The organism is Micromonospora salmantinae, assembly GCF_022230905.1.
Taxonomy (GTDB): domain Bacteria; phylum Actinomycetota; class Actinomycetes; order Mycobacteriales; family Micromonosporaceae; genus Micromonospora; species Micromonospora salmantinae.
The window spans coordinates 283,160-336,861 of record NZ_JAKKFG010000011.1 but is presented as its reverse complement, the minus strand read 5'-3'; the positions used below and the strand labels follow the sequence as shown (position 1 = coordinate 336,861).

At 71.0% G+C, this 53,702-nt stretch carries 66 protein-coding genes (2 of these 66 running past the window's edge); 32 read left to right on the top strand and 34 right to left on the bottom strand.

Translation table 11 applies throughout. From position 1 onward, the window contains the following. The 3 genes in view from PSH03_RS10500 to PSH03_RS10490 are tightly spaced (at most 55 nt apart) and all read left to right on the top strand, a layout consistent with a single transcriptional unit that may run on beyond the window. Nucleotides 1-522, top strand: the 3' portion of a protein-coding gene (locus PSH03_RS10500; RefSeq protein ID WP_238688981.1) for a TetR/AcrR family transcriptional regulator. The gene continues 126 nt to the left of window position 1, outside the view; the window shows 522 of its 648 coding nt (coding positions 127-648); the start codon falls outside the window, past its left edge; its stop codon occupies nt 520-522. Between the two features lie 55 nt (nt 523-577). Further along, the gene (locus PSH03_RS10495; RefSeq protein ID WP_238688980.1) at nt 578-1,918 is read left to right on the top strand and encodes a flavin-containing monooxygenase; all 1,341 of its coding nucleotides are present in this window, start codon (nt 578-580) and stop codon (nt 1,916-1,918) included. Further along, nucleotides 1,915-2,739, top strand: coding sequence for an SDR family NAD(P)-dependent oxidoreductase (locus PSH03_RS10490; protein ID WP_238688979.1), 825 nt, complete (start codon nt 1,915-1,917; stop codon nt 2,737-2,739). The genes PSH03_RS10495 and PSH03_RS10490 overlap by 4 nt, the downstream gene beginning before the upstream one ends. 9 nt (nt 2,740-2,748) lie before the next feature. Here the strand turns inward: PSH03_RS10490 and PSH03_RS10485 are convergent, their stop codons facing one another. Next, entirely contained in the window at nt 2,749-3,399 is a 651-nt protein-coding gene (locus PSH03_RS10485) for a LysE family translocator (protein WP_091398236.1), read from the bottom strand. A gap of 229 nt (nt 3,400-3,628) precedes the next feature. Here PSH03_RS10485 and PSH03_RS10480 point away from each other — a divergent pair, with 229 nt between their 5' ends. Together PSH03_RS10480 and PSH03_RS10475 are read left to right on the top strand one after the other, a co-directional pair. Next, entirely contained in the window at nt 3,629-4,117 is a 489-nt protein-coding gene (locus PSH03_RS10480) for a DnaJ family domain-containing protein (protein ID WP_210785585.1), read from the top strand. 32 nt (nt 4,118-4,149) lie between these two features. Beyond that, on the top strand, nt 4,150-4,692 hold the full coding sequence (locus PSH03_RS10475) for a GNAT family N-acetyltransferase (RefSeq protein ID WP_238688978.1): 543 nt from the start codon (nt 4,150-4,152) through the stop codon (nt 4,690-4,692). Between the two features lie 96 nt (nt 4,693-4,788). On the opposite strand, the gene PSH03_RS10470 is transcribed toward PSH03_RS10475, so the two are convergent. After that, nucleotides 4,789-5,355: a maleylpyruvate isomerase N-terminal domain-containing protein gene (locus PSH03_RS10470; protein WP_238688999.1), complete on the bottom strand. Its 567-nt coding sequence runs from the start codon at nt 5,353-5,355 to the stop codon at nt 4,789-4,791. Between the two features lie 112 nt (nt 5,356-5,467). On the opposite strand from PSH03_RS10470, the gene PSH03_RS10465 reads away from it, so the two are divergent. Next, entirely contained in the window at nt 5,468-6,451 is a 984-nt protein-coding gene (locus PSH03_RS10465) for an AraC-like ligand-binding domain-containing protein (protein ID WP_238688977.1), read from the top strand. A 16-nt stretch (nt 6,452-6,467) separates the two neighbouring features. Here PSH03_RS10465 and PSH03_RS10460 read toward each other — a convergent pair whose 3' ends face one another. Further along, nucleotides 6,468-6,944: a hypothetical protein gene (locus PSH03_RS10460; protein ID WP_238688976.1), complete on the bottom strand. Its 477-nt coding sequence runs from the start codon at nt 6,942-6,944 to the stop codon at nt 6,468-6,470. A gap of 250 nt (nt 6,945-7,194) precedes the next feature. On the opposite strand from PSH03_RS10460, the gene PSH03_RS10455 reads away from it, so the two are divergent. After that, nucleotides 7,195-7,428, top strand: coding sequence for a hypothetical protein (locus PSH03_RS10455; protein WP_238688975.1), 234 nt, complete (start codon nt 7,195-7,197; stop codon nt 7,426-7,428). 16 nt (nt 7,429-7,444) lie between these two features. Here PSH03_RS10455 and PSH03_RS10450 read toward each other — a convergent pair whose 3' ends face one another. Further along, entirely contained in the window at nt 7,445-8,308 is an 864-nt protein-coding gene (locus PSH03_RS10450) for an NmrA family NAD(P)-binding protein (protein ID WP_238688974.1), read from the bottom strand. An 86-nt stretch (nt 8,309-8,394) separates the two neighbouring features. Here PSH03_RS10450 and PSH03_RS10445 point away from each other — a divergent pair, with 86 nt between their 5' ends. Together PSH03_RS10445 and rox are read left to right on the top strand one after the other, a co-directional pair. Beyond that, nucleotides 8,395-9,108, top strand: coding sequence for a TetR/AcrR family transcriptional regulator (locus tag PSH03_RS10445; RefSeq protein WP_238688973.1), 714 nt, complete (start codon nt 8,395-8,397; stop codon nt 9,106-9,108). A gap of 196 nt (nt 9,109-9,304) precedes the next feature. After that, nucleotides 9,305-10,783 carry a rifampin monooxygenase gene (gene rox, locus PSH03_RS10440; protein WP_238688972.1) on the top strand — a complete coding sequence of 493 codons (1,479 nt, stop codon included), beginning with the start codon at nt 9,305-9,307 and terminating at the stop codon, nt 10,781-10,783. 94 nt (nt 10,784-10,877) lie between these two features. Here the strand turns inward: rox and PSH03_RS10435 are convergent, their stop codons facing one another. Both PSH03_RS10435 and PSH03_RS10430 read right to left on the bottom strand, forming a co-directional pair. Further along, nucleotides 10,878-11,405 carry a pyridoxamine 5'-phosphate oxidase family protein gene (locus tag PSH03_RS10435; RefSeq protein WP_210785593.1) on the bottom strand — a complete coding sequence of 176 codons (528 nt, stop codon included), beginning with the start codon at nt 11,403-11,405 and terminating at the stop codon, nt 10,878-10,880. Then, nucleotides 11,402-12,070, bottom strand: coding sequence for a DUF899 domain-containing protein (locus PSH03_RS10430; protein WP_210785594.1), 669 nt, complete (start codon nt 12,068-12,070; stop codon nt 11,402-11,404). Before PSH03_RS10430 ends, PSH03_RS10435 begins: the two co-directional genes overlap by 4 nt. A gap of 128 nt (nt 12,071-12,198) precedes the next feature. Between PSH03_RS10430 and PSH03_RS10425 the strand changes: the two genes are divergently transcribed. The 3 genes from PSH03_RS10425 (at nt 12,199) to PSH03_RS10415 (ending at nt 14,030) form a co-directional block, all read left to right on the top strand. After that, the gene (locus PSH03_RS10425; protein WP_210785595.1) at nt 12,199-12,660 is read left to right on the top strand and encodes a winged helix-turn-helix transcriptional regulator; all 462 of its coding nucleotides are present in this window, start codon (nt 12,199-12,201) and stop codon (nt 12,658-12,660) included. Nucleotides 12,661-12,846: 186 nt separating this feature from the next. Beyond that, entirely contained in the window at nt 12,847-13,632 is a 786-nt protein-coding gene (locus PSH03_RS10420) for an arsenate reductase/protein-tyrosine-phosphatase family protein (RefSeq protein WP_238688971.1), read from the top strand. Continuing rightward, nucleotides 13,629-14,030 (top strand): VOC family protein, encoded by a 402-nt coding sequence (locus PSH03_RS10415; RefSeq protein WP_238688970.1) that lies wholly within the window; start codon nt 13,629-13,631, stop codon nt 14,028-14,030. The genes PSH03_RS10420 and PSH03_RS10415 overlap by 4 nt, the downstream gene beginning before the upstream one ends. 87 nt (nt 14,031-14,117) lie before the next feature. Here PSH03_RS10415 and PSH03_RS10410 read toward each other — a convergent pair whose 3' ends face one another. The 3 genes from PSH03_RS10410 to PSH03_RS10400 all read right to left on the bottom strand — a co-directional run bounded on the left by PSH03_RS10410 (nt 14,118) and on the right by PSH03_RS10400 (nt 16,188). Continuing rightward, on the bottom strand, nt 14,118-14,492 hold the full coding sequence (locus PSH03_RS10410) for a phosphotransferase (protein WP_238688969.1): 375 nt from the start codon (nt 14,490-14,492) through the stop codon (nt 14,118-14,120). A gap of 696 nt (nt 14,493-15,188) precedes the next feature. Further along, entirely contained in the window at nt 15,189-15,683 is a 495-nt protein-coding gene (locus tag PSH03_RS10405; protein ID WP_238688968.1) for a hypothetical protein, read from the bottom strand. 43 nt (nt 15,684-15,726) lie between these two features. Then, entirely contained in the window at nt 15,727-16,188 is a 462-nt protein-coding gene (locus PSH03_RS10400; RefSeq protein WP_238688967.1) for an HNH endonuclease, read from the bottom strand. Nucleotides 16,189-16,325: 137 nt separating this feature from the next. On the opposite strand from PSH03_RS10400, the gene PSH03_RS10395 reads away from it, so the two are divergent. After that, entirely contained in the window at nt 16,326-16,718 is a 393-nt protein-coding gene (locus PSH03_RS10395; protein WP_238688966.1) for a hypothetical protein, read from the top strand. 88 nt (nt 16,719-16,806) lie between these two features. On the opposite strand, the gene PSH03_RS10390 is transcribed toward PSH03_RS10395, so the two are convergent. From PSH03_RS10390 to PSH03_RS10360, 7 genes are all read right to left on the bottom strand, one after another. Beyond that, complete coding sequence (locus tag PSH03_RS10390; RefSeq protein ID WP_238688965.1) at nt 16,807-17,367, bottom strand: dihydrofolate reductase family protein; 561 nt, start codon at nt 17,365-17,367, stop codon at nt 16,807-16,809. Nucleotides 17,368-17,371: 4 nt separating this feature from the next. Beyond that, nucleotides 17,372-17,860 (bottom strand): SRPBCC domain-containing protein, encoded by a 489-nt coding sequence (locus PSH03_RS10385; RefSeq protein WP_238688964.1) that lies wholly within the window; start codon nt 17,858-17,860, stop codon nt 17,372-17,374. Further along, nucleotides 17,860-18,273: an ArsR/SmtB family transcription factor gene (locus tag PSH03_RS10380; RefSeq protein WP_238688963.1), complete on the bottom strand. Its 414-nt coding sequence runs from the start codon at nt 18,271-18,273 to the stop codon at nt 17,860-17,862. Before PSH03_RS10380 ends, PSH03_RS10385 begins: the two co-directional genes overlap by 1 nt. A 243-nt stretch (nt 18,274-18,516) precedes the next feature. Next, nucleotides 18,517-20,091 (bottom strand): serine hydrolase domain-containing protein, encoded by a 1,575-nt coding sequence (locus PSH03_RS10375; protein ID WP_238688962.1) that lies wholly within the window; start codon nt 20,089-20,091, stop codon nt 18,517-18,519. A 28-nt stretch (nt 20,092-20,119) separates the two neighbouring features. Further along, nucleotides 20,120-20,395 carry a hypothetical protein gene (locus PSH03_RS10370; protein WP_210785606.1) on the bottom strand — a complete coding sequence of 92 codons (276 nt, stop codon included), beginning with the start codon at nt 20,393-20,395 and terminating at the stop codon, nt 20,120-20,122. A 3-nt stretch (nt 20,396-20,398) separates the two neighbouring features. Further along, nucleotides 20,399-20,737 carry an ArsR/SmtB family transcription factor gene (locus PSH03_RS10365; RefSeq protein ID WP_210785607.1) on the bottom strand — a complete coding sequence of 113 codons (339 nt, stop codon included), beginning with the start codon at nt 20,735-20,737 and terminating at the stop codon, nt 20,399-20,401. Nucleotides 20,738-20,854: 117 nt separating this feature from the next. Beyond that, on the bottom strand, nt 20,855-21,787 hold the full coding sequence (locus PSH03_RS10360; protein WP_210785608.1) for a LysR family transcriptional regulator: 933 nt from the start codon (nt 21,785-21,787) through the stop codon (nt 20,855-20,857). A 127-nt stretch (nt 21,788-21,914) separates the two neighbouring features. Here PSH03_RS10360 and PSH03_RS10355 point away from each other — a divergent pair, with 127 nt between their 5' ends. Next, nucleotides 21,915-23,168, top strand: a complete 1,254-nt coding sequence (locus PSH03_RS10355; RefSeq protein ID WP_238688961.1) for an MFS transporter — start codon at nt 21,915-21,917, stop codon at nt 23,166-23,168. Further along, nucleotides 23,168-23,740, top strand: coding sequence for a GNAT family N-acetyltransferase (locus tag PSH03_RS10350; RefSeq protein ID WP_210785610.1), 573 nt, complete (start codon nt 23,168-23,170; stop codon nt 23,738-23,740). The genes PSH03_RS10355 and PSH03_RS10350 overlap by 1 nt, the downstream gene beginning before the upstream one ends. A 37-nt stretch (nt 23,741-23,777) precedes the next feature. On the opposite strand, the gene PSH03_RS10345 is transcribed toward PSH03_RS10350, so the two are convergent. After that, nucleotides 23,778-24,518, bottom strand: coding sequence for an SDR family oxidoreductase (locus PSH03_RS10345; protein ID WP_210785611.1), 741 nt, complete (start codon nt 24,516-24,518; stop codon nt 23,778-23,780). A gap of 127 nt (nt 24,519-24,645) precedes the next feature. On the opposite strand from PSH03_RS10345, the gene PSH03_RS10340 reads away from it, so the two are divergent. Then, nucleotides 24,646-25,128: an RrF2 family transcriptional regulator gene (locus PSH03_RS10340; protein WP_238688960.1), complete on the top strand. Its 483-nt coding sequence runs from the start codon at nt 24,646-24,648 to the stop codon at nt 25,126-25,128. A gap of 32 nt (nt 25,129-25,160) precedes the next feature. On the opposite strand, the gene PSH03_RS10335 is transcribed toward PSH03_RS10340, so the two are convergent. Then, complete coding sequence (locus PSH03_RS10335; protein WP_238688959.1) at nt 25,161-26,714, bottom strand: ArnT family glycosyltransferase; 1,554 nt, start codon at nt 26,712-26,714, stop codon at nt 25,161-25,163. A gap of 123 nt (nt 26,715-26,837) precedes the next feature. On the opposite strand from PSH03_RS10335, the gene PSH03_RS10330 reads away from it, so the two are divergent. From PSH03_RS10330 to PSH03_RS10320, 3 genes are read left to right on the top strand one after another with little or no spacing between them, the layout of a single operon-like run. Beyond that, a complete protein-coding gene (locus PSH03_RS10330; protein WP_238688958.1) occupies nt 26,838-27,869 on the top strand; it encodes an aldo/keto reductase in 1,032 nt (343 codons plus the stop codon). Beyond that, the gene (locus PSH03_RS10325; protein ID WP_238688957.1) at nt 27,866-28,372 is read left to right on the top strand and encodes a mycothiol transferase; all 507 of its coding nucleotides are present in this window, start codon (nt 27,866-27,868) and stop codon (nt 28,370-28,372) included. Before PSH03_RS10330 ends, PSH03_RS10325 begins: the two co-directional genes overlap by 4 nt. A gap of 24 nt (nt 28,373-28,396) precedes the next feature. Next, nucleotides 28,397-28,984 (top strand): GNAT family N-acetyltransferase, encoded by a 588-nt coding sequence (locus tag PSH03_RS10320; protein ID WP_238688956.1) that lies wholly within the window; start codon nt 28,397-28,399, stop codon nt 28,982-28,984. Here the strand turns inward: PSH03_RS10320 and PSH03_RS10315 are convergent, their stop codons facing one another. The 6 genes from PSH03_RS10315 to PSH03_RS10295 form a co-directional block, all read right to left on the bottom strand. Continuing rightward, nucleotides 28,985-30,265 carry an MFS transporter gene (locus tag PSH03_RS10315; protein WP_238688955.1) on the bottom strand — a complete coding sequence of 427 codons (1,281 nt, stop codon included), beginning with the start codon at nt 30,263-30,265 and terminating at the stop codon, nt 28,985-28,987. Between the two features lie 136 nt (nt 30,266-30,401). Beyond that, entirely contained in the window at nt 30,402-30,629 is a 228-nt protein-coding gene (locus tag PSH03_RS10310; protein WP_210785634.1) for a hypothetical protein, read from the bottom strand. Next, nucleotides 30,530-30,871, bottom strand: a complete 342-nt coding sequence (locus PSH03_RS33005) for a sigma factor (RefSeq protein WP_210785617.1) — start codon at nt 30,869-30,871, stop codon at nt 30,530-30,532. Before PSH03_RS33005 ends, PSH03_RS10310 begins: the two co-directional genes overlap by 100 nt. Before the next feature lie 132 nt (nt 30,872-31,003). Further along, nucleotides 31,004-31,906: a hypothetical protein gene (locus tag PSH03_RS10305; RefSeq protein ID WP_210785618.1), complete on the bottom strand. Its 903-nt coding sequence runs from the start codon at nt 31,904-31,906 to the stop codon at nt 31,004-31,006. Beyond that, the gene (locus tag PSH03_RS10300; protein ID WP_238688954.1) at nt 31,893-33,134 is read right to left on the bottom strand and encodes a hypothetical protein; all 1,242 of its coding nucleotides are present in this window, start codon (nt 33,132-33,134) and stop codon (nt 31,893-31,895) included. The genes PSH03_RS10305 and PSH03_RS10300 overlap by 14 nt, the downstream gene beginning before the upstream one ends. Before the next feature lie 95 nt (nt 33,135-33,229). After that, entirely contained in the window at nt 33,230-33,475 is a 246-nt protein-coding gene (locus PSH03_RS10295; protein ID WP_210785620.1) for a flavin reductase, read from the bottom strand. A 240-nt stretch (nt 33,476-33,715) separates the two neighbouring features. On the opposite strand from PSH03_RS10295, the gene PSH03_RS10290 reads away from it, so the two are divergent. Beyond that, nucleotides 33,716-34,483 carry a DUF5753 domain-containing protein gene (locus tag PSH03_RS10290; RefSeq protein ID WP_210785621.1) on the top strand — a complete coding sequence of 256 codons (768 nt, stop codon included), beginning with the start codon at nt 33,716-33,718 and terminating at the stop codon, nt 34,481-34,483. Continuing rightward, a complete protein-coding gene (locus tag PSH03_RS10285; protein WP_112679871.1) occupies nt 34,474-34,665 on the top strand; it encodes a DUF397 domain-containing protein in 192 nt (63 codons plus the stop codon). The genes PSH03_RS10290 and PSH03_RS10285 overlap by 10 nt, the downstream gene beginning before the upstream one ends. Before the next feature lie 97 nt (nt 34,666-34,762). Here the strand turns inward: PSH03_RS10285 and PSH03_RS10280 are convergent, their stop codons facing one another. Next, nucleotides 34,763-35,995, bottom strand: a complete 1,233-nt coding sequence (locus PSH03_RS10280; protein ID WP_210785622.1) for an MFS transporter — start codon at nt 35,993-35,995, stop codon at nt 34,763-34,765. A gap of 69 nt (nt 35,996-36,064) precedes the next feature. Between PSH03_RS10280 and PSH03_RS10275 the strand changes: the two genes are divergently transcribed. Further along, nucleotides 36,065-36,580 carry a MarR family winged helix-turn-helix transcriptional regulator gene (locus tag PSH03_RS10275; RefSeq protein WP_210785623.1) on the top strand — a complete coding sequence of 172 codons (516 nt, stop codon included), beginning with the start codon at nt 36,065-36,067 and terminating at the stop codon, nt 36,578-36,580. Nucleotides 36,581-36,636: 56 nt separating this feature from the next. Then, entirely contained in the window at nt 36,637-37,152 is a 516-nt protein-coding gene (locus PSH03_RS10270) for a DUF2087 domain-containing protein (protein WP_210785624.1), read from the top strand. Nucleotides 37,153-37,196: 44 nt separating this feature from the next. Here the strand turns inward: PSH03_RS10270 and PSH03_RS10265 are convergent, their stop codons facing one another. Beyond that, on the bottom strand, nt 37,197-38,252 hold the full coding sequence (locus PSH03_RS10265) for a hypothetical protein (RefSeq protein WP_238688953.1): 1,056 nt from the start codon (nt 38,250-38,252) through the stop codon (nt 37,197-37,199). Nucleotides 38,253-38,345: 93 nt separating this feature from the next. Between PSH03_RS10265 and PSH03_RS10260 the strand changes: the two genes are divergently transcribed. The 4 genes from PSH03_RS10260 (at nt 38,346) to PSH03_RS10245 (ending at nt 41,188) form a co-directional block, all read left to right on the top strand. Continuing rightward, on the top strand, nt 38,346-38,984 hold the full coding sequence (locus tag PSH03_RS10260) for a TetR/AcrR family transcriptional regulator (RefSeq protein WP_210785626.1): 639 nt from the start codon (nt 38,346-38,348) through the stop codon (nt 38,982-38,984). A 117-nt stretch (nt 38,985-39,101) separates the two neighbouring features. Next, a complete protein-coding gene (locus tag PSH03_RS10255) occupies nt 39,102-39,620 on the top strand; it encodes a GNAT family N-acetyltransferase (protein WP_210785632.1) in 519 nt (172 codons plus the stop codon). A gap of 72 nt (nt 39,621-39,692) precedes the next feature. After that, nucleotides 39,693-40,118, top strand: coding sequence for an Hsp20/alpha crystallin family protein (locus PSH03_RS10250; RefSeq protein ID WP_210785633.1), 426 nt, complete (start codon nt 39,693-39,695; stop codon nt 40,116-40,118). Between the two features lie 71 nt (nt 40,119-40,189). After that, a complete protein-coding gene (locus PSH03_RS10245; RefSeq protein ID WP_210785627.1) occupies nt 40,190-41,188 on the top strand; it encodes a tyrosine-type recombinase/integrase in 999 nt (332 codons plus the stop codon). A gap of 29 nt (nt 41,189-41,217) precedes the next feature. On the opposite strand, the gene PSH03_RS10240 is transcribed toward PSH03_RS10245, so the two are convergent. Genes PSH03_RS10240 through PSH03_RS10225 form a run of 4 tightly spaced genes read right to left on the bottom strand, consistent with a single transcriptional unit; the run spans nt 41,218 to nt 45,000 of the window. Further along, nucleotides 41,218-41,625: a RidA family protein gene (locus PSH03_RS10240; RefSeq protein WP_238688952.1), complete on the bottom strand. Its 408-nt coding sequence runs from the start codon at nt 41,623-41,625 to the stop codon at nt 41,218-41,220. 32 nt (nt 41,626-41,657) lie between these two features. Continuing rightward, nucleotides 41,658-42,029, bottom strand: coding sequence for a VOC family protein (locus PSH03_RS10235; protein ID WP_210785628.1), 372 nt, complete (start codon nt 42,027-42,029; stop codon nt 41,658-41,660). Between the two features lie 60 nt (nt 42,030-42,089). Then, the gene (locus PSH03_RS10230) at nt 42,090-43,265 is read right to left on the bottom strand and encodes an outer membrane protein assembly factor BamB family protein (RefSeq protein WP_238688951.1); all 1,176 of its coding nucleotides are present in this window, start codon (nt 43,263-43,265) and stop codon (nt 42,090-42,092) included. A gap of 31 nt (nt 43,266-43,296) precedes the next feature. Next, nucleotides 43,297-45,000: an acyl-CoA dehydrogenase family protein gene (locus PSH03_RS10225; RefSeq protein ID WP_210783867.1), complete on the bottom strand. Its 1,704-nt coding sequence runs from the start codon at nt 44,998-45,000 to the stop codon at nt 43,297-43,299. A 146-nt stretch (nt 45,001-45,146) separates the two neighbouring features. Between PSH03_RS10225 and PSH03_RS10220 the strand changes: the two genes are divergently transcribed. Together PSH03_RS10220 and PSH03_RS10215 are read left to right on the top strand one after the other, a co-directional pair. Then, nucleotides 45,147-45,605: an Rv0361 family membrane protein gene (locus PSH03_RS10220; RefSeq protein ID WP_372488361.1), complete on the top strand. Its 459-nt coding sequence runs from the start codon at nt 45,147-45,149 to the stop codon at nt 45,603-45,605. 52 nt (nt 45,606-45,657) lie between these two features. Next, entirely contained in the window at nt 45,658-46,785 is a 1,128-nt protein-coding gene (locus tag PSH03_RS10215) for a low temperature requirement protein A (protein ID WP_238688950.1), read from the top strand. Between the two features lie 51 nt (nt 46,786-46,836). On the opposite strand, the gene PSH03_RS10210 is transcribed toward PSH03_RS10215, so the two are convergent. The 4 genes from PSH03_RS10210 to PSH03_RS10195 form a co-directional block, all read right to left on the bottom strand. Then, the gene (locus PSH03_RS10210; RefSeq protein WP_124821847.1) at nt 46,837-47,553 is read right to left on the bottom strand and encodes a thymidine kinase; all 717 of its coding nucleotides are present in this window, start codon (nt 47,551-47,553) and stop codon (nt 46,837-46,839) included. Nucleotides 47,554-47,609: 56 nt separating this feature from the next. After that, nucleotides 47,610-49,004: an MFS transporter gene (locus tag PSH03_RS10205; RefSeq protein ID WP_238688949.1), complete on the bottom strand. Its 1,395-nt coding sequence runs from the start codon at nt 49,002-49,004 to the stop codon at nt 47,610-47,612. 17 nt (nt 49,005-49,021) lie between these two features. After that, nucleotides 49,022-49,789: a glycerophosphodiester phosphodiesterase family protein gene (locus PSH03_RS10200; protein ID WP_238688948.1), complete on the bottom strand. Its 768-nt coding sequence runs from the start codon at nt 49,787-49,789 to the stop codon at nt 49,022-49,024. 267 nt (nt 49,790-50,056) lie between these two features. Continuing rightward, nucleotides 50,057-50,830, bottom strand: a complete 774-nt coding sequence (locus PSH03_RS10195; RefSeq protein ID WP_210783863.1) for a lysophospholipid acyltransferase family protein — start codon at nt 50,828-50,830, stop codon at nt 50,057-50,059. 152 nt (nt 50,831-50,982) lie between these two features. On the opposite strand from PSH03_RS10195, the gene PSH03_RS10190 reads away from it, so the two are divergent. The 3 genes from PSH03_RS10190 to PSH03_RS10180 form a co-directional block, all read left to right on the top strand. Next, nucleotides 50,983-52,395, top strand: a complete 1,413-nt coding sequence (locus PSH03_RS10190) for a cytochrome ubiquinol oxidase subunit I (RefSeq protein WP_210783878.1) — start codon at nt 50,983-50,985, stop codon at nt 52,393-52,395. A gap of 14 nt (nt 52,396-52,409) precedes the next feature. Then, on the top strand, nt 52,410-53,408 hold the full coding sequence (cydB, locus tag PSH03_RS10185; RefSeq protein WP_210783862.1) for a cytochrome d ubiquinol oxidase subunit II: 999 nt from the start codon (nt 52,410-52,412) through the stop codon (nt 53,406-53,408). 165 nt (nt 53,409-53,573) lie between these two features. Beyond that, nucleotides 53,574-53,702: the start of a GNAT family N-acetyltransferase gene (locus PSH03_RS10180; protein ID WP_238688947.1), read on the top strand. 1,065 nt of this gene lie beyond the right edge of the window; 129 of the gene's 1,194 nt are visible here — the first part of the coding sequence; the start codon lies at nt 53,574-53,576; its stop codon lies beyond the right edge, outside the window.

The window sequence follows — 53,702 nt, the reverse complement described above, 5'->3', positions numbered from 1 at the left end:
GAGGTCGCCGCCGCCGCCGGGGTCGACGTCGCCACCGTCGCGCACCACACGGGTACGAAGGCGGCGCTCTACGACGCGTGCTTCGCCAGGGTGTTCGCCGCCGAACGGGACGTGCTGACCGAGGCCGCCGAGCAGGCCCGCGCCGCCCTCGACGCCGGCCCGGACGCGGCGCTACGGGCCCTGCACGAGCTGGTCGACGTCTTCGTCGACTTCCTGGAGGACCGCCCCGAGACCACCGCGCTGTGGCTGCGCCGCTGGTTGGAACCGCAGCGGCACGCCGAGCTCGACCAGCGCTACGCCGACCCGTTGTACCGGCTGGTCGCGGAGCTGCTCACCGCCGCCGCGGCGACCGGCGCCCTCGCCGAGCCGACCCCGCACATCACCGTGCGCAGTCTGGTGTGGGCGACGCACGGGCACGTGGTGGCGCTGGCCGCGGGTGCGCCCGGCGCTCGGGAGCGGCGCGAGTTCCGGGCGTTCGTGCATCGCCTGCTCGACGGGCTGTACGGATCACCGACCCCTTGACGGGCCGCCGCCGCGCGACGATTATCCATCGGACGTTGGATTAATGGGGGCGGCAATGGGCGTACCACCTCGGGTGGCGGTGATCGGGGCCGGCGCCGCCGGGCTCGCCGCGGTCAAGGCACTGGGCGACGCCGACGTGCCAACTGTGGGCTTCGAAGCCGCCGAGCAGGTCGGTGGCCTCTGGGTGTACGGGGCACCCGACTCGCCCGCGTACCGCACGCTGCACCTCAACACCAGCCGTGGTCGCACCCAGTTCGCCGACCACCCGATGCCCACCGACTGGCCCGACTACCCCGACCACCGTCGGGTCGCCGGTTACCTCGCCGACTACGCCGAGCGCTTCGGGCTGACCGACACCATCCGGCTGCGCCACACCGTCGAGCGGGTCACCCGGCACCCCGACGGCACCTGGACGGTGGCCGCCAGTGGCCCGAGCGGGCCGGTCGAGGTCACCGTCGACGCCGTGGTCGTCGCCAACGGGCACAACCGGGTGCCCCGGCTGCCCGACCCCGGCTACCCCGGCGAGTGCACCGCCGAGCAGATCCACAGCCACGACTACCGGGGCCCGGAGCAGTTGGCCGGCAGGCGGGTCCTGGTCGTCGGCGGCGGCAACTCCGCGATGGACATCGCCGTCGACGCGTCGTACGCCGCCACCCGCACCCTGCTGTCGCTGCGCCGGGGCGTCTGGGTGGTGCCGAAGTACCTGCTGGGTCGCCCCTCGGACACCCTCAACGGGGCGTTGGCCCGCCGGCTGCCGTGGCGTCTGCGCCAACGCATCAGCCAGACGATGCTGAGCGCCACCGTCGGCAACCCCACCCGCTACGGGCTGCCCGCACCGACGCACGGCTTCCTGCAGGACCACCCGACGCTCTCCGACGGGTTGCTGTCGCGGCTGACCCACGGTGACGTCGAGGCCCGACCCGGCGTCGCCGCCCTGGACGGCGACCGGGTGGAGTTCACCGACGGCCGCAGCGACAGCGTCGATCTGATCATCTGGTGCACCGGTTACCGGGTGGACGTCGCGTTCCTCGACCCGGCGCTGCTCGCCGGAGGCGCCGACACCCTGCCGTTGTACCGGCATGTGTTCCACCCCGAGGCCCCCGGGCTGAGCTTCGTCGGGCTGATGCAGTCCACCGGCTCCGCGTTCCCGCTGGTCGAGGCGCAGGCCAAGCTGATCGCGGCGCATCTCGCCGGCCGGTACGCGCTGCCGGACCCGGAGCGACAGCGCGCCGCCTGCCGGGCCGAACTGCGGGCCGCGACCGCCCGCTGGGGTCAGCGCCGCCCGGCGATGCGGGTGGACTTCGACGTCTACCTGGCCGAGCTGGCCCGGGAGTTGACCGCCGGGACCCGCCGCGCCCGCTCCGGCACGACGCCCTCAACGGGGGTACCCCGGTGAGCGGCCGCTCCCTGGCCGGTCGGCGGGTGCTGGTCACCGGGGCGAGCGGGACCTTCGGCCGCCATCTCGGCGCCGCGCTGAGCGCTGCCGGCGCCCGGGTGGTGGGGCTCGACCTGCACGCCCGTCCCGACGACGACGTGCCGGTGCTGGGCTGCGACCTGACCGATGCGGACGCCGTACCGGCGGCGGTGCGGGCCGCCGTCGACCGGCTCGGGGGGCTCGACCTGCTGATCAACAACGCCGGGGTGGGTGGTCCCGCGCCGGCCGAGTTGCCGCCCGACGAGGTGGTCCGTCGGCAACTGGAGGTCAACCTGCTCGCCGCCTGGCGCACCACCGCCGCCGCTCTGCCCCCGCTGCTCACCGCACGCGGACGGGTGATCTTCGTGGCCAGCCGGATGGCGGTGCTGCCCCTCCCGCTCGCCGCCGCGTACGGGGTGAGCAAACGGGCCCTGGTCGCCTACGCCGACGCGCTGCGCCACGAGGTGGGTTCCCACGTCGGGGTCAGCGTCGTCTACCCGAGCATGGTCGCCTCACCGATCCACGACAGCACCGCCGAGGCCGGGCTGTCCCTGCAGGGGGTGTCGCGCCCCGAGCCCGTCGAAGGGGTGGTCGCGGCGATCCTGCGCACCGCCACCGCCCGACGCGCGCCCCGGGACGTGGCGACCACCGCGCGCGGCCGGCTGGAGATGGCCGTCGGCCGGCACGCGCCCGTGCTGGCCGACCGGCTGGTACGCCGTACCCTCACCGCCCGGCTCGCCGCCGGTGACCTGGACGCCGCGCCGCTGGCCGCCGGGATGCTCGGCCGCCACCGGGGGCGCTGACCGCCCGGGTCAGGGCGTGGCGACGGCCGCGCGCGAGCGGTCGGCGGCGATGCGCACGGCCAGTGCCGCGAGCGCGGTCCCGGTCACCCACCGCTGCACCCGCAACCACACCGGCCGGCGGGCGAAGAACCCGGCCAGCGAGCCGGCGCTGAGCACGATCAGCGCGTTCACGCTCAGTGCCACGACGATCTGGGTCAGACCGAGCAGCAGGCTCTGCGTGGCCAGGTGCCCCCGCGTCGGGTCGATGAACTGCGGTAGCAGCGACACGTAGAGAATCGCGATCTTCGGGTTCAGCAGGTTGGTGACCAGGCCCATGGTGAACAGCCGCCGGGGCGGGTCCGGCGGCAGCGGCGCGGGCCTGAACGGCGAGTGCCCACCCGGACGCAGCGTCCGCCAGGCCAGCCAGAGCAGGTAGCCGGCGCCGGCCAGCTTCACCACCGCGTACAGCGTCGGCACCAGGACGAAGACGGTGGCCAGGCCGGCGACCGCCGCCGCCAGGTAGACGCCGAAGCCGGCGGCCACCCCGAGCAGCGAGACCAGCCCGGCTCGGCGACCCTGCGCCACCGAGCGGGACACCAGGTAGACCATGTTCGGGCCGGGCGTGAGCACCAGCCCCAACGCCACCAGCGCGATGCCCAGCAGTGCACCAGTACTCACCACGACACTTCCCCCGATCGGTAGTCCCCACACCGACCGTAATCGGGAGGAACATCGCAACCCAGGGCCACCTGGCAGGCCGTGGCCTGCGATCTGAGGTGATCCACTCGCGTTCGGCGCGACGGCGGCGCCGTCGGCGGGAATGCTCACCGTCGCGGGCGTGCTGACCCCTGACAAGTGCGTGTCGCCGGCCGGAGGCGGCGCGTTACGGTGGCCAGGGAGGTGCCGCACGGTGACCGAGGCGTGGGAAGCGTCAGTGGAGGCGAAGATCCAGGATGCCGTACAGCGCGGCGAGTTCGACGACCTGCCCGGCATGGGCAAGCCGATCCCCGGTCGGGGGGCGCCGTACGACGAGGCGTGGTGGATCAAGAGCTTCCTGGAACGCGAGGCGCTCCCCAGTGACCTGCTCCTGCCCACGTCGCTGCAACTGCGCCGACGCATCGAGCAGGTCCCCGACGAGGTCCGTGACCTGCCCACCGAACAGTCCGTCCGCGACTTCGTGGGGCAGTTGAACACGCAGATCGTGGCGTGGCTGCGCTTCCCCGACGACGGCCCCCGGGTAGCGGTGCGCCCGGTGAACACCGAGGACGTGATCCGCCGCTGGCGCGCCGAGCGGGCCCGGCCCGAGATCACCTCGACCGTCACCGAAGCGGCGGCCGTCCCGCCGCCGGCGCGCCGGCCCCGCCGTAGCTGGTGGCGGCGGTGGCGCCGTCGGGGCTGACCCCCGGGCCACGGCCACGGCAGACTGTGCCGATGCTTATCGAATCGCGGTCACCCGACTCGCCCTCGACGCCGGGTGTCGCCCTGCGTCAGTGGTGCGCCGACGACCTGGATGAGTTGGTGCGGGCGTACCGGGATCCGGTCCTGCGCCGCTGGACCAGAGCTGCGGTGACCACCGCGGCCGAGGCCCGACGGTGGCTGGACGGCGCGCTGCGTGACTGGGCCGACGGCCGGCGGTACACCTTCGCGGTCCTCGAAGAGCAGGCCGACGGCGCGCGGCTGGTGGGCAACGTGGTGCTCAAGGGGGTCACGTCGCAGCGCCCGGCCCCGGAGGTCGGCTACTGGACGGCGTCGTGGGCGCGCGGCCGCGGCGTCGCCCCTCGCGCGGTCCTCGCGCTGAGCCGCTGGGCGTTCGACCGGTTTCCCGAGGTGGCGCGTCTCGACCTGCTGCACCAGGTGGACAACGTCGCGTCCTGCCGGGTGGCGCAGAAGTGCGGCTTCGTGTTCCAGGAGGTGCTGCCGGCCCGGCCGCCGTTTCCGCTCGACGGCCACCGGCACTCGCTGCACGCCGGGTAGCCGGGGCAGCACTGTCGACACCTCCCGGCGCCGACCGTGCGAACCCGACCCCTGACGCTCCACCGGGCGGCCACCACCCCTCGACGCTGGTGCGAGTCAGTCGACTGCGGCCCGCCAGCTCCAGGAGGTGCGCCGGGCCCGGCCGGGCAGCTCACCGCGGCCGGTCATCCAGAGCAGCACCTCGGGTGCCGGCCCGGCCGGGGCGTCCGGGAACAGCCGGCGCAGCACCAGCGCGCTCAGCCGCTGCGGCGGCTGCCACGGCACACCGAGACCGAGGGTGACGTCGTGGGTGTGCAGCACGCTCTCGGCCACGCCCATGGCGGCGAAACCGGCCGGATCGCACGGACCGAAGTGCCAGGCCCGCGCGTCCGGCGGGGCCGCGTCGACGGCGGCGGCGAGCAGACCGGCGCAGGCCCGCACCACTGTGAGCACCTGCGTCGGGCTCGCGTCGGGGGAGACCCGCAGGTCGTACGGCAGATAGCCGTCATCCGGGCGGCCGGTGACCTGGCCCGCGTACGCGAGGAGGTCGTGCGCGACGTGTGCCGCGGTGGTCCAGCAGCTCCAGCTCAGCGAGCCGGCCGGCACCGACCAGTCGCGTTCCCGGTGCGGCAGCAGCACCCGGGTCATCACGTCGGCTGCCTCCCGCAGGTCGGCGCCGGTCACCGCCGACACTCGCCAACCCGCCGGGCAGCACCGGGCGTGGGAATCCCGTCATGGGTGAAGAAAGTCGAGGCATGCAAGAATCCATCCTCGCATATGGGGGGAGGCGAGCCGAGTGTTGCCCAACCTCGTGGTGGACACGACGGTGTTGCCCCCGGCGGACCGGTTCGCGTTCTGGTATGCCCTGGTCGCGCAGGAGACGGCGCCGGCGCACATCAGCAGCGGCCACCTGGACAACTTCGTCGCCTACGTCCAGGCCATCGATCTCGGTCGCATTCGGATGACCTCGCTGCGCTACCCGTCCCTGGAGGCGATCCGGCCCGCGAAACTGGTTCGCAGCGCCGAAGGGGACGTGTATCAACTCACGCTGCCACTGACCGGTCACAGCACCCTGATCCAGGACCGCACCGAGTCCACGCTGGAACCCGGCAAGCACTTCACGCTCCTGGACCCCGCGCGGCGGCACGTCGCCCGGCACCGCGCGGACGGCCCCGGTCTCGCCACCACGATCACCGTGCAGATACCGCACGCGGCGCTGCCCCTGGCGCCGGACCGGCTCCGCCGCCTGCTGGCCACGCCTTTGCCGTCGCACCTCGGCGTCGGCGGGCTGTTGGTCCACCACCTGCGCACCATCGCGGCGCACCCGGAGCAGTTCGAGCCGGCCCAGGCCGAGATCCTGGGCGGGGTGGCGGTGGACCTGCTCACTGCCGCACTCGCTCAGTACCTCGACATCGAGGACACAGTGTCACCGGAGGCGCGGCAGACCGCGTTGCGGGCCCGGGTCGTCGATTTCATCGACCGCCACCTCGACAGTGACGAGCTGAGCCCTCGCAGCGTCGCCGCCGCCCACCACATCTCGCCGCGGTCGCTGCACCGCCTGTTCGAGACGGAGTCGACGACGGTTGCCGAACTCATCCGGGCCAAGCGCCTGGAGCAGTGCCGGCGTGATCTCGGCAACCCGCTGCTGCGGCAGCCGATCCAGGTCATCGCCGCCCGTTGGGGTTTCCCGGACAAGGCCCACTTCAGCCGCCTCTTCCGTGCCCACTACGGACGTTCGCCACAGGAATACCGCACGGGCGTCGCTCGCCAGGGTCGGTGACCCGCCCGACCAACCACTACCGCCGGCGGTCGGTCGGATCGTCCTCGACGAAGTCCCGGACCGCGGCGCGGATGCTCTCGCCGTACGGGTCATCCGGTAGCCGTACCAGGTGTTCGCGGGCGCGGGCGAGGTGTTCCCGGGCCGGGCCGACGTTACCCAGGCGCCGGTGGCAGTCGGCCAGGTTGAGGTACAGCGACGGCAGGAACGCCTGGACCTGGAGCGAGGACAGATACCGCCGGACGCGTTCGTCGGTCAGATCGGACACGGCGGCCAGAGCACGTTCGTCCCAGGCCAGCTCCGCCTCGGTGGTGTCCTGCAGGTCGGCGAGGTAGTGCGCCAGGGTGCAGCGGTGCAGGGCGTCACCGGTGGGCCCGAGTTCGTCCCACAACGCGGTGAGCAGCTCACGGGCTCGGGCAGGTGCGCCGCTCTGGCCGAGCTGCACGGCCTCGATGATGCGGGTCATGGTCGGGTCGGCGGTCGCGTGGTCGGTCATGTCGCCGATGGTCGGGCCTCAACCCGGTCGAGGGTCAAATCCGGATGGGGTCTGAAAAACTAGATAGCTCTGTTCAGATCTTGCACTCCACTGTCGAATTTGCCTAGGCCGCCATGGTCCGGATGCGGGTCGAGAAAATCTACGAGGCGATCCTGCCTCGCTGTTGATCTCGTACGCGTTCGCGGCCGGCGGCCTGCTCGTCACGACGTACCTGCGCGATTTCCCCGACTTCCAGTGGATCTAGCTCTTCATGCTGCCGATGTACCTGTTCGCGACGACGTTCTATCCCCTGTCGGTCTACCCGGAGGCGGTGCGGCCCCTGATCCAGGTACTGCCGCTCTACCACAGAATCGAGCTGGTCAGGGAACCCGCGTTGGGACGCCTCGGCTGGGACCTGCTGATCCCGGTGGTCTACCTCCTCGCGTTCGGCTCGATCGCGATGCACGTCGCGACCCGTCGGATGACCCGGACGATGCTGCGTTGATCGGCTCGCGAGCGCGTCAGCGCTGGGCGACGATGGCCTCGAGCACCGAGCGGACGGATGTCGGGCGGTGGCCGATGACTGTCTCCAGCGTCGGATCGGTCACGGCGAACTCCTTTCCTCGCGCCGCGCGGTACATGCCGAGAGTGAAGTCGGCCGCCGCCGCCGGCATGCCTCGCTCGATGGCGGTCGCCCGCCACTGGTCGTCCTCCGCGACGACCCGTTCCACCGCGCGGCCCGTGATCTCACTGAGGATGGCGGCCACCGCTTCCAGGTCGAGCATCTCCGAGGCGGTCAGCGGTGCCGTGACCCCGTCGAGTACGCCGTCCTCGGTGAGGGCGACGGCTGCGGCCTCGGCCAGGTCGGCGTGCGCGGTCCAGGACACCGGGCCGTCCGCCGGCGCCACGAGTTGCCCGGTCTCCAGCGCCGCGCCGATGGAGAAGCTGAGCGTGCTCGCGTAGAACCCGTTGCGCAGGGCGGTGAAGGGAACCCCCAGTCCAGCCAGGTGCTCCTCGGTGGCGGCATGCGCGGGCTGGGCGGCGAAGAGTGAATCCCGGGAGGCGGCCTGGTGGCTGGTGTAGAGGATTCGGTTGGCTCCCGCGGCGTGGGCGGCGTCGATGGCGGCGCGATTCGCGACGATCGCGCCGGGGCCGCGGATGGCGGCGGAGACGATGAGGACCTTGTCGGCACCCTCGAAGGCGTGCCCCAGCGTGGCCGGATCGGTGAAGTCCGCGGCCCGCACCCGCACACCCCGCTCGGCGTGGCCGGCGGCCCTGTCGACGTCGCGCACGCTCACGCCCACGGCGTCGGACGGTAGCCGGTCGAGCAGCCGGTCGACGATCTGGGACCCGAGGTTTCCAGTGGCACCGGTGACGACGATCATGCTGAACACTCCCTTGTTATCGGCGTTACGCCGCTGACGTTAGCACTGATATTTCGTCGTTAACAAGGCGCTGTTAGCATCGGTTCATGGTGACGACGCAGGACACCCGCGACGACGTCCGCGCGGGCATCGTCGCGGCAGCGACCCAACTGCTGCGCGAGAAGGGGGCGAACGCGGTGACGACGCGCGCCGTCGCCCAGGCCGCTGGCGTGCAGGCACCGACCATCTATCGCCTGTTCGGCGACAAGGACGGCCTCATCGACGCCGTCGCCGAGCACGTCATGACCACCTACGTCAGCGGCAAATCGGCCACAGCGGACGGCGCGACGGGCGACCCCGTCGCGGACCTGCGCGCCGGATGGCGCGCGCACGTGGAGTTCGGCCTGACAAACCCCGAGCTGTACGCGCTGATCGCCACCCGGGGGAGCGGTGCGCCCTCGCCGGCCACGATCGCCGGCCTCGACGTGCTACGTCGCCGCGTCCGACGACTCGCCGCAGCCGGCCTCCTCCGGGTCGACGAGGAGCGCGCGCTAATGATGATCCACTCTGCGGGAAACGGAACCATCCTCACGCTGCTGGGAATGCCCGCCGACCAGCGCGACCTCGACCTGAGTGAGGCCATGCTCGATGCCGTGCTCACCAGCATCCTGGCGACAACTCCGGTAACACCCGACACCACCGCGAACGCGGTCGCCGTGACCTTCGCGACGGTGCTGCCCGACCTCCCGGGGCTCACCGACGCCGAACGCGCGCTGATGGCCGAGTGGCTCCACCGGTCGCTGAACCACCCGACGCCGTGATCACCTGGCGAGGAAACAACTCGACGGGATCACACTGGGGATATAGCTTGCAGTTGACCGCGACACCGCCCGAGGAGGTGAGACCCATGAACGTTGTAGCGATGTGGGTGCTCCCCCTTGCCGTCACGGTCGGGCGATTGACGTAGGTGTCGCCGGGAGCGCCCTGCCAACACGGCACTCCCGAAAGGCAACACCTATGCACCCTCAGCAATTCACCGCCGACCCGCCGTCGACCGATGGCACGCCCCGCACGTACGACGTGATCATTGCCGGATGCGGGCCGACCGGCGCGATGCTCGCCGCCGAACTGCGGCTGCACGACGTACGGGTCCTCATCGTGGAGCAGGAAACCGAGCCGGCGTCGGCCGTCCGCATCGTCGGCCTGCACATCCGCAGTCTCGAGCTGATGGCGATGCGCGGGCTGCTGGACCGCATCCTCCCGCACGGGCGGAAGCGTCCGGCCAGCGCCTTCTTCGCCGCCATCCCCAAGCCCGCGCCCACGGGCCTGGATTCCCGGTACGCCTATCTGTTGGGTATCCCGCAGCCGGTCATCGAACGTCTGCTCGAAGAGCGCGCCATCGAACTGGGCGCGCAGGTCCGGCGCGGTCGGGCGGTCGCCGGTTTCGAGCAGGACGACGAGGGTGTGACAGTCGAGCTGGCCGACGGGGAACAGCTGCGCTCGCGCTACCTCGTCGGCTGCGACGGCGGGCGCAGCACGGTGCGCAAACTGCTCGGCGTCGGCTTTCCCGGTGAGCCGGCACGGACCGAGTGCCTGATGGGCGAGATGGAAGTGGGCGTTCCGCAGGAGGAGATCGCCGCCAAGGTCGCCGAGATCCGCGAGACCCATCAGCGGTTCTGGCTCCGACCGGCAGGCGTTGGGGTCTACAGCGTCCTGGTCCCCGCCGCCGGGGTCAGCGACCGCGCCGAACCGCCCACCCTCGACGACTTCACACACCAGTTGCGCGCCATCGCCGGGACCGACTTCGGCGTGCACTCCCCGCGCTGGTTGTCCCGCTTCGGCGATGCCACCCGGCTGGCCGACAGGTATCGGGTCGGGCGGGTGCTGCTGGCCGGCGACGCGGCGCACATCCATCCGCCCATCGGCGGGCAGGGCCTCAACCTGGGCGTCCAGGACGCATTCAACCTCGGCTGGAAACTGGCCGCGCGGATCCGCGGCTGGGCGCCGGAGGCACTGCTGGACACCTACCAGGCCGAACGCCGTCCGGTCGCCGAGGCGGTGCTGGACAACACCCGAGCCCAGACGGAGCTGCTGTCCACCGAACCGGGCGCACAGGCGGTGCGCAGGTTGTTCACCGAGTTGATGGACTTCGACGAGGTGAACCTCCACCTGCTGGAGAAGATCACCGCGATCGGTATCCGCTACGACTTCGGCGCCGGCCCCGACCTGCTCGGTCGCCGTCTGCCCGACATGGACATCAAACAGGGCCACCTCTACGGTCTGCTGCACCGCGGCCGCGGTGTGCTGCTGGACCGCACCGAACGCCTCACCGTTGGCGGCTGGTCAGACCGGGTCGATCACCTCGCGGAGTCGACTGCGGCACTGGAGGTTCCATGCCTCCTGCTCCGCCCCGACGGCCACGTGGCGTGGATCGGCGACGACCAGCAGGACCTGGACTACCACCTCGCCCGCTGGTTCGGCAAGCCCGCCCACTGATCTCAGGCCAGCGGCCTCGACATCGAGGTTGAGGAGTGCGGCCCAGACCAACCAGCGGCGGACGGGCTCGGGGCGTCGCCCCGAGCCCGGTCACTCAGGTGCGGTTGAACCGCCAACGGGTCGCGGTCAACCCGTCCGGGCCGTAGCCGAAAGCCCGGACGGGGGAGACCTCGTAGAAGGCATACTCGGGCGATCCCGGCAGACTCTCGTCATGGACTCGTCCGTCCCTGATGGCGAACGTCCAGCCGTACTTCGTTGCGAAGGCGGCGGCCACCCGGCGCAGCGCGGTGCCGCCCGACACCTGGTGAGCGTCACCGCTCACCACCAGGTCGAGGTCCTCGCTGCTCACTGTGATGACAGCACGGGGGTTGCGGGCCAGGTTTCGGCTCTTGCGGGAGCTCGGGCGGCTCGCAAAGCGCGGCACCCCATCCACGAGCACCACCATCACCGGCGCGGCATGTGGACGGCCGTCCTGCCCCACAGTGGACAGCCAACACTTGTGCGCCGACTCCAGACAGGCCAACGCCTGGCGCCAGGGCTTGAGTGTCGCCACATCGGTGTTGAAGGGTGTTGCGTCTTCCTGGCGGAAGAGGAGCTCAGCGACCGGCGCGTCGACTGTCACGACGGATCCTTTGTCGTGTCGTACTCGTCGTGCAGCCGCCACCACTGGTAGGGCTGGGTCTGCGGCCAGCCTTCCGGCGAGTCCTCCCAGGTCTCCTGTCGGCCGTATGGCGTCAGGTCGAGGAAGGTCCAGTTACTGCCGAGCCGTTCCACGCCCCGGGCGGTGGTGGTGTAGGTGCGGAAGATCCGGTCGTCCGCGCGGAGGAAGACGTTCAGCGCGAATCCGTCGCCGGTTCCCATGTCGGCGTTGAAGCTGTTGTTCAGCGACGAGTACCAGGGCAGGGTCCAACCCATTCGCCTCCGCAGCGCCAGCAGGTCGTCCAGTGGGCCATGGGACGTCAACGCCAGGGTGACGTCGCGGGCGTTGAGGTGGGCCAGGTGTCCGACGTTGTCGGTGAACATCGAGCAGCCGGAGCACACAGCGTCGACGCCGTGCCACATGAAGGTGTACACGATGAGCTGGCGGCGGCCTTGGAACAAGTCGCTCAGACTGGCAGGCCCGGACGGGCCGTCGAACACGTAGTCCTGCTCGACCGGCGTCATCGGCAGCCGGCGACGCGCCGCGGCCACTGCGTCGAGCTGGCGGGTGAGTGCCTTTTCGTGGACGCGCACGGTGTTCACTGCGTCTTGCCAGTCCCCGGTCGGGACGATCGGCGGATGGTTCATGCGGGCCTCTTTCGGCTTCCAGACGCGTGTGGAGGGGGCATAGACAACTCCGTTCCTTAAAGAGACGGGCTGGTGTGACGCTAACAGAGTCAGTTCCTTGAAGGAACCATCTTGCGTATCGTGGCGTCATGCAGCGAACGCAGTTCGGCGCCATGGCATGCTCGATCGCCCGCACCCTCGACGTCATCGGTGAGCCGTGGTCTCCGCTGATCTTGCGGGACGTCTACGGCGGCACGCACCGCTTCGAACAACTCCAGCGCGGACTCGGCATGTCCCGCAAGGTGCTCGCCGAGCGGCTGAACTGGCTGGTCGAACAGGGCGTCCTGGCCCGGCGTGAGTATTCCGCCCGACCGGTCCGGCACGAATACCTGCTCACCGACAAGGGGCAGGAGCTATGTGATCTGCTGCTTGTCATGGTGCGGTGGGGTGACCGGTGGACGGCGGGCGAGACCGGCCCGCCGGTGCTCTACCGCCACCACGCCTGCGGCAAGATCAGTCACGTGGAACTACGGTGCTCGGAGTGCGAACAGCCCATGCGGGCTACGGACATCGATCTGTTGCCCGGGCCCGGAGCCGACCCAAGATCTTGACCACCGGATCGGTCAACACCACCGTGATCCGCATGCGGAGCGCGTCCCATCGACGGCGGCCACCAGCCAGCCCACTCCGAGCAGCCGCGCCGGGCGGAGGTCGACTCGGGCGTCGATGAACTCGACCGTGGCCACAATCCCGCTCGCCCCAAACCGATCAAGCCGGTTTGATGTATCTTCGTGGTCATGGTGCCACCGAGTCACACTGCGCCGCCGAGCCACACTGCGCCGCCGTTCGTCCGGCTGGCCGCACACCCGCTGCGCTGGCAACTGCTGACCGCACTCGCCCGCAGTGACCTGCGGGTCCGCGAACTGGTAAGCCTCGTGGCCCAGCCGCAGAATCTTGTCTCCTACCACCTACGGCTGCTGCGCGACGGCGGCCTGGTCACCGCTACCCGCAGCAGTTTCGACGGTCGCGACAGCTACTACCACCTCGACCTCGACAACTGCACCCACGCGCTGGCAGGCACCGGCGCCGCTCTGCACCCCGCCCTGCAGTTGGGCAGCACTCCACCGGCCCCGCCGGTCCACCCGCCGCGGACCGTGCTGTTCGTGTGCACGGGCAACAGCGCACGTTCCCCCATCGCCGAAGCCCAGCTCCGACGCCGCACCGCCAGCGACGTACAGGTGACCAGCGCAGGAACCCGCCCCCGAGCGCAACTACACCCCCATGCCGTGCGGGCTCTGCGTGACCACTTCGACGTCGACGTCGCGAACCGGCACCCTCGGCACCTCGACACACTCGCCGGCCGCCGCTTCGACTACGTGATCACCCTGTGCGACAAGGCCCGAGAAGTCTGCCCCGACTTCGGTAACCCGGCCGGTCAGCTGCACTGGAGCATCCCCGATCCGGCCGTAGCCGGCACCCGGGGCGACTACCCCGCCTTCCTGCAGGTTGCTGCCGACATCGACACCCGCGTGCGGCATCTGCTGCCCGTCCTCGCCACCGATCCCCAGGAGACCAAACCGTGAGCACACCCGAGCAATACGTCAGCGTCCGCTACCTCGTCGACGATGTTCACGCCGCCGTCGACTTCTACACCGCCCACCTCGGTTTTCACCTCAAGACCAGCGCGGCCCCCGCCTTCGCCGACGTGGTCCGCGGCCCGCTACGACTACTGCTGTCCGGACCCGCCAGCTCCGGTGCCCGCGCCACACCGAACGACGCCACCAGCCCCGGCCGCAACCGCATCCACCTCATCGTCGACGACCTGGACACCGAGATCGACCGGCTCCGCGACGCCGGCCTGGCGTTCCGCAGCGAACTGGTCTCCGGGCCCGGCGGCCGTCAGATCCTGATCGCCGACCCCGCCGGCAACCTCATCGAACTTTTCCAACCCGTCCGCGAAGTAACCCCCGCCAACACCTAAACCCAGTCGCACTTCGCCGCCCGCCGCCGTACCTCGACGATGGAGGGGCAACGCACGCCGTGCAGGACCAATGGGGGCAGTGGTGGCCTAGGCGACATCCCGGCCCAACTGATCGGCGTGCGCGGTGATCCACCTCGCGTCGCGTCGGTAGAGCCCGACGTGACCGCGAATGTTCTCCTGTCCCTGATCAGCCCGGGCCTCGGTGAAGACGGCGAGGTCGTGTAGTCGATGGACTGCGACCTGGAGGACGTGAGCAGGGTCTTGCTCCGAGCCGTAGGCATCGCAGAGCACGCGCAGCCGACGTGCCCGTTCGCCCAGGTCACTGCCGATTGCGTCGCCGTTGTCGGGATGGGCCAGCGGCACCAGCCGGTAGGCAAGGTAGGCCAGGTCCCACGACCGGGGACCGGGCGAGGCCGTGTCCCAGTCGATGACTCCGGTGAGCCGCCGGTCGGTGAAGACCAATGTTGTACGGCGCGAAGTCGTTGTGACAGATGACCTCAGCTGGCTGCCGCACCGGGAACTGCCACACTCCACCGACGGCGTCGAAGCTGGCGCTGGCCTGGTGAAGTTGTCCGAGGTAGACACCGGCATCGGTGAGGACGGCGTCGCTCCAGATCCAGTCCGGCAACGGGTGCTGCGGCACGATGCCCGGCAGGTACGAGACGCTGTCGCGTCCGTGCTCATCGGTTCCGAGTGGCTGCGGAGCCCAGGTGACGCCGTGCTCACGCAGATGTCGTAGCAGGCGTTGAATCGTCGGGCTCCAAGCCCCGGCACCGCGCCGAACGGTGGCACCGACACGTGTTGCGCCCCCCATGTTGCCCCCGGGTAGCGCTTCCTCCTGCTCGCCGACCGCGTTCGCGCTGTGGTCATCCATGGCCACATCCTCAGCGCGCACGGGACGCAAAGCCACCGTTGTTCGTGAGCCCGGCTGCCGCCGGGAGGAGCGAGGCCCGGCTGAGCCGATTAATAGATTGGTATTAACGATAATCCGCTAATTACCTGGAACAAAAGGTACGTAGCGCTCATGCATCATAATGACAGTTATGCTGCGTAACGAATGAGAATGGTGTGGTGGTCAGCTAAGCGAGCCGAAGCACTTGCTGGTCACCGGGTTGTGGGCGCCCTGCCACCGCGGCAACCGCCCCTGCTCCTGATGCTTCAGACCGGGTTGCCACGCCCGCCGGGTAGGACGCCGCAGTTGCGGCAGGCCCGCAGTGGGCGGCGGTCCTCGTCGCCGCAGGCCAGGCAACGTCCGGCCGGGTCGACCCCCGCGTCGTACGCATCGAGGACCCGTTTCACCACGATGGAGAGCTGCTCGGTGGGATGCTTCTGCGGATCGGGGCAGTAGGCGATGTCGTGGCACCCCCACGAGTCCCACGGATGCGGCGTTGCGGGAATTCGTCTGCCCTCCTGCTTCTGCAAGCGCGGCTGGGCCGCGAACGCGACAGCCCTTGCCAGCACCAGAGCGCGGGCAACCTCGAGTTCACCGAGGGCCCGGACCAGCGACGGGGGATCGACATCAATGTCACCGGGGATGCGCTGACGGGTCGCCAGGTGATGCCAGGTGGCGTGGAAGCCGTACGGCGCGAAGTGGTAGAGGCAGTCCCGTAGATGCGTCCGGCGCCGTCGAGGGCTGAGGCTCTCGTCACGCACCCGGCGGGCGGTCGCGGGGAAACTGGTCAACCCAGAGCAATCACTACGAGCGGCCGTACGCCGCGCGGGCCTGGGCTACCTCGGCGGCCTCGCGTTCACGCCAGCGGCGCTGAGCCTCCCGGTTGCACGTCCGACAGACCCGACGGTACCGGCCGGTGGTCGGGTCGAGTTCACGGTCGTGGCCGTTGCGGCACTGTGCCGCCTGGGTTCGGTTGCGGCAGGCATCGGTCCGGCTGACCTGGCGCAGATGGGTCGGCTCGATACAGTCGGCGGCGCCGCAGGTCTGGTCGACGTCTAAGGCCGGGTCGTACCCGCCGACGAGGACAACGTACGCGGCGATGTGCGCCCACGCGCGACCGGCGACCTTCTGGTGCACCCCGCGTCGCCGCCCGTAACCTTCGATAACCAGGCAGCCGTTCTCGGTGCGGTGTGAGCGCTCCAGCAGGTGGGCGCGCAGCGACTCCTCGGTGTGGTACCGGGACAAACCCTTCACGGTCGAGAGCACGGTGTCACCGTACCCACGTCACGCAGCGTCGCCGACTGATGCCTGACACGCGGGCGCGTCCGCTCGACGAGTGGCCGCGCGCTCTGGCCGGTAGCCGGCCGCGCTGTCCACACCAGAGCTGCCGTAGCGTCGCCCGGGTGGGTCTGCTGTTGGTGTTGCGTGCTCCGCTGCCGCGTTCGAAGAGCCTGCGTCGGGCTACCCGGGCGCAGCGGCGGGAGCGCTATCGCGCCGATGCCGAAGATTGGGCCACGGCGCGGGAGCGCGGTTTGCTGCTCGACGTGTCGGTGGAGGTGCTGCTGCCGTTGCTGAATGCGGCCGGCGGCAACCGACTTCCAATCATGGGTCAGCTGAACCCGTGGTCAGACGGCGTACTCGTTCGTGAGGATCTGTCGCAGCTCGATGCCGACGTCGACCGTCTGAGGGCGGTGGCGGGTAACGACGTGGAGCGTGGGCTGGTGGCAGCGCTGATGGCGTTGCTGGCGCGGTGGCGTAACGAGCCTGGTCTGACGCTGCACTGGTATGGAGACTGACGGACGCGAAAGCTCGCACAGAGCGAGCTGGGCGAAGCCCCGTCGGCGTCACCGACACACGTCCGGGTCGGTGACGCCGACGTCCGTCTCAGGTACGAATGCGGTAGTGCAGGGACGCCACACCGCTACTGAATCGGCGACTGCTCAGTAGCTCCAGGCCGATGCGGGTGCCGCTGGGCAGCCCGGGCTTACCCCCGCCGGTGAGGATGGGATGGATCAGCAGGTGACACTCGTCGATCAGTCCAGCCTGGAATGCCTGCGCCGCGAGGTGTGCGCCCCCGATGGTGAGGTCACTGGTGGCCGAGGCTTTCATGGCGCGTACCGAGGCGGGGTCGAAGCTCCTATCGAGCCGGGTCCTGGCGGTCGAGGTCGCGTCCAGCGTGGTGGAGTAGACGATTTTGTCCGCTGTCTGCCAGACGTCGGCGAAGTCGGCAGTGAGCTTCGACTGCTCGGCCAGGGTGGGGTCGGTTTCCCAGAGCGACATCGACTCGTACAGGCGCCGGCCGTAGAGGTAGGTACCCACGGGCCGGACCAGGTCGGTGATGAACGCGAGGTACTCGTCGTCGGGTGGGGTCCAGTCGAACCTGCCGTGTTCGTCCTCGATGTAACCGTCGAGGGACACGTTGGTCACGTAGATCAGCTTGGCCATGGCGTTACACCTCGACGTCGACTGCGACGGGGTGGTGGTTCCGCAGTGTGGCGTCCAGTTTGGAGAAGGCCTCGTTCCAACCCTGGTCGGCGGGGCCAACCACCCGCCCCGGCAGCCACTGACGGATCTCGAGGCGCGTCCGTCCATCGACCTCGTCGTAGAACTCGACCCGCATCCTTGTCTCGTGCGGCTCAATGCCCTCCGGCAGCTGCCCGGTGACGTGCGCGACGCCGTCGAGCAGTTCACCGTCCACGACGTCGGTGAGGTCGATGTGGACCTCGACTCGAAGGCCGGGTTGGGTCGGGAAGACCTCGGTCCACCGCTGGTGGCCGCCAGGGCGGACGTCGAACTCCATCTCCTCGCGGGGCAGTGAGTTGCCGATCGGCCCCCACCATGCCGCCAGGCGGTCCGGATCGGTGAAAGCTCGGTAGACCAGCTCGCGTGGCGCGTCCACTACGCGTGAGATGACGATTTGCGGTTTGTCGCTGTCCATCAATTCTCCTTGTCGTGAGCCTTGCCCGGGGATTCGCTGTCGGGAATCGCCGAGCCGTCCGTTGGGCGACCGGCGGCCTGGACGGCCGCGAGGTGGGCGTCGAGGCGGGTGAGGGACGTGTCCCAGAACCGCCGGTAGCGCTCGATCCACTCGGCCGCTTCGCGCAGCGGGGCGGCCTCGATGCGACTCATCCGCAACTTCCCCGACCGGGTGCGTGAGATGAGCCCGGCGCGTTCGAGCGCCTTGAGGTGGCGCGACACCGCCGGCATCGAGATCGGCAGCGGAGCGGTGAGCTCGGTGACCGTGGCGTCGCGGTCGGCCAGCTCGGCGAGAATCGCCCGGCGGGTCGGGTCGGCGAGCGCCGAGAACACCGCGCTGAGTTGATCGCTGCCAGGCACCAGAACCTCCCACATCACTTAACCAACACGTTAAATGTAGTGCCGGATGAACGCGTGTCAACACGCCGAGACATCGGTGAGCATCTCGGGTAAGCGCAGCGCATCGACCGAAACCCCGACCCGGCTGAGGAGCGCAGGAGTGACGTCGTTCGACTCCACCATGAGAGCTGCGGCGTTACGGCGTCCCGGAGTACGAGACCTTCCCGCCCAACCACTACGTCTCAACCCTGCGCAGCGGTGTAGGCGATCAGGGGAGCCCTAAGCCCCAGAGTGAGGGCTTTGTGTCGCTACGGACCGAGACCTATCAGCACCTGATAGGCCGGCGGTGACGATGGCGTGCACGCCCAGGCCCAGCCGGGTCAGCGCGAGTGCGGCCGCCAGGACGACCACGACGCGAATGGCGTGACCGACGTCTGGTGCCCACAACTGGAGTTTGGCCAGCCCGGTGCCGTTCCAGAGGGCCGGCACCTGCCAGGCGACGCCGGCCGCGACCGCGGCGCAGGCACCGACCCAGGCGATGGTGGCGACGATCGTTCGGCCGCGGGAAGGGACCGACTGGGTGGAACCGTGCCGCCGCCTGCGGAGGACGCGGACCCAGGAGCAGGCCAGGAGGGTGAGCAGCACCGCGGCGACCCCGAAGAGGCCGAACAGCGCCCAGGCATGCGTCGGGTCTTCGGTGGCGGTCGCGGGTGTGCCGCCGTGCAGGATGCGAGCGAGGTTGAACGCCCCGGCGCTGAGCAGCGGGTCCATGTGCGGGGCGTAGACGTTGGTCATGATGATCACGGCGAGGTTCGAGTCGGGTGCCAGCACGATGTGGGTGAAGAAGTCCGGGGTGGCGCCGGCGTGCCAGACGATGCGGGTGCCGACGCCGTCCAGGGTGCTGTTCCTCCAACCGAACCCGTAGGTGCCGTGACCGGTGGCCACGGTGCCGGTCTGCAGCTGTCGCACACTCTGCGCTTCGAGGATCCGCGCGCCGCCGTAGCGGCCGCCGCTGAGCTGCGCGATGGCGTAGTGGGACAGGTCGTCGAGACTGGCGGCGAGGAAACCGTAGGGCACTCCGGCGGTGTCGAACGGTGCCGAGAAGCGCTGCGGCCGGCCGAAGTAGTACCGGTGCCCGACCGGGATGCCGACGGCGCGGGCTTCGTCGGCAGTGGCCGCGGAGTGCGTCATCTGTAGTGGGTCCAGCACGTGACGACGTAGGTAGCCGCCGAAGGTGTCGCCGGTGACGTTCTCGACGAGCGCGCCGAGGATCATGAAGTTGGCGTCGCTGTACTGATAGGTCTGTCCGACGGGGGCGGTGGGCTGAATGCTGGCCAGGTCCCGTACGGATCGGGCCAGGGCGCCGGGGCGGTTGTCGTAGCGGTCGGTCAGGTCGGTGCTCCACACCTGCGGCAGGCCGCTGGTGTGGGTGAGCAGTTGGCGGACGGTGACCGTCCGGGCGGTGTCCGCGCCGCCCAGCCGCAGCCACGGGAGGTACGTGGACGCGGTGGTGTCGAGGTCGACCCGGCCGGCCTCGACCAGTTGCGACACCGCCAGTGCGGTGAACGACTTGCTTGTTGACCCGAGCAGGAACGGGGTCTGCGTGGTGATCGGTCGGCCGTCACCGTCGACGCCCCAGGCGCCGCGCTGGAGGACCTCGTCGCCACGGATGACCGCGTACGCCAGGCCGGGTGCCCTGGTTTGCTCCAGGTACGTGCGCAGGTAGCGTTCGCCGGCGGCGAGGCCGTCGACAGCCGCGGGAACGGCCGCGACCGGGACGGCCAGCGTGGCCGTCAGCATCAGGCAGCCGGCCACGGCGATGAGCCGTCGGATGTGCGTCAGCCAGGTGCTCATGTGGCGCGTCCTCCCCGTCGGTGGGCCGTCAGCCGATCTGACTCAACAGCTTCTCGAGCGCGGCCAGACGCTGCCGAACCTCACCGAGCTCGTCTCGCACGCCCTTGATCTCGTCCGCCGTGGCCTGGGCGCTGCTGGCACTGCGCTCGGCCAGCACTCGGTAGCCCTCCTCCCGGGCCGCCGAGTAGCGGGCGCGATAGATGCCGATCCCGACGAGACCGGCGACCACGATCATCGCTGTCACGACCACCGCCGAGGCGATGGTCGTGGTCTGCGCAATGTCCAACGCCACCTGATGGGTCATTGCTCACTTCTCCTGTTCTGCGCCCGGCCCCGAGCCGGTCAGGTTCTGGGCCGCCAGCGCGATCGCGTCCAAGTCCAGGGCCACCGTGAACGGCACCGCCTGGACGTACTTCACCGAGCTGCCGTCAGGTGCCGTCACCAGCTCGCCGGTCACCAGGCCGGCCGCTTCCAATTTCTGTAGGTGCATGTAGAGCAGCGGCCGGTTCATCTGCAGCTGCCGCGCCAACTCGCTGACGTAGGTCCGCTGCCGGGCCACGGCGGCCAGGATTCGCAGCCGGTGTGGGCTGGCCAGTGCGGCCAGCAGCGACACGAGTTCATCACCGGTTGGCGAGGTGCCGCTCATCCTGGTTTTCCCTTCTCAGCGGGAGTGTCGGATTTCTCTGACGCCCCCTGTCAGGCAAGTCTGACAGGGGAGGGTGGCGGAAGTCAACGGCCGCGACGCACTATCGAGCTGCGCCGATCACTGACCCCAGGGCGGCAGCCAGATCTCGATGTCGGGCGCCTGTGCTCGTCGGGATTCGAGGTAGTCGCGCAGGGCGCGAAGCGCCGGATGCGGGTTGTCGTCGCGCCAGATGAGTGACATGGGGTAGATGGGCGCCGGGTCGCGCACCGGTACGCGGCGCAGGTCGTAGCTGTCCGGCCACAGGTACCGGGTGCGAACGCCGGCGAGGGTCGCCAGCTCCGCGGAGTCGGCGATCTCGGCCAGCAGCGCCTCGTTGCCGAAGACCGGCCCGACCAGGTCGATGGTGAGGCCGAACGCGGCGGCGAGTTCGTCGTAGTAGTCGGCCCATTCGGTCCCGGGGGCCATGCCGGGCATCCAGATGCGGTGCTCGGCGAGTTGTGCGGGCGTGACGGTGCGGGCGTTGGCGAGCGCGTGGCGGGGGCCGACGAGCAGTTCGTGGTGCTCGTCGATCACGCGCGTGGTCCTGATCGCGGCGGGCAGGTGACGCGCGGCGACGGTGACGGCGTGGAAGGTGGCGTCGACAGTCCCCGCCTCGACGGCGGCCATCGCGGCGTGGACGTCGGCGTCGAGGGTGACGACGTCCAGCTCGATGCGGGGATGCGCGCGGTGGAAGTCCTGCAACAGCACCGCCGGTGCGATCCGTCGGCTGTGCACGTCGACGCGCAGCGCACGTCGGCCGGGGCGTACGGAGGCGTCGGCGCGCGCCTCGGCCCGCAGCAGTTCACGGGCGTGCGGCAGGAAGGTCTGACCGTCGACGGTGAGGTGGGTGCCGCGCGCGGTGCGGGTGAACAGCCGTACCCCGAGGTCCTTCTCCAGTGCGGCGATGCGCTTGGAGACGGCCTGCTGGGTGATCGACAGCGTGGCGGCGGCGTCCTGGAACTGGCCGGCGTCGACGGCGGCGACGAAGGTGCGGACGGCGTCGAGGTTCACCCGGCAAACCCTACTGACACAACCTCTGGTTGTGGCGCGCCGTCCACGCAGTTGTTTGATCCGTGGTCACTGGACTTGCTTTGATCGCGCCGATCAACGACGAGTTGTGAAGGTGGGAGGTGCGGGTTTGTCCACGAGGCAACCCCTGGGGCGGCGGTTCGGCTGGTTGTGGGCGTCGTACGCAGTCAGCGCCTACGGCTCCGGGCTGGGTTTCGGGGCGTTGCCCTTGATCGCCGTGCTGGTGTTGCAGGCCAGCCCCGCCCAGGTGTCCGTGCTGGCCGCGCTGGGGCCGGCCGTGGGCGCGCTGATCGCGTTGCCGCTCGGGCCGTGGGTGGAGTTCCACCGCAAGCGGCGGGTGATGATCGCGGCGGACCTGGCCCGGTTCGCGGTCCTGCTGACGATCCCCGTCGCGTACGCGCTGGGCCGGCTCAGCTTCGGGCAGTTGCTTGTCGTCTCGGCCGTGCTCGCCACCGCCAAGATCGCTTTCAACGCGGCCAGCGGCGCCTTCCTCAAGGCCCTCGTGCGGCCGGACGACCTGCTGGTGGCGAACGCGCGGTTCGAGTCGACGACCTGGAGTTCGATCGCGCTCGGGCCGCCGCTGGGCGGCGCCGCGGTGGGACTCTTCGGGCCGGTCGTCACCGTCGTGGCCGATGCGCTCAGCTACCTGCTCTCCGCGCTGGGCCTCACCGCCATTCGCGGCCCCGAAGACCACCCTCGGCGCACCGGCGCAGGCCGGATCCGGGCCGGTGAGCTGCTCGACGGCTGGCGGCACCTGCTGACTCACCCCGGCCTGCGGGTGCTCTACCTCAACCAGTTGCTCGTCGCCGGGCTGATCATGGCCACCGAGCCGCTGTTGGCCGTGCTCCTGCTCGGCGAACTGGGCTTTGCGCCGTGGCAGTACGGCCTCGCCTTCGCCGTGCCCTGCGTCGGCGGGCTCATCGGGTCACGCCTGGCCCGTCGGGTGGTGGCACGTCACGGCCAACACCGGATCATCCGCACCGTGGGCACGCTGCGCGCGATCTGGCTGATCGGCCTCGCCTTCGTCCAGCCCGGCGTGGTCGGTCTCGCCACGGTGATCGCCGTCGAGTTCGCGATCATCATCAGCATGAGCCTGTACAACCCGGTGCTCGCCACCTACCGCCTGGAACAGACTCCGAAGGATCGCATCGTCCGTACCCTCTCTGCCTGGTCGATCGGCAGCAGCGCGGCCATCGCCATCCTCAGCGCGCTCGGTGGGCTGCTCGCGCAGGCCACCAGCCCACGCACGGCGATCACGGTCGCCGGGCTGGTGATCTTCGCGAGCCCGCTGCTGCTGCCCCGGAGCACGGACGCCGATCGACCGGCACCGGAGCGCTCCGCACGGGTCTCTACGATCGCGTGATGTTCCAGCCGACCTACCCGATCCGCACCCCGCGGCTCGCCCTGCGTCCGGTCACTATGGACGACCTCGACGACGTGTACGCGTTTCAGCGCCGACCCGACGTCGTGCGCTGGATGCTCGGCGCGCAGCCGCGTACCCGTGAGCAGTCCCGGCTGTCGGTGCTCGCCATGGCGGGCGAGGACGCGTGGCGCGCGGAGGGCGACTGCCTCACGGTGGCCGCGGTCACCGACGCCGGGGTGATCGGGATCGTGGAGCTGGTGTGGCGCAGCCGGCTGGAGCGTACCGCCGAACTCGGGTTCGTCTTCCACCCCGACCACGGCGGTCGCGGGTTGGCGACGGAGGCCGCCACGGCGGTGCTGGACTGCGGGTTTGCCAAGTTCGGGTTGCACCGGGTCTACGGCCGGTGCCACTGTCGCAACGCCGCGTCGGCCCGGCTGATGGGGAGACTCGGCATGCGGCAGGAGGCCCGCCATGTCGAGAGTTACCTGTTCCGGGGGGAGTGGGCCGACCAGCTCGTCTTCGCGATCCTGGCGCACGAGTGGCGGGCCGGGACCCGCACGCCGCCGTCGTGATCGTCCACCACGGCGACGTGCGGATCGGGTCGACACCTTAGGCCCGGCGCGCGAGCCACTCCCGGTAGGCGGTGGGCGCGATGACGGCGTCGTCGCCGGCGATGAGGACATCGCCGGACATGGCGGCGAACATGCCGGCGCCGTTGTCGGTGGTGACGGTGCGCTGGTCACCGCGGGAGGCAAGCGTGATCCGCCCCAGCTCGTCGAGGGTGAAGACGTCGGGCCCGGCGACGTTGCGGATGCCCTGCAGCGGCGCGCCCATGCTGACCTCGGCGACGGCCTGCGCCACGTCGGCGGCGGCCATCGGCTGCACCGGCGTGCTGGGCAGGCGGACGGTGGTGTCGTCGGCCGTCCAGGACAGGATCGACTCGACGAACTCGAAGAACTGGGTGGCGCGGACGATCGAGTACGGAATGGGACCGGCCGTGAGGATCTCCTCCTGGAGGGTCTTGGCGCGGTAGTAGTCCAGGTCGGGCACCTGGTCGACGCCGACGATGGAGAGGATCACCGCGTGGCCGACGCCCGCGTGAGCGGCTGCGGCCAGCAGGTTGTCCATGGTCGTCTGGAAGAAGGCGGGCGAGGCCTCGTCGAAGGTCGGCGAGTTCGTGAGGTTGACGACGACCTCGGCGCCGGCGAGCCCGTCGGACAGGCCCTGCCCGGTGAGCAGGTCCACCCCGGTGGACGGCGACAGCGGCACCGCCTCGTGCCCCGCGGCCTGCAGGATCTTGACGACCTGCGACCCGATGAGGCCGGTCCCGCCCAGTACGGCGATCTTCATGCTCATGCACCTTCCCGTGACTGTGTGGTCCGACCTATTGGCGTTCAGCCGATACTCGGACCTTCCTTGTCCGAGAACTATACTCGGACACAACGGGTCCGAGTAGCGGGGTGACTAGGGTGACGTCATGAAGATGTCCGGCGGGGTCGAGTGGGCGCTGCACTGCTGCGTGGTGCTCACCACCAGCCACACGCCCGTTCCGGCGGCCAAGCTGGCGGAACTGCACGACGTCTCGAGCAGCTACCTCGCCAAACAGCTCCAGGCGCTCGCCCGTGCCAACCTGATCCACTCCGTGCAGGGCAAGTCGGGCGGCTACGTGCTGACCCGCGCACCGGAGAGCATCACCCTGCTCGACGTGGTCCGGGCCGTCGACGGGCCCGGCCCGACCTTCGTCTGCACGGAGATCCGCCAGCGCGGCCCCTTCGCGACCCCGGCCGACGCCTGCACCACGCCGTGTCCGGTGTCCCGCGCCATGTGGGCGGCCGAGGACGCGTGGCACCAGGCGCTCGCCGCGGTCACCATCGCCGATCTCGCCCGCGACGTCGACGCCACCTCCGGCCCCGAGGCCCTGGTCGGCATCCAGGCCTGGCTGACCGGCGGGGCCGGCTGACCTGGTTGGCCGGCGAAGCCGGTGGTGCACGGTCAGCCGGTGTGGCGTACCTCGGTGTCCCAGATCTGCGCCCACGGACGCCGCAGCCCTCGGCACACGTGGATCGGGCCGCCGTTCTCGTCGTTGTCCACCTCGACGCGCTGGTCCACCCGCCCGGCGAGCGTGCACTGCTCGAACCAGGTGGTGAGCTGCTCGGGGCGCTCCCAGCCGACGGCGATGACCACGTCCGCGTCGGCGGGCGGCCGAGCGAAGTCGACCATGCTGTTGTGCCCGGAGTACGCCCGGGGCAGACCACGGGCCGGCCCGTAGCGGGCCACCGCGCCGGCCTCGCCGTAGTTGCCGGTGAGGACGACCGCCCGCGCACGCTCCTGCGGCGGCAAACCACGATGGACGGCCGCGAGAGAGTCGGCGAACTCCGGCCAACCGATCGTCTCGCCGGCGTCGTAGTTGACGTCGACCACGAAACCGGGCAACCGGTCGGCCGGCAGCACCGGCAGCAGCAGCACGACGTTGGGCAGCAGGAACGGCACCACGCCCAACGCGAGCAACCCGCGACGCCACCCGAGTGACCCGCGTGACGCCCACGCCACGGTGACCAGCGCCCCGGCGGCGGTGAGGACCAGCAACAGCGGCGCGTCGTAGTAACCCTTGCCGCCGGCGATCAGCACGATGCCGACCACCACCAACCATGCCCAGCCCACCGCCCGATAGGCCCGCCACGCCGGCCGGCGCAGCAGCGCGACGAGGCCGGCGACCCAGATCGGTACGGCGTACGGGCTGATGATGACGAAGTGGAGGGTGAACGCCTCCAGGCGGCCACTGTAGGAGCTGTCGCCGTCGGAGATGGACCCGGCAACGCCGAGCTGCGGAAAGCCGTTGGTCGCCTGCCAGATCAGATTCGGCGCGGCCAGCAGCACGGTGATCCCGGCGGCGGCGAGCACCCACCGGTCGCGCAGCAGCCGACGCGGCCCGGCGATGAGCACTCCGGCGACCAGGCCCACGGCCAGCAGCGCCGGAAGCAGCTTGCTGAGCATTCCCACCCCGAGCGCCAGCCCGATACCCAGCGCCCAGCGGCTGTCACCGGTGCGCAGCAACCGCACCGCACACCACGCCGCGACCAACCAGACCAGCAGGTCGACGGTGGTGGTGCTGAGCAGGTGACCACTGGCGAGCACGATGCCGGAGAGCGCGGCGAGCACCGCCGCGAAGAGTTGCCCGCCCCGGCCGGCGCCCAACTCCCGGGCGATGGCGGCGACCAGCAGCACCGCGCCGCCGGCCAGCACCGCCGACGGGGTACGCAGCACCACCAGGTTGCCCGGGGCGATCGTGTCGAGCAGCCGGGCCAGCACCGGGACCAGGGGCCCCTGATCGACGTAGCCCCAGTCGAGGTGCCGACCGGCGAGCAGGAAGTACAGCTCGTCGCGGTGATAGCCGTAACGGCCGGCGAGAAGCAGGAGCGTCACGGTGGTCGCGGCGGCCACCAGCCACGGGGCACGGGTACGAACGCCAGGCTCCGCCGGCCGCCCCGACGGCGGCGACTGGGTCGGCCGCTGAGGTCGGTCGATCTCGATCGCGGGCTCGCTCACCCGCTCATGATGACCGGCGGCGTCGCCTCGTGGGTGCCCCTACCGGCGTTCGGCACCGTCCCGAATGCGGGTGGCCGAGGCGGGTGCGAAGATCAGCTTTGTCACTCGGACCGAAAGGACGATATGCGCTATCGCACTCTGGGCAACACCGGCACCGTGGTGTCCACCCTGTGTCTGGGCACGATGACCTTCGGCGCGGAGACCGACGAGGCCGGCAGCTTCGCCCAACTGGACCGGTTCGTCGAGGCCGGCGGCACCTTCGTCGACACCGCTGACGTCTACTCCACCGGTGTCTCCGAGGACATCATCGGGCGCTGGCTGCGCAGCCGACCCGACCTGCGCGACCGCCTGGTGATCGCCACCAAGGGGCGGTTCCCGATGGGCCCGGGGACCAACGACGCCGGGCTGTCCCGGGTGCACCTCACCCGCGCCCTGGACGCCAGCCTGCGCCGACTCGGCGTCGAGGCCGTCGACCTGTACCAGGCGCACGCCTGGGATCCGCTGACCCCGCTGCCGGAGACGCTGCGGTTCTTCGACGACGCGGTCGGCGCCGGCAAGATCCGCTACGCGGGCGTCAGCAACTTCACCGGCTGGCAGTTGCAGAAAGCCGCCCTGCTCACCCAGCACCTCAACCTCACCCCGATCGTGACCCTGCAACCGCAGTACAACCTGCTGGCCCGGGAGATCGAGTTCGAGTTGGTGCCGGTCTGCGAGAACGAGGGCATCGGCATCCTGCCCTGGTCACCGCTGGGCGGCGGATGGCTGACCGGCAAGTACCAGCGCGACAGCACGCCCACCGGCGCAACCCGGCTCGGCGAGAACCCGCAGCGCGGCGTCGAGGCGTACGCCGGTCGCAACGCCGAGGAGCGCACCTGGCGGGTGCTCGACGCGGTCCGCCAGGTCGCCCGGGACCGGGGCGTTTCCATGTCGGCGGTGTCGTTGGCCTGGCTGGCGGCCCGACCGGCAGTCACCTCGGTGATCCTCGGCGCGCGGACCAGCGACCAGCTCGACGACAACCTGACCGCCGCCGACCTGGTCCTCGACGCCGAGCAGATGCGGCTGCTGGACGAGGCGAGCGCCCCGCTGGTGGGCGACTACCCGTACGGCGCGGCCGGGGTGCGCCAGCGCGCCCGTGACCTGCCGGCCGGGTCATGACCTCGTTCCCCGAGCCCACCGACCCGGCCGGCAGCCGCACCGAGGTCTTCCTGCGCTACCTGGACTACTTCCGCGAGTCCGTGGTCGCCAAGGTGTCGGCGCTGGCCGAGCCCGAGCTGCGGCGCAGCCGGCTGCCGTCCGGGTGGACGCCACTGGAGCTGCTCACACACCTGCGCCACGTCGAGCTGCGCTGGATCGAGTGGGGCGTCCAGGGCCGGAACGTCGCCGAGCCGTGGGGCGATCGCCGCGACGACCGCTGGTACGTCGCCCCCGACGAGACCCGCGCGGATCTGGTGGCGGCGCTGCGAGCGCAGGGCGCGCACACCACGGCCGTGGTGACGGCGCACGACCTGGCCGAGATCGGCACGCCGGGCCCGCGCTGGAGAGGCGCGGACCCGGCGTCGCTGGAGCGGGTGCTGTTCCACCTGGTGCAGGAGTACGCCCGCCACCTGGGTCACCTCGACGTGGTCGCCGAACTCGCGGGCGGCCCGACCGGGAAGTGAGGCCGTCGGCCCGATAATGGGTTTATGCCGCTGCTCGTCGCACCAGCCCTGCCCGCCGGGAGCATCGCCGCCCAGGAGCAACCCCACCTTCCGGTACGTCCCGGGTTGACCCTGCGGCCGTGGCGCGACGACGACGCCCCGGCCGTCCGGGCCGCCTTCGACTGTCCGCAGATCCAGCGGTGGCACGTCCGCCGCATCGACGGGGACGACGAGGCGCGGTCGTGGACGGCGCAGTGGGTCGGCCGTTGGCGTGACGAGACGTCGGCCAGTTGGGCGATCGTCGACGCCGACGACCGACCGCTGGGTCAGGTGGGGTTGCGGGGCGTGCTGCTGGTCGAGGCGTCGGCGCATCTGTCGTACTGGTTGTTGCCCGCGGCGCGGGGTCGGGGCATCGCCACCGAGGCGCTGCTCGCCCTGACCCGGTGGAGTTTCACGCGGGCCGGTCTGCACCGGCTGGCCCTGGAGCACTCGACCGCCAATACGGCGTCGTGCCGGGTGGCCACACGGGCCGGCTTCACCGAGGAGGGCGTGCTCCGGGGGTCGGTTCGCCACGCCGACGGCTGGCACGACATGCACCTGCACGCACGGCTGCGCACCGACGGCCCGGTCTGATCAGATTGTCGGCGCGGGTGGTGTCGGCGTCGCACCGTCCTCGTCGGCCCGGCGCATCGCTCGCGGCAGTCGCAGCGCGACGACTCCGGTGGCCACCAGTCCGCCGACGCCCGCGAGCACCAGAGTCACCGGGGCGGACGTGGCGTCCAGCAGGACACCACCGGCGAGGTAGGACGTCGCGGCGGCGACCCCGATCGCACCGTACAGATTGCCGAAGACCCTGCCGAGCATGCCCGCTGGCACCGTGCGTTGCAGCAGCGTGCTGGAGGCGACGTCCATGGCAGCCAATCCGAACCCACGGACGGCCTGCAGGGCGATCGCGGCGGCGACGGCCCAGGCGAGCCCGGTCAGCAGGTTGCCGACACTGCTGACGGCGAAGCCGACGATCAGCAGCAGCGGCATCGCCGCCCTGGTGCCCCACCTGGACAACAGTGCGTAGCCGGCCACCAGTCCGACACCGACCGCGCCCAGCAGCAACCCGACAGCGGATTCGCCGACGTGGAAGGTCTTCTGGGCCAGCAGTACCAGGGCCACGTCGTCGACCCCGTTGAAGGCGACCACCGCGGTGAAGCCAAGGAAGATCACCCGCACCGTCGGAACACTCAACAGATAGCCGATGCCCGCTCTGGCCTGTCGCAGCAGGGACGGCTGGTGCCCGTCGCCGGTTGCCGGTGGAAGTGAGGGGAGCGTCGCGAGCAGCACGGCCGAGACCAGGAACGACACGGCGTCGACGAGCAGCACACCACGCAGTCCGACCAGCGGGAACAGGGCCGCGGCGAGCAGGGGGCCGACCGCCTCCGCCGCGTTGGAGCCGAACCCGAGGGTGGAGTTGGCGGTTTCCAGGTCACTGTCACCGACCAGTGCGGGCACCGCCGCCCGAGACGCCGGTTGGAAGAGCTGCGAGGCGGTGGCGCGAATCGCGACGAGAGCCAGCAGCATCGGCAGCGAGGGCATGGTGAGCACGATGACCAGCAGGACCACAGCTTGGACGAGTTCGCAGACGACCATCAATCGTCGGAGATTGAGCCGGTCAGCTAGGGCGCCGGTGAAGGGACCCAGCAGGGATGGAGCGAAGTCTCCGACAAGGAGCAGAAGCGCGACTGCCAGCCCCTTACCCGTCGTCTCGGCGACGTGGAAGATCAGCGCGACAAGGCTGAGTGAATCGCCCGCGTACGAGACGAGCCGTGCCGAGAAGAGCGTCCGGAATGGCCTGTTGTGGCGAAGTAGGTGGGTGGGACGCGACGGCGCAGCGTCTGCCGTGGCGGACGCTGCGCCGGACATCTCGAACTTCCCCTGTCGCTGAGGGCTGCGGTGCGGCGTCGTGCTGCCGATACAAGGACGGGTGAACCAGCCTGTGGGTGAAGGTAGCCATCAGAGCGTCGGGGAGCGCGGTATTTACCGTTGTCGGGGAGCTGATTCAGGAAGCGACCGGGACGTCGGTGGTGGTCCCGTTGGCGTCGGTGACCCGTACCTCGGTCACGGTCGCGGGCAGGAGTGCCGCATCGCGGCCGACGTCCTGCCACTGGCCGTCGCCGACTCGGAAGCTCAGCGCTGACCCCTCGGCGGCCACGAGAACGCCCTGGTCGTCGGGCAGTCGTAGCCGCACAGGTAGGGGTGCCGACCAGTCCGCGGTCGTGCTGGCCACCGCTTCGAACGGAAGATATTTGCGGGCGAGCAGGGCGATGACCGATTGACCAGCGCACGTCGCGCGTACGCCTGCGGGCTGCTCTGCACCCGACGCCAGCGCACGTACATCTGCTCCAGCACCTCCTGAAGCAGGTCCTCCGCCGCGTGCCGATCCCCGGTCAGCAGGAAGGCAACCCGCAACAGCACCCCCGACCGTGAGCGAACGAAGTCGTCGAACTCCGCCCCGCTCGAATCCGTCATCTGACCTCCCGGCCTCGTCAACCAGCAAGACACCAGGTGGGCTCGCGAGGTTTACCGGTCCGGCAACTTCGCGCAGGTCGGACCCGGTGGAGGCCGGTGATCCGGGTTGCGCAGGTGGTAGACGGGCAGCGGTCAGTACGGGCACCTGCGCCCGTCGCGCACCATCTGCGCGTACGCGGTGCCGGTGATGCGCAGCCGATCGGTCTCGGTGCCGTCCTTGGCCCGGCAACCGTCGAACGGACTGACGTAGATCCAGGTGTAGGCCGAGTCGTCCGCGCGCCCGGTCACCTCGAACGGCTTGTCGCCGGGTGCCGAGATCACCATTGTCTGGCGTCGTCCGTCGGCCAGGTAATCCAACTCCAGTCGCCAACGGCAGTGCTGCTTGGCGGAGAGCGCTCGTACCTGGATGACGTTCTTCTCACCCTTGGGCAAGGTGATCTTGTGGGTGGCGAAGAACGGGGCACCGGCATCCTCGCCACCCGGGTCGTCGACGAGCATGCGGGGATTCGGTCGATCCACGTGTGTCACCAGGACGACCTTCCTGGAGTCGCCCTGGGATTCGTTGGGCTCCTGGATCCCGGTGAGCGGGGGGCGGCAGGGCTCGACGAGGACGGGCCGCAGGTCGACGGCCTCGGCGGCCTCGTCCCGGGTGCCGACGAGGGTGATCTCCCAGGTGCTCCGTTCGATGTCGACAGCGCCGGCCTCGACGGTCGGGTCGTCCGGCCGCTTGGCGTCCAGGCGAGCCAGGTCCGAGCCGGCGGGGTAGACGTAGTCGAGCGCGCCCTCCTGAGGGTAGGGAACGTGCTTCAGGTCCAGGACGACGACCGGCCCCCGCCCGGCCAACTGCTCGGCCAGTTCGTTCGCGGGCTTCCACTGGTTGATCGTGCCGACAATGACGGTGCCGAGCCAGGTGGCGACGGCGCCGACCACGATCGTCAGCAGCCAGGTGACGGGACGCTTCCACCAGGCGACGGTTGCCGGCGCGGCGACGGTGGGGACCTTACGGCGACGCGGGCGTTTGTTACGTGGACTCATGGACCGGAGTCTCCTGCGCATCGATGGACGTGTCGGTGTCGAGGAGCCGACGGGCCAGCAGCACGGGCAACGCGACGAGCCAACCCCAGGCCGCGCCGAACCGCAGCGAGGAGGTCAATTGCAGGCCCAGGGACTCCCAGGGCGCGCAGCCGGTGGGGGAGTTCGAGATGGCGCAGTCGACGAGGACATCGGACGTCGCGGTCAGCGCGGCCGCCGCGATCGTGGCACCCCAACAGACGACGACGAGCCCGAGGCGGTGCCCGGAGTTCGGCAGGCCGGCGAGCAGCGCCCGGAGCAGGAGCCACAGCACCACCAGCAGAGCGAGGGCGAGCACCGACCTGTGCACCCAGACGTCCATCGACAGGGGATTCGGATCGATCTCCTGCGTCAGCCGATATTCGACGTCGTCGCGTACGCGTGGCGGCGGGGACAGGGCAGGGCGGGACAGGAACACACTGAGCAGCGCCAGGAATCCTCTCCCCGAGTAGCTGTCCCGCACCGCCTGGGTGCCGTTGATCAGGATGAGCACCAGCACCGGAAGGACGCCGGCCAGGGCAAGGTTCGCGCCGCGTCCTCGCACGTCGCCGATCAGCGGAACGCCGCGCTCGGTATCGACAGCCGCGTCCTGGGGCTCGTCGTCGCCCTCGTCGGTGTCCTTCCTGAGCCGGTTCAGCAGCAGTATCGCCAGGCTGGTGCAGCCCACCAGGGAGGCGTTCGTGCCCGCCAACAGGCAGCCGAGAAAGAGGGCGTCGGACGTCCAGCCGGTCAGCGTCAGGTGCGCGCTGGCAAGGAGCGTGGAATGGTCCAGCGCCTCGTTGGCGTACCAACCGGTGGGGGCGGTGTGGACGCGGACCACGAGGGTGGCCCACCAGAGCAGGTCCCCGATCGCCGTGGCGGTGAGGGCGGCGGCCGCGCCGACCATCGCCGCGACGAACGGGTAAGTCCGCCGGGTGACCAGGCCGCAGGCCAGGTACGTCGACACCCCGACCAGCAGGATCACGAGCCAGCGGATCAGCGGCGTCACCGCGTCCATCATGGGGGCGGTGACGGGGTCGAGGGGGGCGAAGAAGACAACGCCCTTCGTGACGAGGGTCCGGAAGTCGACGGCGGTCCGGGTGACGGTGACCGGCCCCGACATCGAGTTGACCTCGGCGGTGACCCCCAGGTACATCAGGATGGCGCCCGCTGCGGCGAGCACGGCGACGACGATCCTGAATGGTCGGCTCATCGGGCCGGCCTCATCCCGGGGCGGGTCGTCACGCCGTCAGTCTCCCGCATCGTGCTGACTCGTACCGACCCCCGGAGGTGGTGGTTGACGACAGCTCAGCGGGCCTCTGCCCAGCCGACGAAACGCGGGGTCAGATCGGGCAGCGCGACGTCCGGGTTGAGCTTGGTGAGATCGTCGGTGGCTTCCTCCTGGACCTTCGCCAGGTGGATCAACAGGCCCGGTCGATCCTCGCGGTACTCGCCGAGCAGGCGCAGCTTCGCGGCCGAGCACGGCCACAGGATGCCGCAGACCGGGCAGCGCCACGACGGGCGCAACGGGGAGTGCTTCGGACGTTCGGGCATCAGCCGACCCCAACGCTCGCGCAACGCCGGCCCGGTGTGGTTCTGCTGAACTGGACGCTCGCGGCGGTGGTCACCAGGACCACGTCCCCGGCTCCGAGAGCGCCTCGTACCTCGTTCCGCACAGCTTCTCCTTGTCGTCGCAGCACCGTCTACACCGCACTTTGCCGGGGGTCGCTGGACAAACACACAGCGTTAACTAATCTTCTCGGAGCAGCGGATTTGTTCCAGGGGAGGGACGGTATGAACCACGCCTTTGTCGCGGCGTTGGCCGCGGCGGGTCACACCGCCGAGAGCCTCGCAGGTCAGCTCGGTGTGCACCCGAAGACCGTCGCCAGGTGGGCAAACCCGGGGCACATTCCCCAGAGCCGACACCGTGCGACAGTGGCGGGGCTGCTGGCAAAGGACGCCGACGCGCTGTGGCCGGACGTGATCCGTCGCCGTGAGCCGGTGTGGTTCCGGCCGTGGGTCGACCTCGAACGTGAGGCCGTGACACTGCGGTCGTTCCAGCTCGCGTGGGTGCCCGGGCTGCTGCAGACCGAGGCGTACGCCCGGGCGACCCTGGCCGGTGGGGTGCTGACACCGGAGGCGGTCGCCGAGTTCGCCGAGGCGCGGATCAACCGGCAGGCGATCCTCGGCCGGGGTGGCGGCCCGCTGCTGATCGCCGTGCTGGACGAGGGGGTGCTGAGGCGGCGTGTCGGCGACGACCGCGCCTTGATGGCGGTGCAACTCGCGCGTCTGCTCGGGCACGCCGAGGCGGGCAGCGTGCAGCTCCACATCGTCCCGGCGGATGCGCCCAGCTACCCCGGGCTCGACGGACCGTTCACCATCGCCGACATGCCGGACGGGTCACGGGTCGCGCACGTCGACAGCGCGGCACGGGCGCAGATCCTCGATCAAACGTCGGATCTTGTTAGCCTGGAACGACGGTGGGAACGTATTCGCGGCGAGGCCCTGCCCCGAGGGCGTTCGTTGGAACTTCTCAGAGAAGCGGCAGCATCATGGACATGACCGGTGCGCGGTGGCGGAAGAGCACGAAGAGCGGCGGCAACGGTGGTGACTGCGTCGAGGTTGCCGACAACCTTCCGGGCGTGGTCCTGGTTCGTGACACGAAGGACCGCGACGGCGGCACGCTGACGTTCAGTCCACAGTCGTGGCGTGGCTTCGTCGCGATGGCCCGCGACGCCGGCTGACCGACCACATCGCACAACGGCTCCCGGCGTCGGCCGGGAGCCGTTGTCGTCGGTAAGCCCGGCCGTCGGCCACGCCGAGCATCGACGGTCGATCTGATCAACGGACGGCGGCGGGTTCGGCCGGTTGCGGTTGGGGGGTAGGCGGCCAGGTGAGTCGGCGTACGCCGGGCACGAGGGCGGTGCCCGCGCAGGAGGCGAGGACCAGCAGACCCGCGACGGCCAGCGGAACGGGTGCGCCGAACGCGTCGGCGGCCAACGGCGCCAGCGCGTAGCCCAGCGGCATGGCGCCCAGCGACACCAGCCAGTCGTACGAGGTGACCCGGGCCAGGACCTCCGGCGGGAAGTGGTGCTGCACGACGGTCTCCCACACCGGGTTGAGGTAGCCGAGGGCGGTCAGCGCCACCGCGTAGGCGACGATCACCGCGGGGGCGGGCGCGGCGACGGCGAGCAGGAACAGTGGCGCGGCGTAACAGGCCAGCCCGAGGTTGGCCAGCAGCACCGGCCGGTGCAGCCGGACCCGCCCGGCCAGCAGCGATCCGGTGAGCATCCCGATCGCGCCGGCCTGCAACAGCAGCACCCAGGTCGTCTCGCCACCCAGGCGGTCGATGGCGACGGCCGGCCCGAGGGTCATCAGCACGGCGGCGGCGCCGTTCCACACGCCGTGCCCGAGCAGGCTGGACCAGAACCAGTCGCGGGCGCGTACCTCGCTGAAGCCGTGCCGCAGGTCGGCGAGGACGGAACGGCGGGGCACCGGCACGTGACGGACCCGCACCAGCGCGAGCAGCGTGGCGCTGAGCGCGAACGACGCGCCGTCCAGGATGAACGCCCAGCCGGGTCCGGCGGCCCAGATGAGCGCGCCGGCCAGGGCCGGCCCGGCGAGGCGGCTGGTGTTGGCGGTGATCCCCATCAGGGCGTTGGCCTTCTGCCGGTCGGCCGGCTCGACGGTGCCGGCGACCAGCGGAGACGCGGTCGGGATGGCGAACGCCGAGGCGGTGCCGCCGAGCGCGGACGCCACCACCACTGTGGTCAGTGACGGGTCGCCGCCGAGCAGTTCCACGCCGACCGCGACCTGCGTGGCGCAGCGGACCAGGTCGGCCAGGAGGGCGACCCGGCGCGCGTCGAACCGGTCGGCCACCACCCCGCCGAACGGCAACAGGACCAGCCGGGTCACGACCGCCGCGGCGAGGACGACGGCCAGCGCGCCGGTGGAGCCGGTGGCCCGCAGCACGGCCAGCGCCAGCGCGGCGGGCACCACCGCGTCGCCGAGGGCGGAGATGGTGCGACCCAGGAACAGCAGTCGGAAGGAGTGGTTGCGCAGCGGGTGAGCCATGGCCACAAACGTACTTCGACATCGAATATTTCGGCAACGAATATTTCGGTCCCGAGATAGGCTGGCGCGGTGACCACCACTCCGGACGCCGTCGACCGGCACATCGAGCGCTGGTTGCCGGTGCTGCCCGACCTCGACGCAGACGTCGAGGGGGCGGTGACCAGGATGATCCGACTGACCCGGCATCTGCGGGCCGTCAAGGAGCGGGTCCTGGTCGACCTCGACCTGCTGGCCCACGAGTACGACACCCTGCACGCCCTGGCCGGTCGCGGTGGCCGGGCCGCACCCTCGGACCTCGCCGCGGACCTCACGATGGCCCCCGCCTCGATCACCGCGCGGGTGGACGCGCTGCTGCGGCGGGGCTTCGTGCACCGGATTCCGTCGACAGTCGACCGTCGACGCGTCGACGTGGAACTCACCGAGGCGGGTCAGGCCGCCTGGCGCGGGGCGATGGAGGTCCAGGGCGCCGAGGAGCTCCGCCTGCTCGGCGCGCTCACCGCTACCGAGCGGCGACACCTCTCCGACCTGCTGCGCCGGGTGCTGCTCGTCGCCGAGCAGCCACAGAGCGCGCCGCAGACCGACTGAGCGGGGCCGAAAAATCGCCTGGCGGTCCGCGTACCGTTGATGCAAGGGTGACCGGCGTGACTGCGCATGTGCTGGCCGGGGCCCTGGCCGACGACGGACGGCGACGGATCTTCGCGGCGATCGTGCTGGGTGCGACCAGCGCGACCGAGGTCGCCGAGCGGACCGGCCTGCCGGCGCGGGTGGTGCTCACCGCGGTCCGCCGGCTCACCGACGCGGGCCTCGTCACCGGCGCGGACGGCGCGTTCGCGGCCGACGAGGTGTCGCTGCGGGCCACCGCGCGTGACAGTCGCCCGGCCGACGACGCCGAACCCGGCGTCGACCCGGTGCTGCGGACCTTCCTACGTGCGGGCGTCCTGGTGAGTCTGCCGGCGCAGCGGGGTCGACGGCGGGTAGTGCTCGCGCACATCGCCGAGCAGTCGTTCGAGCCGGGCACCCGCTATCCGGAGCGGGCCGTCGACGACGCGCTCAAGCCGTGGTGCGCCGCAGGAGGGTCGGATCACGTGACGCTGCGCCGGTATCTGATCGACGAGCAGTTGCTCACCCGCGAGCACGGCGTCTACCAGCGGCTCTGATCGTCCGCCGCGCGAACCGTCCCGCCGTCGCGCATCGGATGTGGTCAGGCTGTGGTGGTCGTCCGCGGAAGGTCCGCCATGCCGGAATCGCCCGCCGTGATGATGGCGGCCTGGCGGGCGCGCAGGCCGCCGACCACGCACAGCCCCACACCGAAAACGAGCCAGGAGGTGAGGACGATGACGGTATTGGTGGCACCGGCGCCGTCGAAAAAGGCGGTGGAGCGCAGCAGTTGAACACCCGCGCCCGGCGGCAACAGTTGGCCCAGAGTTCCGGACCAGCCGGGCAGCATCTCGGGGGCGGAACCGCTGCCGGAGAGCGGGTTGCCGATCAGCATCATGGTCACCGAGCCGAGCCCGAATCCGGCGTAGCCGAGCAGCGACTCCAGGCCGAGCAGGGTCAGCGAGGTGGCGGCGATGCTTAGCGCGACAGCGCTGGAGTTGGCCAGGTAGGAGCCGCTGAGCGAGCCGAGGCAGAACTGCAGGATCGCCGTCAGCACCAGGCCACCGACGACCGCGAAGGCGAGCGCGCCGGTGACCCGCCGGCCGGTGCCCTTGAGTCTGTTGCTGAGCAGGAACGCGGCGAGCAGGCCACCCATGACCAGCGGCAGAGCACCGGCGGCCAGGCCAGCGCCGCGCGGGTCGTCGGCGGGCAGTGCGACGAGGTCGCGCACGGTGACCGCTGTGCCGGCGCCCTGGGCCTGCGCCTGGTTGAGCGCGGTCCCCACACTCTGCAGGGTCTGGGCGACCGAGGCGCTGGCCGCGGAGGCGGTGATGACCTGCGGGGTGCCGGCGCTGACGTCGATCGCCCCGTACACCTCACGGTCGCGGATCAGCTGCTCGGCCGCCGCAGTGTTGGCGACCGTGGTGATGTCGAAGGCATCCGGCAGCCGCTGCTCGATGGCGGCGGAAATCTGGCTCGTCGCGACGGCAGGGCCGACGACAGCGATCGGCACGTCGTGCACAGACGAGCGCACCGACGGCCAGGCGAAGGCGGTCAGCAGCACGCTGATGATCACCGTGAGCAGCGCGACCGCGGCGGCCACCTTCGACCAGGGTGACGGGGCCGTGGCATCGGCGTCAGCCGGAACCTCCGTGGACATGACAACTCCTTAAGAAGAACGGTCGCTCGTTTTCAATTCTGGAAGCGGCGCGGCTGGTTGTCAAGAACGAGCGTTCGCTTTTAGCATTGGCCCATGCCACGCGTATCCGAGGAGTACCGAGCCGGTCGTCGCGCCGAGATCCTGGCGGCGGCTGCCCAGCTCTTCGCCGCCAACGGATTCCACGCCACCTCGATGGCCGACATCATCACCGAGTCCGGGCTTTCCGCCGGCGCGGTGTACCGGTACTTCCGCAGCAAGGAGGACCTCATCGCAGCCGTGGCGGAGACCGCCCTGTCCGCTGCGTCAGAAACCTTCGCAACTCTGCTCGCCGACCGCGCCGCACCGTCACCCGAACAGGTCATCACCGCGATCATCGAAACGACTACCGACAGGTTCATCCACGACCCGGTCACCGGAGTGGACCTGACGCGGATCGGAGTACAGGTGTGGGCCGAGGCACTGCGCAGCCCGGAGCTCGCCGCTCGCGCCAGCGACGTCTACCGGCGACTGCGGGGGCAGTTCGCCGAAGTCGCCCGCCGCTGGCAGGCCGCCGGCCACCTACCGGCCGCTGCGGTGCCGGAACAGGCGGGCGCCGCCATGCTCAGCCTCGTCCAGGGCTTCATCCTGCAACGCTTACTGGTCAGCGACACCGACGCCGACGGTTACCTCGCCGGCGTGAAGGCGCTGTTGTCCGCCACGTCTCCCACCGGACCCCACGCCACCAGGTTGTGACAACCCGAACCGACCCGCGATCCCCTGGCGATACCGCCGCGCCGCCGGGGCGCTATCGGACGAACCCGGGCGACCGGATAAAGCCGTTGACCGGACGGTGATGATCAACAGGTGACCATGACCGCCCGGTCCACCTGGGCAACCACCGCTGTCCGGCCCGAGCACCCCGACGCGGTGCTGCTGCTGCGCGAGTACATGACCGAGATGGTGGTTCGCTACCACCGTCGCCCGGCCCTGCCCGGCGAGGTCGACGCGGCGCTGGCCGAGTTGCCCAGCGACGACCTGAGCGCGCCGAGCGGGCTGCTCCTGCTGGCCCACCACGGCCCCGACCTGGCCGGCTGCGCCGGGCTGCGCTGGCATCCCGGCTGGGCCGAGCTGACCCGGGTGTTCATCCGCTCCGAGCACCGCGGCGCCGGTGGGGGCGCGGCGCTGCTGGCCGCCGTCGAGGAGCAGGCCCGCGCGGCCGGGGCGGACCGGATCCGGCTCGACACCCGGCACGACCTGGTCGAGGCCCGCGCCCTGTACGCCCGGCACGGCTACGCCGAGATCCCGGCGTACTCGCGGGGCCCCTACGCCGAACACTGGTTCGAAAAACGGCTGTCCGGAGCAGTTGACGTCGGCGCGCGGACGCGCTAAATAAGAAGAGGAAGTTGAGTCACCCCGGCTCAACTCATTACCTTCGGCCAGGAGAACCGAGGAGGCATGACCATGTTGATGCGTACCGACCCGTTCCGCGAGATCGACCGGCTCGCCGAGCAGTTTTTCGGTACGGCGGCCCGCCCCGCGACGATGCACCTGGACGCCTACCGCGACGGCGACCACTTCTACGCGGCGTTCGACCTGCCCGGCGTCGATCCGGACAGCATCGACTGCACCGTCGAGCGCAACGTGCTCACCGTCCGCGCCGAGCGCCGCCGGCCCACCGGCGACCGCGTCGAACTGGTCGCCGCCGAACGCCCGATGGGCACCTTCACCCGACAACTGTTCCTCGGCGACACGCTCGACACCGACAAGCTGGAGGCCGGCTACGAGAACGGGGTGCTGACGCTGCGCATCCCGGTCGCCGAGCGCGCCAAGCCCCGCCGGGTGACCATCCAGGCCAACGGCGCCGCCCGCCGAGAGATCAACGCCTGATCCGACACGGTGACGGGTGGGACCGGCGCGCCTGCACGCCGATCCCACCCGAGGCTGAAAGTCTTTTTCACATGGTGTTCTCCGACGCTCCGGTGCTCGCCCGCCCGTCCGCGCCACCGGCGCTGCCGAGTGGGCCGGTCGAGGTCACCGAGGCGTGGCTGCGCAACAGGAGGCTGTCCGAGCACACCCGCGACGCCTACCGACGTGACGTCACCGGCTGGCTCCGCTGGTGCGCCGATCACGACCTGGACCCGCTGCGGGCCACGTTCCTGCACGTCAACGAGTACGCCCGCGCGCTGGAGAGCAGCGTCGGCTCCCGCAGCGGCCGCCCACTGACCCCGTCGACCGTCGCACGCCGGCTCTCGGCGCTGTCCAGTTGGTACGACTTCCTGGTCAAACTGGGCGCAGTGCCGGCCAACCCGGTCTCCGGCGCCGACCGCCCCCGCGTCGACCGGGACCACTCCGCCACCGTCGGGCTCACCCCGGAGGAGGTGGACGCCCTGCTCAGCGCCGCCGACGCGGACACCGGCGCGACCGCCGTCCGCAACCGGGCGGCGCTCGCGCTCCTCGCCGACCTGGGTCTGCGGGTCGGGGAGCTGATCTCGCTGGACCTGACCGACCTCGGCACCGAACGCGGCCACCGCAGCGTGCGTTTCATCGGCAAGGGCGGCAAACAACGTCGCCGAGCCCTCACCCCCGGCACCGGGCACGCCCTGGACGCCTACCTGGCCCAGCGGGCCGCCACCACCGGCGTGCCGGTGCCGCAGCTCACCGGCCCGCTGCTGGTCACCGCCAGCGGTGCCCGACTGGACCGGCACTCGGTGTTCCGGATGGTCCGTCGGCTCGCCCGCGCCGCCGGCATCCCGGCCTGGGCGAAGCTGTCCCCACACTCGCTGCGACACGCCTTCGCCACCACGGCCCGCTCGGAGGGCGTGCCGTTGGAGGACGTGCAGGACGCCATGGGGCACGCCGACCCGCGCACCACCCGCCGCTACGACCGGGACCGACACAACCTCGACCGCGACCCGGCCTACGCGGTGTGGGCGGCCCGGTCGCGTCGTCGCGGCTGACTGCTACCCGCCCGACGTCGGGCTGTCGATCAGTCGAGAACCGCAGTGGCTTCGACCTCAACGAGGAGATCAGGCTCGCCCAGAGCACTGACACCCAGCAGCGTGATGGGCTTGACCAGGTCAGCTCCCAGCTTCGCACCCGCCCGAGCGACGCCTTCGCCCAACAGGGGCATCTTGTCGGGCGACCAGTCGACGACGTAGATGGTCAGCTTCGCCACGTCGCCGAAGGACCCACCGATCTCGGCCAGGGCGGTGCCGATGTTGAGATAGCACTGCTCGACCTGGGCGGCGAGGTCTCCCTCGCCCACTTTGCGCCCTTCGGCGTCGCGGGCCACCTGACCGGCGAGGAAGACCAACCTGGACCCGGTTGCGATCGACAACTGACGGTAGACGTCCGGCTTCGGCAACCCGTCCGGATTGACGAGAGTGATGGCCATGCTGACTCCTTCTGTCGTTGCGCCGGGCCGTCTCAGCTCTGTGGGCGGGGGCAGATGCAGAACGGCTGCCCGATCGGGTCGAGAAGCACCACCCACCGCTCGCCGCCGGGCTGGAATGCCGGCTTCGACGCGCCCGCGGCGACGAACTTCTCCTCCGCCGCCGCCAGGTCGTCGACGTAAAGATCGAGGTGGTAGCGCTTGTCGCCGGTCTGGTCCGGCCAGGACGGCGGCTGGTAGCCCTCGACCAGCCCGAAGCCGATGGAGACGCCACCGGAGCTGATCATCGCGTACTCGGGTTGGCTGTGGGTGACCTCCCAGCCCAACGCCTCGTGGTAGAACGCGGCGTGGCCGGCGGGATCGGAACTGTCGAGGTTGACCATCGCGAGGTCGGCAGAAGCTGTCACGCCGGCAGTATGCCGCCGGGGCCCGACAACTTCGGCCCGCGACACCGGCGCGAGTAAAGGTCAGGGGGCGTCGAGGGGCCAGAACGTCACGCGGGCCGTGCCGTCGCGGCAGATCAACCCGGAGCCGACCCGGCGGCAGTCGGTCACACCCGCCGGGAGCACCGCGAACACCCGATGACCGTCGCGCCCCACCGTCGCGACCAGGGAGCGCCTGCCGTCCTCGGCCAAACCCAGAACCACCAGGGGTTCCGTGGTGCCCCGTGGGCCCCCCACCGTGCGCCAGCGCGCCCCGGCCGGCCACGTCCACACCCGCGCCCCGCTGCCCGCGTCGATCGCCCAGCGTCCCTGCTCGTCCTGCCCGCAGAGCAGACCCTGGCAGGGCCGCAGGAGCAGCTCACCCGGCTGCACCGGCACCTGCCAGCGTCGTACCAGCCCAGGTAGGTCGTAGCCGGTCAGCGCCACCGCGCCGCCGCCGCTCGGGTGGCGCAGCACCAGGTACGCGCCGACGACCTGGGGATTGTCCGGGCCGTAGTCGGCCGGCGGAAGCTGTCCCCGTCCGTGTTCGGTGCCGTCACGGGCGTCGAGCAGCCGGACCAACCCGTCGTCCTGCACCAGCAGCACCCACCCGGGCAGGCCGGGCAGCGCCCGCAGCACCGCCGTGGAGGGCAGCGGGACCGACCACCGGGTCGCGCCGGTGGCCGGGTCGATGCCGTGCACCGTGCCCTCGACCCGCCGACCCGGTTCGGCGGCGCTGCGCACCTCGCGCACCGCGACCGCCTCTCTCCCGGCCGCGTACACCCGCTCGGGTCGCCGCCACAACGGCTGGCCGGTACGCAACGACCGCGCGGTGGTCACCCGCGCTCCGAGCGCCTGGTCGCGCTCGACCAGCAGCAACAGGTCACCGGCGACCTCGGCGGACCACCCGGCGGCAGGCGGCACGGTGACCCGCCACCGCGGCGGGCCGTCCGGCGCGGCCGAGTCGTAGGCGCTCAGCGTCGGCGGGTTCGGTTCGGGGTCGACGACCAGCAGCAGCGGCCCGGCGCCGAGCACTGTCGCCCGGGCGGGCACCGCCGGCCCGACCTGAGGCGTCAGGCGCGCGGGCGGGGCGGCACCGCCGAGCAGGACACAGGCCGCCACCAGCACCGCCACGCGCCACCGGCGGGACACCTGCGGCGGTGGGCGGCGCTCCTCCAGGGGCGCGCCCCGGTCGTCACCCAGCTCGATCAGCACCGACATGGGCGCCCACCCGTCCGCTCGCGCCGGCCGGTCAGCAGAGCAGGTCGAGGTGGCGGTGGGCGTCCTCGGCGATCTCCTCGTGCCGCAGCCAGCGGCGCGCCCACAGCCGGGCGGCCAACTCCGCCTGCTCGTCGCCCCACGCGGCGTGCTCGACGAGCAACGCGGTGGTCAGCGCGTACGCCAGGCGCAACGCCAGACCGCGGGCGCCCGCGAGCACCGCCGACGCGCCCGGGTCGACGGTCACCGCGGCGATGGTCTCCTCCAACTGCGCGGCGGCGGTGGCCAGGGTGTCGGCCAGCACCGGCGACAGCGGCCGCGCCAGGTCGACGGCGGCGGTCAGCCGGCTCAGTAGCGGCGCACCGGCGTCCTCCCGGGTCAGCGCGCGCAGCACGTCCAGGGCCAGCACATTTGTGGTGCCCTCCCAGATCGGCAGCACCTGGGCGTCGCGCAGCAACCGGGGCACGCCGGTGTCCTCCACGTAACCGGCCCCGCCGAAGCTCTCCACGTACTCGCTGGCGGAGCTGACGGCCAGCCGAGCGGTGGCCAGCTTCGCCAACGGCGCCACGATGCGCAGCTCGGCCGCGGCCTCCGGGTCGGCGCCGACCTCGACCCGCCCGAGCAGGGCGAAGGCGTGCCCAGCGAGGGCGAACGCGCCCGCCGCGTCGACCGCGAGGGTGCCCAGGGTGGCCCGGTGCAGAGGCGAGGACACCAGCGGGCCGCCGGCGACGTGCCGCACCTCGGCGTACGCGCGGGCGTAGGCGAGACCCCGTCGCATCCCGCCGGCCGCCGCCGCGGCGTTGTGCACCCGGGTCACCACGACCAGGGTCATCGCCCGGACCAGACCGGGCACCGCCGCGTCACCCAGCGGGAGGGCGTACGCGTCGCGCAGGCCGATCTCGGCGGTGGGCAGTGCCCGGGTGCCGAGCTTGTCCTTGAGCCGGTGCACCGTGACACCCGGCGCGGGTGCGCCCGGCGCCGCGCCGTCGGCCAGCGGTGAGTCGACCGCGTACCGGGGAACGAGGAACGGGGCGAGCACCCGGCTGCCCCGCCCGGCGCCCTCCGGCCGGGCCAGCGCCACCGCCATCGCCGCGTCGGCGGCGGAGCAGAACCACTTCTCCCCGGTCAGCCGCCACGAACCGTCCGCCGCGGGCCGGCCGAGCGTGCTGGAGCGGCCCAAGTCGGAGCCACCCTGCGACTCGGTCATCCACTGCCCGCTGGTGATCGCCGTGGCCGGGTCCGTGGAGATCAGCCGGGGCAGCCACGCGTCGCGTACCGTGGCATCGACGTCGGGCATGCTGAGCAGCGCCGCCGCCCCGTCGGCCATCGCCACCGGGCAGGAGAACGTCGCGGACTCCGGCCCGTACAGGTGCAGCAGGGCGTGTTGCACGACCCGCGCGGCGGCACCCCAGGTGCCCCGGGCGTCCGGCAGGTAGGGCAGCGCGACCACGGCGTGTCGGGCGGCGGCGGCGCGTTGCGCCTGCCAACCGGCGGAGGTGTCGATGCGGTCGATCCGGGCACCCCACGGGTCGTAGCGGACCAGCGTCGGCGGGTGCGCCTCCGCGTCGGCGTGCGCCGCGCGCAGCGGCCCGGTGACGTCGGCGGCCAGGTCCGCGAGACGACCCTTCGCGGCGGCGTGCCCGCCCGGGCCGAGGTGACGCTCCAGCCAGGACCGCAGCAGGCCATCGCCGGCGTACGGGTCGACGGGGGGTGGTACCGGCTGCACGAAGCGGCTCATCGATCGGCTCCTGGCACTGCTCGGGGGTGTGCGCCGACGGTAGACGATGCGGGGCCGCCGCGAACAGGGCACACCCGCCCATCGGGCGCACCCAGTTTCCGGCTTGTCGCCCGTCGGCGTGAGCGTGTTCTCTACGGTCGGTAGTCGTGGGTGCGGGCCAGTCGTGGAGCCGACCGGCCCGGCGTCACCGCCCGATGCGCACCGGGTTGGCGTTCGCCGGGTTCGGTGTGGCGCTGTGCTGCGTGGGGGTGGCCGGGTTGGGCGCCTGGAACCTGCAGACCGTCCGGCAGGCCGCCGGCCCGATCCGGGAGACCGCCGACGGTTTCCTCAGCGAGGTGGCCCTCGGCGACAGCGACCGGGCGTACGAGCGGCTCTGCGAGGACGCGCGCAGCCGGTGGAGCGCGATCGGCTTCACCAGTTGGGTGCGGACACCACCGATGGTCACCGACTACGAGATCACCGACGTGTCGGTCGCCACCCGCAGCGGCCGACCGCACGGCACGGTGACAGTGAAGGTGACCCGCAGCGGCGGGCTCAGCGAGGAACGTCGCCTGCCGGTCGTCCGTGAGGACGGAAACTGGCGGGTGTGCGGTGACCCCTTCTAGGCCCCCGGTCGCCGCCCCGACACGCCCACAGCTGCTGCGCCCACGCGAGGGGGTGCAGCCGACCACCTCGACGGAACTCTTCTTCGACCTCGTCTTCATCTTCAGCATCACCCAGTTGTCGCACTACCTGCTCGCGCACCTGGACTGGCGGGGCGCGGGGCGTACCGGCCTGTTGCTGGCGCTGGTGTGGCTCGTCTGGGTCTACACCACCTGGTTGACCAACTGGCTGCAACCGGACCAGGGGCCGGTGCGGACGATGCTGATCGGGGTGGGGCTGGGCAGCCTGCTGTTGTCGGCGACGATCCCGGAGGCGTTCGGTGCGACCGGCCTGCTCTTCGCGCTGGTCTACGTCACCGTGCAGGTGGGCCGCACCCTGTTCGCGTTGTGGGCGGTGCAGGGCAGCCCGTGGTTGGTGGCCGGATTTCAGCAGTCGCTGCCATGGATCACCGGGACGTCGGTGCTCGTGGTCATCGGTGGCCTGGTCGGCGGTGCCGCCCGGGACGCGGTGTGGACGGCGGTGATCGTGATCGAGGTGGTCGGCCTGTCGATCGGCTATCCGCTGCCACGACGGGGACGCAGCCGACCCGAGCGGTGGATGGTGGAGGGTGGGCACCTGGCCGAACGGTGCGCGGCGTTCGTCCTGATCGCGCTGGGGGAGTCGATCCTGGTCACCGGCAGCACCCTCACGTCGCACGTGGACCTGGTGACGTCCGGGGCGTTCCTGCTGGCGTTCGGCGGTTCGGTGGCGCTGTGGTGGGTGTACTTCGCCCGCTCGGCCCCGGCCGCCACGGAGTTCATCGCCCAGGCCGGGGAGCGCACCGGCGCGTTGAGCCGGGTCGCGTTCAACTTCCTGCACCCGGTGATCGTCGCCGGTGTCGTCGTCACGTCGGCGGCCGACGAGCGGTTGCTGCGGGAGCCCGGCGCGCCGGTCGCCACTGTCGACGTGCTGCTCACCCTGGGTGGTCCCGCGCTGTTCCTGGCCGGGCACGCCGCCTACAAGGCGCTGTTGTGGCGGACCCTGCCGATCAGCCGGGTCACGGCGGTGGCGGTCCTGCTGGCGCTGATGCCGGTAGGTGTGGTGCTGGAGGCACCCGTCGCGGTGTGCGCCGCTGTGGCGTTGGCGGTGACTGTCGCCGTGATCCTGACCGACCGGTTCCGGTCACCGGCGGCCGCGCGGTGACCGGCGCGTCTTTCGGGCAGCGAACCACTGGCAGGGTGATGGGTTGTCCGCTCAGTCGCGGGGGCCGAGGTCGCCGCTGCGGTAGTGCCGGCGGCAGAGCACCTGGTAGCGCACCTCGGCGGTGTCGACGGTGTCGCCGATGACGACCTGGGCGCCCTCACGGACGACCCGCCCGTCGACGACGCGGGCGTTGAGCAGCCCTTCGCGGCCGCACCAGCAGAGCACCTCGACCTGGATGCGGGCCACCTCGTCGGCCAGCTCGAACAGGCGTTGCGCGGCGGGGAACATCCGCGAGCGGAAGTCGGTGGCCAGGCCGAACGCGAACACGTCGACGTCGTAGCTGTCGACCAGCTCGGCCATCTGCTCGACGTGCTCGACGGTGTAGAAGCACGCCTCGTCGCAGATCAGATAGTCGACGCGTACCCCGTCGGCCCACCGGCCCCGCACCAGGGCCCGCAGGTCCAGGTCGTCGGTGACCTCGATGGCCTCGTGGGCCAGGCCGATGCGGGTGGTGACCTGCGGTCCCAGCGACCGGTCGATGCGGGTGGTGACCAGCCCGCGCCGGCCCTGCCGGGCGTGGTTGTAGTTCATCTGCAACGCCATCGTGGACTTGCCGCAGTCCATCGGCCCCCAGAAGAACTTCAACGCCGCCGCGTGCACCGGACGCCCGTCGAGCCCGCGCGCGGCCGCGCACCCGGCCGGGGCGTGTGGCTGGCCGGGGAACGGGTGGGCCAGGCAGGTCGGGGCGGTGGCGGCGTCGTCGGTCACGGTCGGGCAGCCTAGCCCATTGACCGGCCCGGATCGGTCGGGCGCGGGACCCGTGCTCAGAGCACCCGCGGTGGGGTGTTGCCCGCGGCCACGATGGCACGGCGGATCGGCACGGCGGCGAGGAGCAGGAACCCGACCACGAAGAAGATCAGCAGTGAGACCAGGCCCACCCGGTACGAGGCGGTGAGTTGGAACACCAGGCCGAAGGCGAGCGGGCCGAGCCAGCTGGTGCCCTTGTCGCTGATCTCGTAGAAGCCGTAGTACTCGCCCTCCTTCCCGGCCGGGATGAGCTGGCTGAACAGCGACCGGCTCAGCGCCTGGCTGCCGCCGAGGACCAGGCCGATGGCCGCGCCGAGGACCATGAACGGCACCGGCGCCTCGGCCGGCAGCCGGAACGCGCCGATGATCACACCGGTCCAGAGGACCAGGCTGAGCAGCACTGTCTTCCAGGCGCCGATGCGTCGGGCCAACGCGCCGAGGCCCAACGCGCCTCCGAAGGCGAGGAACTGCACCAGCAGGATGGTGATGATCAGGGTGCTCTGGTCCAGCCGCAGCTCCTCGGTGCCGTACTGGCTGGCCAGGGTGATGACGGTCTGGATGCCGTCGTTGTAGACCAGGAACGCCAGCAGGAAGAACAGCGTCAACGGGTACGCCTTGATCTCCCGCAGGGTGTGGCCCAGCTGCCGGAACCCGTCGGTGAGCACGTTGCCCCGTCGGGCCAGCGCCGCCGCCCTGCTGGGGCGTTCCCGCAGCCAGCGCAGCGGCACCAGGGTGAACACCGCCCACCACACCCCGGCGGAGACGATCGACCAGCGGGCCAGGTCCAGGGTGCGCTGCGGGTTGTCGTCCTCGCTGAACAGGGTGACCGCGACCAGGTTGAACGCCAGTAGCAGACCACCGCCCAGGTAGCCCAGCGCCCAACCGCGGCTGGAGATGCCGTCGCGTTCGTCGGGTCCGCCGAGCTGCGGCAGGAACGAGTTGTAGACCACGACGGCCGCGCCGAAGGAGATGTTGGCGACCAGGAAGAGCGCCCCGCCGAGCAGGTAGCGGTCACCGGTGACGAAGATCATCGCGATGGTCGCGCCGGCGCCGGTGAACGCGGCGCCGCCGAGCAGCCGCTTCTTGTGCGCCGACCGGTCGGCGATCGCCCCGATCACCGGCAGCACGAACACGGTGAGGAACACCGACAGCGAGATCAGGTACGGGTAGTAGGACCCGGCCGCCACCCGGATACCCAGCGGGTACACGTACCCGTCGCAGGTGTCCGCGCCCAACTCGCACCCGGCGGCCAACTCGGCGACGGTGGTGATGAACGGGCCCAGGAACACCGTGATGACTGTGGTCTGGAACGCGGAGTTGGCCCAGTCGTAGATGTACCAGCCGCGCCGCTCCCGGCGAGTGCTCGCCGGAGGCAAGGTGTCGTCCACCGTGGGGGTCACGGTCTCGGCCATCGGGGGTCCTTCGATCCTCAGGCGGCCCAGTGGCCGCGGCTGCGGTAGACGTCGCGCAGCACGCCGACGTGATCGGTCATGATGCCATCCACGCCACGATCCAGTAACTCGTGCATCTGGGCGGGTTCGTCGATCGTCCAGACGTGCACCTGCAGGCCGATGCGGTGGCAGTAGTCGAGGAACCGGCGGTCCACCACCGGCACCCGCCCGTAGCGCGGCGGCACCTGCGCGGCGACCACCGACGGCGGCAGCCGCAGTGGCCGCCCGTGCAGGGAGGCCAACCGCAGCCGGGCGACGCCGCGCATGCCGAGGCTGGTGGCGACCCGGCCCTCGGTGAGCGCGCGCAGCCGGGTCAGCCGGGCGTCGCTGAACGAGGCGAGCAGCACCCGGTCGCCGGCGCCGGCCCGGGTCACTGTCGCGACCGTCGGCTCGACGCCGCCGTCGGCCTTCACGTCGATGTTGAAGCGGACCTGCGGCCACGCCCCCAACACCTCGTCGAGCCGGGGTACGACGGCAGCGCCGCCGACGCGTACCGAGGCGAGGTCGGCCCAGCTCATCTCGGCGATGCGCCCCGCCTCACCGGTGACCCGGAGCAGCGTCGGGTCGTGGAAGATCACCGCCACGCCGTCCGCTGTGGCGTGCACGTCGGTCTCCACGTACCGGTAGCCCAGCCCGACGGCCCGGGCGAACGCCTCGATGGTGTTCTCGTCGCCCTCGGCGGCGCCGCCACGGTGGGCGAACGCCAGCGGCGCGGGCGCGTCGAGGTAGCCGAATCGGGTCAACACGCGACGCAGTATGCCTGCGGTTGGTGGCCGGCGGATGGCCGGCGGGGAGATTCCCTTGATCACCGGCTGCCCCGTGCGGTGGCCTGCCGGCGTGAAGGGGTGCACAGGCCACAGGCCGTCCCCTTTGCTCTGCACCCCGATTCGCACCGGTCGCAGACCGTAGCCGTCGCACCCGCGGGTGCAGAGCAAAGGACAACCCGGCCATCACTCGCCCCCAGCCGCCCCTCAGACACACTGGAAGCAGCGGACCGCACGCGCCGTGGTGGCTCAGTTCGACCGGCGGCGGTGGGTGCGACTGGGGTCGCTCGGGCGGCCGGGGTCGACGTGGCGCGGCACGTCCGGCTCGTCGGGGCGCAGCGGGGCGAGGGTGTCGGTGAGCGCGTCGATGATCCGGTCGGTGGCCCGGCGGGCCGCGCCGGGGTTGGCCGCCGCCGTTTCGCCCAGGTCGACGGGGGTGCCGAAGTGCACCCGGATCACCGGTCGACGCCACAGCGAGCGGGCGATGCCACGCAGCATTCCGCGCGGCGCCTGGTAGGGCAGTACCTCGTGCGAGCCCCACTGGGCGACCGGGACGACCGGGGCGCCGCAGGCCAGGGCGAGGCGGGCGGCGCCGGTCTTGCCGCGTTCGGGCCACAGGCCGGGGTCCAGGCCGATGCGTCCCTCCGGGTAGATGAGGATCACCGAGCCGCGCGCGACGGCAGTGGCGGCGTCGTCGAGGGCCCGGTGCACGGCGCTGGTGCCCCGGTCGACCCGGATGTGCCCGGCGTGGCGCATGGCGGCGCCGAACATGGGGACGCGAAACAGCCCGGCGGTCGCCATGATGCGCGGGGCGACGCCACGGGTCCGGCAGGCGGCGGCCATGACCACCGGGTCGAACGGGCTGATGTGGTTGGCGGCCAGCACCAGCGGGCCGCGACGCAGGTACGCCGGGACGTCGCCGGTGACCTCGAGGCGGGCGAGCAGGCCGACCAGGCCCCGGGCCAGCAGCAGGGCTGCGCGCCAGATCAGCGGCGGCCGCCAGGTGGTGTGTGCGGTGTTCATCAGCGCGCCATCGTCGCACGCGGCGGCGGGGCCGCGAGGGCGGGTCGGGTGATCAGGGTCATTGGTCCCGGGAGGGTGCGGGCCGTCCAACCTTCTACGACGAGCAGTAGTATTTACTACGTCTCGTAGTACGGATGGCTGGGGGTTTTCAGGTGGACGCGTTGGACGTTGCCCGCTGGCAGTTCGGTGTCACCACCGTCTACCACTTTCTCTTCGTACCGCTGACCATCGGCCTCTCCGTGCTGGTAGCCATCCTGCAGACCATGTGGCACCGCACCGGCAACGAGCGCTACCTCAAGCTCACCAAGTTCTACGGCAAGCTGTTCCTGATCAACTTCGCCATGGGCGTGGTCACCGGCATCGTGCAGGAGTTCCAGTTCGGCATGAACTGGAGCGACTACTCCCGCTTCGTCGGGGACGTCTTCGGCGCACCCCTGGCCATCGAGGCGCTCGTCGCGTTCTTCCTCGAATCCACCTTCATCGGCCTGTGGATCTTCGGCTGGGACCGGCTGCCCAAGCGGGCGCACCTGGCCAGCATCTGGGCCGCCGCGATCGGCACCAACCTCAGCGCGTACTTCATCCTCGCGGCGAACTCGTTCATGCAGAACCCGGTCGGCTACCGGATCAACCCCGACAGCGGGCGCGCCGAGTTGACCGACTTCCCGGCCGTGCTGACCAACAAGGTCGCCCTGATCACCTTCCCGCACACCCTGGCCGGCTCGTTCCTGGTCGCCGGGTCGCTGATCGTCGCGGTCGGCCTGTGGCACGTCATCCGCAACCGCGACTCCGCCGACGCCGGCGCGTACCGCTTCGCCACCAAGTTCGGCTCCTGGGTGGTCCTGGTCGCCTCCGCGGCCGTGCTGTTCACCGGCGACATCCAGGGCAAGATCATGACGGACGTGCAGCCGATGAAGATGGCCGCCGCCGAGGGCCTCTACACCACCGAGAGCCCCGCCTCGTTCTCCGTGCTCACCATCGGCAGCCTGGACGGCAGCCGCGAGGTGTTCGCCATCAAGATCCCGTACCTGCTGTCCTACCTGGGCACCGGCGACCCGAACGGCACCGTGCACGGCATCAACGACCTCCAGGCCCAGTACGCCACCCAGTACGGCGCGGGCAGCTACACCCCGATCATCCCGGTCACCTACTGGAGCTTCCGCTTTATGATCGCCTTCGGGATGGCGGCCGGCGCGATCGCCCTGCTGGTGCTCTGGAGTCAGCGCAAGGGCCGCACCCCGAGCAGCAAGTGGCTGCTGCGCGCCGGGCTGGCCATGCCGGTGCTGCCGTTGCTGGCCAACTCCTTCGGCTGGATCTTCACCGAGATGGGCCGTCAGCCGTGGATCGTCTTCGGCGAGATGCTCACCCGCAACGGGGTGTCCCGCAGCGTCTCGCTGGCCGAGGTGCTCACCTCGTTCACCGCCTTCACGCTGATCTACGCCACCCTCGCCGTGATCGAGGTCAAGCTGCTGCTGCGCTACGCCAAGGCCGGCGTGCCGGACGTCAGCGAGCAACCCCCCACCGACGACACCGACGACGCCGAGCGCCCGCTCGCCTTCGCCTACTGATCCCGGAGCCCATCGTGGAACTGACCACCATCTGGTTTCTCCTCGTCGCCGTGCTGTTCACCGGGTACTTCATCCTGGAGGGCTTCGACTTCGGCGTCGGCATGCTGCTGCCCGTGCTCGGCCGCGACGACCGGGAGCGCCGCGTCCTGATCAACACCATCGGCCCGGTCTGGGACGGCAACGAGGTGTGGCTGATCACCGCCGGTGGCGCCATGTTCGCCGCGTTCCCCGAGTGGTACGCCACCCTCTTCTCCGGCTTCTACCTGCCGCTGCTGCTGATCCTGCTGGCCCTGATCGCCCGGGGGGTCGCCTTCGAGTACCGGCACAAGCGCCCCGAGGCGTCCTGGAAGCGCCGGTGGGACGCGGCGATCGTGGTCGGTTCGCTGCTGCCGGCGATCCTGTGGGGCGTCGCCTTCGCCAACATCCTGCGCGGCGTGCCACTGGACGCCGACCACGAGTACGTCGGCGGCCTGCTGAACCTGCTCAACCCGTACGCCCTGCTGGGCGGCGCGACCACCCTCGCGCTGTTCCTCACCCACGGCGCGGTGTTCCTCGCCCTGAAGACCACCGGCGACATCCGCGAGCGCGCGGGCGCGCTCGCCGTGCGCCTGGGTGTGGGCGCCGCCGTGCTCGCGGTCGGGTTCCTGACCTGGACGTTGAGCATCCGCTCCAGCGCGGCCGCCGTCGTGCTCGCCGTCGGCGCGGCCCTCGCCCTGCTCGGCGCTCTGGCCGCCGCCCGGGTACGCCGGGAGGGATGGGCGTTCACCGGCACCGCCGTGGCGATCGGTCTGGCCGTGGCGACCCTGTTCGCGGCGCTGTTCCCGAACGTACTGCCCTCCACCCTGGACGCGGCCGGCACGCTGACGGCCACCAACGCCGCGTCCACCCCGTACACCCTGAAGATCATGACCTGGGTGGCGGTGATCTTCACTCCGGTGGTGCTCGCCTACCAGGGCTGGACCTACTGGGTGTTCCGCAAGCGCATCGGCGTAGCCAACATCCCGCAGCACTGACCAACGCGGTGTCGCACCCGACACCCCGCCGATCTTGCAGTTTTGGTCGCCGTGATGCGTGGAATGCCCCGTATGCCGCGACAGAAACTGCAAGATCGCGTGGCGGGTTGATCATGGTGCGGTAAATCGGCTGTTGGTGCGGAGCGGCCTCGCTACGGTGTGCCGATGCCCGCCACTGTGCACGTACGCGAACTCACCGCCGACGACCTCGACGCCGCCTGGGAGTTGGGCCGGTTCGCGTTCGGCTCCGACCCGCAGCGGCCCGCGCAGACCACCGCCACGCCCGCCGGCCTG

Bases quoted from the DNA above. Each gene is read 5' to 3' on its own strand.
- PSH03_RS10495 (WP_238688980.1), top strand. From the start codon at position 578: ATGGGCGTACCACCTCGGGTGGCGGTGATCGGGGCCGGCGCCGCCGGG.
- PSH03_RS10475 (WP_238688978.1), top strand. From the start codon at position 4,150: ATGCTTATCGAATCGCGGTCACCCGACTCGCCCTCGACGCCGGGTGTC.
- PSH03_RS10460 (WP_238688976.1), bottom strand. From the start codon at position 6,944: ATGACCGACCACGCGACCGCCGACCCGACCATGACCCGCATCATCGAG.
- PSH03_RS10455 (WP_238688975.1), top strand. From the start codon at position 7,195: ATGCTGCCGATGTACCTGTTCGCGACGACGTTCTATCCCCTGTCGGTC.
- PSH03_RS10450 (WP_238688974.1), bottom strand. From the start codon at position 8,308: ATGATCGTCGTCACCGGTGCCACTGGAAACCTCGGGTCCCAGATCGTC.
- PSH03_RS10445 (WP_238688973.1), top strand. From the start codon at position 8,395: ATGGTGACGACGCAGGACACCCGCGACGACGTCCGCGCGGGCATCGTC.
- rox (WP_238688972.1), top strand. From the start codon at position 9,305: ATGCACCCTCAGCAATTCACCGCCGACCCGCCGTCGACCGATGGCACG.
- PSH03_RS10430 (WP_210785594.1), bottom strand. From the start codon at position 12,070: ATGAACCATCCGCCGATCGTCCCGACCGGGGACTGGCAAGACGCAGTG.
- PSH03_RS10425 (WP_210785595.1), top strand. From the start codon at position 12,199: ATGCAGCGAACGCAGTTCGGCGCCATGGCATGCTCGATCGCCCGCACC.
- PSH03_RS10420 (WP_238688971.1), top strand. From the start codon at position 12,847: ATGGTGCCACCGAGTCACACTGCGCCGCCGAGCCACACTGCGCCGCCG.
- PSH03_RS10390 (WP_238688965.1), bottom strand. From the start codon at position 17,367: ATGGCCAAGCTGATCTACGTGACCAACGTGTCCCTCGACGGTTACATC.
- PSH03_RS10385 (WP_238688964.1), bottom strand. From the start codon at position 17,860: ATGGACAGCGACAAACCGCAAATCGTCATCTCACGCGTAGTGGACGCG.
- PSH03_RS10380 (WP_238688963.1), bottom strand. From the start codon at position 18,273: ATGTGGGAGGTTCTGGTGCCTGGCAGCGATCAACTCAGCGCGGTGTTC.
- PSH03_RS10375 (WP_238688962.1), bottom strand. From the start codon at position 20,091: ATGAGCACCTGGCTGACGCACATCCGACGGCTCATCGCCGTGGCCGGC.
- PSH03_RS10370 (WP_210785606.1), bottom strand. From the start codon at position 20,395: ATGACCCATCAGGTGGCGTTGGACATTGCGCAGACCACGACCATCGCC.
- PSH03_RS10365 (WP_210785607.1), bottom strand. From the start codon at position 20,737: ATGAGCGGCACCTCGCCAACCGGTGATGAACTCGTGTCGCTGCTGGCC.
- PSH03_RS10350 (WP_210785610.1), top strand. From the start codon at position 23,168: ATGTTCCAGCCGACCTACCCGATCCGCACCCCGCGGCTCGCCCTGCGT.
- PSH03_RS10345 (WP_210785611.1), bottom strand. From the start codon at position 24,518: ATGAAGATCGCCGTACTGGGCGGGACCGGCCTCATCGGGTCGCAGGTC.
- PSH03_RS10340 (WP_238688960.1), top strand. From the start codon at position 24,646: ATGAAGATGTCCGGCGGGGTCGAGTGGGCGCTGCACTGCTGCGTGGTG.
- PSH03_RS10330 (WP_238688958.1), top strand. From the start codon at position 26,838: ATGCGCTATCGCACTCTGGGCAACACCGGCACCGTGGTGTCCACCCTG.
- PSH03_RS10325 (WP_238688957.1), top strand. From the start codon at position 27,866: ATGACCTCGTTCCCCGAGCCCACCGACCCGGCCGGCAGCCGCACCGAG.
- PSH03_RS10320 (WP_238688956.1), top strand. From the start codon at position 28,397: ATGCCGCTGCTCGTCGCACCAGCCCTGCCCGCCGGGAGCATCGCCGCC.
- PSH03_RS10315 (WP_238688955.1), bottom strand. From the start codon at position 30,265: ATGTCCGGCGCAGCGTCCGCCACGGCAGACGCTGCGCCGTCGCGTCCC.
- PSH03_RS33005 (WP_210785617.1), bottom strand. From the start codon at position 30,871: ATGACGGATTCGAGCGGGGCGGAGTTCGACGACTTCGTTCGCTCACGG.
- PSH03_RS10305 (WP_210785618.1), bottom strand. From the start codon at position 31,906: ATGAGTCCACGTAACAAACGCCCGCGTCGCCGTAAGGTCCCCACCGTC.
- PSH03_RS10300 (WP_238688954.1), bottom strand. From the start codon at position 33,134: ATGAGCCGACCATTCAGGATCGTCGTCGCCGTGCTCGCCGCAGCGGGC.
- PSH03_RS10295 (WP_210785620.1), bottom strand. From the start codon at position 33,475: ATGCCCGAACGTCCGAAGCACTCCCCGTTGCGCCCGTCGTGGCGCTGC.
- PSH03_RS10290 (WP_210785621.1), top strand. From the start codon at position 33,716: ATGAACCACGCCTTTGTCGCGGCGTTGGCCGCGGCGGGTCACACCGCC.
- PSH03_RS10285 (WP_112679871.1), top strand. From the start codon at position 34,474: ATGGACATGACCGGTGCGCGGTGGCGGAAGAGCACGAAGAGCGGCGGC.
- PSH03_RS10280 (WP_210785622.1), bottom strand. From the start codon at position 35,995: ATGGCTCACCCGCTGCGCAACCACTCCTTCCGACTGCTGTTCCTGGGT.
- PSH03_RS10265 (WP_238688953.1), bottom strand. From the start codon at position 38,252: ATGTCCACGGAGGTTCCGGCTGACGCCGATGCCACGGCCCCGTCACCC.
- PSH03_RS10260 (WP_210785626.1), top strand. From the start codon at position 38,346: ATGCCACGCGTATCCGAGGAGTACCGAGCCGGTCGTCGCGCCGAGATC.
- PSH03_RS10255 (WP_210785632.1), top strand. From the start codon at position 39,102: ATGACCGCCCGGTCCACCTGGGCAACCACCGCTGTCCGGCCCGAGCAC.
- PSH03_RS10250 (WP_210785633.1), top strand. From the start codon at position 39,693: ATGTTGATGCGTACCGACCCGTTCCGCGAGATCGACCGGCTCGCCGAG.
- PSH03_RS10245 (WP_210785627.1), top strand. From the start codon at position 40,190: ATGGTGTTCTCCGACGCTCCGGTGCTCGCCCGCCCGTCCGCGCCACCG.
- PSH03_RS10240 (WP_238688952.1), bottom strand. From the start codon at position 41,625: ATGGCCATCACTCTCGTCAATCCGGACGGGTTGCCGAAGCCGGACGTC.
- PSH03_RS10230 (WP_238688951.1), bottom strand. From the start codon at position 43,265: ATGTCGGTGCTGATCGAGCTGGGTGACGACCGGGGCGCGCCCCTGGAG.
- PSH03_RS10225 (WP_210783867.1), bottom strand. From the start codon at position 45,000: ATGAGCCGCTTCGTGCAGCCGGTACCACCCCCCGTCGACCCGTACGCC.
- PSH03_RS10205 (WP_238688949.1), bottom strand. From the start codon at position 49,004: ATGGCCGAGACCGTGACCCCCACGGTGGACGACACCTTGCCTCCGGCG.
- PSH03_RS10195 (WP_210783863.1), bottom strand. From the start codon at position 50,830: ATGAACACCGCACACACCACCTGGCGGCCGCCGCTGATCTGGCGCGCA.